Origin of the sequence: Algibacter marinivivus (genome assembly GCF_003143755.1) — a bacterium.
Taxonomy (GTDB): domain Bacteria; phylum Bacteroidota; class Bacteroidia; order Flavobacteriales; family Flavobacteriaceae; genus Algibacter_B; species Algibacter_B marinivivus.
On the sequence record NZ_QFRI01000002.1, the window covers coordinates 415624 to 473294 of the forward strand.

The 57671-nt window shown below is 32.3% G+C and carries 55 protein-coding genes, 2 tRNA genes and 1 other RNA gene (2 of these 58 only partly in view); 28 read left to right on the top strand and 30 right to left on the bottom strand.

The window, feature by feature from the left end:
- From DIS18_RS10160 to DIS18_RS10225, 14 genes are all read left to right on the top strand, one after another.
- On the top strand, positions 1 to 148 hold the 3' end of the coding sequence (locus tag DIS18_RS10160) for a TonB-dependent receptor (protein WP_109352961.1). Its footprint begins 2039 nt before the window's first position; 148 of the gene's 2187 nt are visible here — the last part of the coding sequence; its start codon lies beyond the left edge, outside the window; it ends in the stop codon at positions 146 to 148.
- Between the two features lie 2 nt (positions 149 to 150).
- On the top strand, positions 151 to 564 hold the full coding sequence (locus DIS18_RS10165; RefSeq protein ID WP_069674099.1) for a Fur family transcriptional regulator: 414 nt from the start codon (positions 151 to 153) through the stop codon (positions 562 to 564).
- Positions 565 to 620: 56 nt separating this feature from the next.
- Positions 621 to 983: a DUF3703 domain-containing protein gene (locus DIS18_RS10170; RefSeq protein WP_069674100.1), complete on the top strand. Its 363-nt coding sequence runs from the start codon at positions 621 to 623 to the stop codon at positions 981 to 983.
- Complete coding sequence (gene merTP / locus DIS18_RS10175; protein ID WP_069674101.1) at positions 980 to 1573, top strand: mercuric transport protein MerTP; 594 nt, start codon at positions 980 to 982, stop codon at positions 1571 to 1573. Before DIS18_RS10170 ends, merTP begins: the two co-directional genes overlap by 4 nt.
- Positions 1573 to 1779, top strand: a complete 207-nt coding sequence (locus tag DIS18_RS10180; RefSeq protein WP_083236541.1) for a GDCCVxC domain-containing (seleno)protein — start codon at positions 1573 to 1575, stop codon at positions 1777 to 1779. Before merTP ends, DIS18_RS10180 begins: the two co-directional genes overlap by 1 nt.
- Before the next feature lie 10 nt (positions 1780 to 1789).
- Positions 1790 to 3742, top strand: coding sequence for a heavy metal translocating P-type ATPase (locus DIS18_RS10185; protein ID WP_069675413.1), 1953 nt, complete (start codon positions 1790 to 1792; stop codon positions 3740 to 3742).
- 71 nt (positions 3743 to 3813) lie between these two features.
- The gene (locus DIS18_RS10190) at positions 3814 to 4227 is read left to right on the top strand and encodes an HYC_CC_PP family protein (RefSeq protein ID WP_245925661.1); all 414 of its coding nucleotides are present in this window, start codon (positions 3814 to 3816) and stop codon (positions 4225 to 4227) included.
- A 109-nt stretch (positions 4228 to 4336) separates the two neighbouring features.
- Positions 4337 to 8044 (top strand): efflux RND transporter permease subunit, encoded by a 3708-nt coding sequence (locus tag DIS18_RS10195; protein WP_109352962.1) that lies wholly within the window; start codon positions 4337 to 4339, stop codon positions 8042 to 8044.
- Complete coding sequence (locus DIS18_RS10200; RefSeq protein ID WP_069674103.1) at positions 8041 to 9276, top strand: TolC family protein; 1236 nt, start codon at positions 8041 to 8043, stop codon at positions 9274 to 9276. The genes DIS18_RS10195 and DIS18_RS10200 overlap by 4 nt, the downstream gene beginning before the upstream one ends.
- 3 nt (positions 9277 to 9279) lie before the next feature.
- Positions 9280 to 10005: an acetolactate decarboxylase gene (locus DIS18_RS10205; RefSeq protein WP_069674104.1), complete on the top strand. Its 726-nt coding sequence runs from the start codon at positions 9280 to 9282 to the stop codon at positions 10003 to 10005.
- Positions 10002 to 10733 (top strand): heavy-metal-associated domain-containing protein, encoded by a 732-nt coding sequence (locus DIS18_RS10210; protein WP_069674105.1) that lies wholly within the window; start codon positions 10002 to 10004, stop codon positions 10731 to 10733. Before DIS18_RS10205 ends, DIS18_RS10210 begins: the two co-directional genes overlap by 4 nt.
- 6 nt (positions 10734 to 10739) lie before the next feature.
- Complete coding sequence (locus DIS18_RS10215) at positions 10740 to 11447, top strand: PepSY domain-containing protein (RefSeq protein ID WP_069674106.1); 708 nt, start codon at positions 10740 to 10742, stop codon at positions 11445 to 11447.
- 4 nt (positions 11448 to 11451) lie between these two features.
- Positions 11452 to 13224 carry an efflux RND transporter periplasmic adaptor subunit gene (locus DIS18_RS10220; RefSeq protein ID WP_109352963.1) on the top strand — a complete coding sequence of 591 codons (1773 nt, stop codon included), beginning with the start codon at positions 11452 to 11454 and terminating at the stop codon, positions 13222 to 13224.
- Between the two features lie 32 nt (positions 13225 to 13256).
- Positions 13257 to 13697: a heavy-metal-associated domain-containing protein gene (locus DIS18_RS10225; RefSeq protein WP_109352964.1), complete on the top strand. Its 441-nt coding sequence runs from the start codon at positions 13257 to 13259 to the stop codon at positions 13695 to 13697.
- A 777-nt stretch (positions 13698 to 14474) separates the two neighbouring features.
- Here the strand turns inward: DIS18_RS10225 and DIS18_RS10230 are convergent.
- Positions 14475 to 15224 (bottom strand): hypothetical protein, encoded by a 750-nt coding sequence (locus tag DIS18_RS10230; protein WP_109352965.1) that lies wholly within the window; start codon positions 15222 to 15224, stop codon positions 14475 to 14477.
- A gap of 209 nt (positions 15225 to 15433) precedes the next feature.
- Here DIS18_RS10230 and DIS18_RS10235 point away from each other — a divergent pair, with 209 nt between their 5' ends.
- Positions 15434 to 15622 (top strand): hypothetical protein, encoded by a 189-nt coding sequence (locus DIS18_RS10235; RefSeq protein ID WP_035325018.1) that lies wholly within the window; start codon positions 15434 to 15436, stop codon positions 15620 to 15622.
- Between the two features lie 179 nt (positions 15623 to 15801).
- Here DIS18_RS10235 and DIS18_RS10240 read toward each other — a convergent pair whose 3' ends face one another.
- The 13 genes from DIS18_RS10240 to DIS18_RS10300 all read right to left on the bottom strand — a co-directional run bounded on the left by DIS18_RS10240 (position 15802) and on the right by DIS18_RS10300 (position 25225).
- Complete coding sequence (locus DIS18_RS10240) at positions 15802 to 17022, bottom strand: bifunctional alpha/beta hydrolase/OsmC family protein (RefSeq protein ID WP_109352966.1); 1221 nt, start codon at positions 17020 to 17022, stop codon at positions 15802 to 15804.
- Positions 17019 to 17540: a peptide-methionine (S)-S-oxide reductase gene (locus DIS18_RS10245; protein WP_109352967.1), complete on the bottom strand. Its 522-nt coding sequence runs from the start codon at positions 17538 to 17540 to the stop codon at positions 17019 to 17021. The genes DIS18_RS10240 and DIS18_RS10245 overlap by 4 nt, the downstream gene beginning before the upstream one ends.
- 33 nt (positions 17541 to 17573) lie before the next feature.
- On the bottom strand, positions 17574 to 18533 hold the full coding sequence (locus DIS18_RS10250) for an aldo/keto reductase (protein ID WP_245925664.1): 960 nt from the start codon (positions 18531 to 18533) through the stop codon (positions 17574 to 17576).
- Between the two features lie 13 nt (positions 18534 to 18546).
- Positions 18547 to 19053, bottom strand: coding sequence for a peptide-methionine (S)-S-oxide reductase MsrA (gene msrA, locus DIS18_RS10255; protein ID WP_109352968.1), 507 nt, complete (start codon positions 19051 to 19053; stop codon positions 18547 to 18549).
- A 3-nt stretch (positions 19054 to 19056) separates the two neighbouring features.
- Positions 19057 to 19314, bottom strand: a complete 258-nt coding sequence (locus tag DIS18_RS10260; protein ID WP_109352969.1) for a peptide methionine sulfoxide reductase — start codon at positions 19312 to 19314, stop codon at positions 19057 to 19059.
- Positions 19311 to 20873, bottom strand: a complete 1563-nt coding sequence (locus DIS18_RS10265) for a protein adenylyltransferase SelO (protein WP_109352970.1) — start codon at positions 20871 to 20873, stop codon at positions 19311 to 19313. The genes DIS18_RS10260 and DIS18_RS10265 overlap by 4 nt, the downstream gene beginning before the upstream one ends.
- Positions 20870 to 21118: a glutaredoxin family protein gene (locus DIS18_RS10270; RefSeq protein ID WP_109352971.1), complete on the bottom strand. Its 249-nt coding sequence runs from the start codon at positions 21116 to 21118 to the stop codon at positions 20870 to 20872. The genes DIS18_RS10265 and DIS18_RS10270 overlap by 4 nt, the downstream gene beginning before the upstream one ends.
- A gap of 3 nt (positions 21119 to 21121) precedes the next feature.
- Entirely contained in the window at positions 21122 to 21610 is a 489-nt protein-coding gene (locus tag DIS18_RS10275; protein ID WP_109352972.1) for a peroxiredoxin family protein, read from the bottom strand.
- Positions 21611 to 21674: 64 nt separating this feature from the next.
- Positions 21675 to 22214, bottom strand: coding sequence for a peptide-methionine (S)-S-oxide reductase MsrA (msrA, locus tag DIS18_RS10280; RefSeq protein WP_109352973.1), 540 nt, complete (start codon positions 22212 to 22214; stop codon positions 21675 to 21677).
- The gene (gene msrB, locus DIS18_RS10285; RefSeq protein WP_109352974.1) at positions 22204 to 22665 is read right to left on the bottom strand and encodes a peptide-methionine (R)-S-oxide reductase MsrB; all 462 of its coding nucleotides are present in this window, start codon (positions 22663 to 22665) and stop codon (positions 22204 to 22206) included. Before msrB (DIS18_RS10285) ends, msrA (DIS18_RS10280) begins: the two co-directional genes overlap by 11 nt.
- A 209-nt stretch (positions 22666 to 22874) precedes the next feature.
- Positions 22875 to 22952, bottom strand: a tRNA-Pro gene (locus DIS18_RS10290).
- Between the two features lie 29 nt (positions 22953 to 22981).
- Positions 22982 to 23070: transfer RNA gene (locus DIS18_RS10295), tRNA-Ser, on the bottom strand.
- Between the two features lie 100 nt (positions 23071 to 23170).
- Positions 23171 to 25225 (bottom strand): HD family phosphohydrolase, encoded by a 2055-nt coding sequence (locus tag DIS18_RS10300; protein ID WP_109352975.1) that lies wholly within the window; start codon positions 25223 to 25225, stop codon positions 23171 to 23173.
- A gap of 119 nt (positions 25226 to 25344) precedes the next feature.
- Between DIS18_RS10300 and DIS18_RS10305 the strand changes: the two genes are divergently transcribed.
- A complete protein-coding gene (locus tag DIS18_RS10305) occupies positions 25345 to 26523 on the top strand; it encodes an acetyl-CoA C-acyltransferase (RefSeq protein ID WP_109352976.1) in 1179 nt (392 codons plus the stop codon).
- 9 nt (positions 26524 to 26532) lie between these two features.
- Positions 26533 to 27282, top strand: coding sequence for a C40 family peptidase (locus DIS18_RS10310; RefSeq protein WP_109352977.1), 750 nt, complete (start codon positions 26533 to 26535; stop codon positions 27280 to 27282).
- A 48-nt stretch (positions 27283 to 27330) separates the two neighbouring features.
- Here the strand turns inward: DIS18_RS10310 and DIS18_RS10315 are convergent, their stop codons facing one another.
- The gene (locus tag DIS18_RS10315; RefSeq protein ID WP_109352978.1) at positions 27331 to 28584 is read right to left on the bottom strand and encodes a tetratricopeptide repeat protein; all 1254 of its coding nucleotides are present in this window, start codon (positions 28582 to 28584) and stop codon (positions 27331 to 27333) included.
- 31 nt (positions 28585 to 28615) lie between these two features.
- A complete protein-coding gene (gene gyrA, locus DIS18_RS10320) occupies positions 28616 to 31168 on the bottom strand; it encodes a DNA gyrase subunit A (RefSeq protein ID WP_109352979.1) in 2553 nt (850 codons plus the stop codon).
- A 261-nt stretch (positions 31169 to 31429) separates the two neighbouring features.
- On the opposite strand from gyrA, the gene DIS18_RS10325 reads away from it, so the two are divergent.
- The 4 genes from DIS18_RS10325 to DIS18_RS10340 all read left to right on the top strand — a co-directional run bounded on the left by DIS18_RS10325 (position 31430) and on the right by DIS18_RS10340 (position 35945).
- Positions 31430 to 33976, top strand: a complete 2547-nt coding sequence (locus DIS18_RS10325) for an ATP-dependent Clp protease ATP-binding subunit (RefSeq protein WP_109352980.1) — start codon at positions 31430 to 31432, stop codon at positions 33974 to 33976.
- Positions 33977 to 34093: 117 nt separating this feature from the next.
- A complete protein-coding gene (locus DIS18_RS10330; protein ID WP_109352981.1) occupies positions 34094 to 34654 on the top strand; it encodes an RNA polymerase sigma factor in 561 nt (186 codons plus the stop codon).
- Positions 34655 to 34664: 10 nt separating this feature from the next.
- Positions 34665 to 35207, top strand: coding sequence for a hypothetical protein (locus tag DIS18_RS10335; RefSeq protein ID WP_109352982.1), 543 nt, complete (start codon positions 34665 to 34667; stop codon positions 35205 to 35207).
- A 12-nt stretch (positions 35208 to 35219) separates the two neighbouring features.
- Positions 35220 to 35945, top strand: a complete 726-nt coding sequence (locus tag DIS18_RS10340; protein WP_109352983.1) for a head GIN domain-containing protein — start codon at positions 35220 to 35222, stop codon at positions 35943 to 35945.
- 62 nt (positions 35946 to 36007) lie between these two features.
- Here the strand turns inward: DIS18_RS10340 and DIS18_RS10345 are convergent, their stop codons facing one another.
- The 3 genes from DIS18_RS10345 to DIS18_RS10355 form a co-directional block, all read right to left on the bottom strand.
- A complete protein-coding gene (locus DIS18_RS10345; RefSeq protein ID WP_109352984.1) occupies positions 36008 to 37009 on the bottom strand; it encodes a hypothetical protein in 1002 nt (333 codons plus the stop codon).
- A gap of 102 nt (positions 37010 to 37111) precedes the next feature.
- Positions 37112 to 38503, bottom strand: a complete 1392-nt coding sequence (locus DIS18_RS10350; RefSeq protein ID WP_109352985.1) for an MFS transporter — start codon at positions 38501 to 38503, stop codon at positions 37112 to 37114.
- Positions 38504 to 38574: 71 nt separating this feature from the next.
- Positions 38575 to 39399, bottom strand: coding sequence for a M48 family metallopeptidase (locus DIS18_RS10355; RefSeq protein WP_109352986.1), 825 nt, complete (start codon positions 39397 to 39399; stop codon positions 38575 to 38577).
- A 146-nt stretch (positions 39400 to 39545) separates the two neighbouring features.
- On the opposite strand from DIS18_RS10355, the gene msrB (DIS18_RS10360) reads away from it, so the two are divergent.
- Both msrB (DIS18_RS10360) and DIS18_RS10365 read left to right on the top strand, forming a co-directional pair.
- A complete protein-coding gene (gene msrB, locus DIS18_RS10360) occupies positions 39546 to 40028 on the top strand; it encodes a peptide-methionine (R)-S-oxide reductase MsrB (protein ID WP_109352987.1) in 483 nt (160 codons plus the stop codon).
- 14 nt (positions 40029 to 40042) lie between these two features.
- On the top strand, positions 40043 to 40594 hold the full coding sequence (locus DIS18_RS10365; RefSeq protein WP_109352988.1) for a DUF1572 family protein: 552 nt from the start codon (positions 40043 to 40045) through the stop codon (positions 40592 to 40594).
- A 235-nt stretch (positions 40595 to 40829) separates the two neighbouring features.
- Here DIS18_RS10365 and DIS18_RS10370 read toward each other — a convergent pair whose 3' ends face one another.
- Positions 40830 to 42113: an NAD(P)/FAD-dependent oxidoreductase gene (locus DIS18_RS10370; RefSeq protein WP_109352989.1), complete on the bottom strand. Its 1284-nt coding sequence runs from the start codon at positions 42111 to 42113 to the stop codon at positions 40830 to 40832.
- 105 nt (positions 42114 to 42218) lie between these two features.
- On the opposite strand from DIS18_RS10370, the gene lpdA reads away from it, so the two are divergent.
- Positions 42219 to 43595, top strand: coding sequence for a dihydrolipoyl dehydrogenase (gene lpdA / locus DIS18_RS10375; RefSeq protein ID WP_109352990.1), 1377 nt, complete (start codon positions 42219 to 42221; stop codon positions 43593 to 43595).
- 63 nt (positions 43596 to 43658) lie between these two features.
- Here lpdA and DIS18_RS10380 read toward each other — a convergent pair whose 3' ends face one another.
- From DIS18_RS10380 to DIS18_RS10395, 4 genes are all read right to left on the bottom strand, one after another.
- The gene (locus tag DIS18_RS10380; protein ID WP_109352991.1) at positions 43659 to 44207 is read right to left on the bottom strand and encodes a porin family protein; all 549 of its coding nucleotides are present in this window, start codon (positions 44205 to 44207) and stop codon (positions 43659 to 43661) included.
- Between the two features lie 130 nt (positions 44208 to 44337).
- On the bottom strand, positions 44338 to 44754 hold the full coding sequence (aroQ, locus tag DIS18_RS10385) for a type II 3-dehydroquinate dehydratase (protein ID WP_109352992.1): 417 nt from the start codon (positions 44752 to 44754) through the stop codon (positions 44338 to 44340).
- Between the two features lie 79 nt (positions 44755 to 44833).
- The gene (locus DIS18_RS10390) at positions 44834 to 45316 is read right to left on the bottom strand and encodes a DUF3575 domain-containing protein (RefSeq protein ID WP_109352993.1); all 483 of its coding nucleotides are present in this window, start codon (positions 45314 to 45316) and stop codon (positions 44834 to 44836) included.
- 157 nt (positions 45317 to 45473) lie between these two features.
- Positions 45474 to 45950, bottom strand: coding sequence for an outer membrane beta-barrel protein (locus DIS18_RS10395; RefSeq protein WP_109352994.1), 477 nt, complete (start codon positions 45948 to 45950; stop codon positions 45474 to 45476).
- Between the two features lie 220 nt (positions 45951 to 46170).
- Between DIS18_RS10395 and xerD the strand changes: the two genes are divergently transcribed.
- Positions 46171 to 47067, top strand: a complete 897-nt coding sequence (gene xerD, locus DIS18_RS10400) for a site-specific tyrosine recombinase XerD (RefSeq protein WP_109352995.1) — start codon at positions 46171 to 46173, stop codon at positions 47065 to 47067.
- A gap of 242 nt (positions 47068 to 47309) precedes the next feature.
- Here xerD and rny read toward each other — a convergent pair whose 3' ends face one another.
- The 4 genes from rny to DIS18_RS10420 form a co-directional block, all read right to left on the bottom strand.
- Positions 47310 to 48884 carry a ribonuclease Y gene (gene rny / locus DIS18_RS10405; RefSeq protein WP_109352996.1) on the bottom strand — a complete coding sequence of 525 codons (1575 nt, stop codon included), beginning with the start codon at positions 48882 to 48884 and terminating at the stop codon, positions 47310 to 47312.
- Positions 48885 to 48943: 59 nt separating this feature from the next.
- A non-coding RNA gene (gene ssrS, locus DIS18_RS10410) (6S RNA) lies at positions 48944 to 49074 on the bottom strand.
- Between the two features lie 70 nt (positions 49075 to 49144).
- On the bottom strand, positions 49145 to 49432 hold the full coding sequence (locus tag DIS18_RS10415; RefSeq protein WP_109352997.1) for a cell division protein ZapA: 288 nt from the start codon (positions 49430 to 49432) through the stop codon (positions 49145 to 49147).
- 15 nt (positions 49433 to 49447) lie between these two features.
- Positions 49448 to 49738, bottom strand: a complete 291-nt coding sequence (locus DIS18_RS10420; RefSeq protein ID WP_109352998.1) for a hypothetical protein — start codon at positions 49736 to 49738, stop codon at positions 49448 to 49450.
- 447 nt (positions 49739 to 50185) lie between these two features.
- Here DIS18_RS10420 and DIS18_RS10425 point away from each other — a divergent pair, with 447 nt between their 5' ends.
- Complete coding sequence (locus DIS18_RS10425) at positions 50186 to 51871, top strand: M23 family metallopeptidase (RefSeq protein WP_109352999.1); 1686 nt, start codon at positions 50186 to 50188, stop codon at positions 51869 to 51871.
- Between the two features lie 12 nt (positions 51872 to 51883).
- Entirely contained in the window at positions 51884 to 54343 is a 2460-nt protein-coding gene (locus tag DIS18_RS10430; protein WP_109353000.1) for a TonB-dependent receptor, read from the top strand.
- 69 nt (positions 54344 to 54412) lie between these two features.
- Here DIS18_RS10430 and DIS18_RS10435 read toward each other — a convergent pair whose 3' ends face one another.
- A complete protein-coding gene (locus DIS18_RS10435; protein WP_109353001.1) occupies positions 54413 to 55867 on the bottom strand; it encodes a hypothetical protein in 1455 nt (484 codons plus the stop codon).
- Positions 55868 to 55976: 109 nt separating this feature from the next.
- Positions 55977 to 57116 carry a cysteine desulfurase family protein gene (locus tag DIS18_RS10440; RefSeq protein ID WP_109353002.1) on the bottom strand — a complete coding sequence of 380 codons (1140 nt, stop codon included), beginning with the start codon at positions 57114 to 57116 and terminating at the stop codon, positions 55977 to 55979.
- 136 nt (positions 57117 to 57252) lie between these two features.
- On the opposite strand from DIS18_RS10440, the gene DIS18_RS10445 reads away from it, so the two are divergent.
- Positions 57253 to 57671, top strand: partial view of a hypothetical protein gene (locus DIS18_RS10445; RefSeq protein ID WP_109353003.1) — the 5' portion only. The gene runs 523 nt beyond the window's last position; the window shows 419 of its 942 coding nt (coding positions 1-419); the start codon lies at positions 57253 to 57255; the stop codon falls past the right edge of the window.

Here is a 57671-nt window from a genome sequence, read left to right on the forward strand (position 1 = left end):
TACAGATAGAAGACAAAGCAGGTTTTCACCTTTGGTTTTACCACCTCACGAAAATCCTGTTTTCCCAGAAATATATGCGCCAACAGATGGTTTTATATTTAGTGTAGGACTTATTATTAAACCATTTGGAAACGAACACCACGATTAATTATGGAAACAATAGAACAATTATTAGAGTCAAAAGATATTCGCATAACGGCAATGCGTTTGCTTATATATAAGTTTCTTGCAGAAAAAGAGATAGCAGTAACATTGAGTGACATTGAAAATGCTTTTGAAAAAGCAGATAGAACTACCTTATACAGAACTATTAAAACTTTTGAAGAAAAGGATATTGTACATCAAATTGATGATGGCACAGGAATTACTAAATATGCATTGTGTGAACAAGGTTGTAGTTGTGATATAAAAACAGATTTACACTTACACTTCCATTGTAACAATTGCAATGAAACCATTTGCCTAACAAACCATAAAATCCCTCAAATTAAAGTGCCTGATGGCTTTGTTTCGGAAAATGTAAACTTGGTTGTAAAAGGTATATGTGATAAGTGTAGTGGATAACAAATGCACTTCCATTGCACTTACTATTAAATTACTTTTATCCAAAATTAGTGGATATGAAGTTTAATACTAAAATACCTAAACATCTTAAACAGGCTTATAACGAAGAAATAAAACAATACAGTTTATGTTTAGAAAATAAACAGTTTGGTTATGCTTGGTTTCATTTAGAGCGTAGTCATATAATAGGACAGTCTTATCCTATAGAACATACCTATTCACATTGGCTAATGCTAAAATTTGGATTTAGACAAAAAGATACTAAAGAAGTAATAGGTCAAATAGTTAGGTTGTTTGTGGGTGGCTGGAAATCATTTATAAATCACGTTCCACTTGGTAATACTGGTGGCGCAAACGTACCACCATTAAAACGTATGCCTATTCCAAAAGACATTGAAAAATTATTAGATATAGAATGAAAAATAAATTAGCGGTTACAAGTATCCTAACAGCAATCACAGCTTCATTGTGTTGCATCACACCTGTTTTGGCATTAATTGCAGGAACAAGTGGTGTAGCTTCAACTTTTTCTTGGATAGAACCATTTAGACCTTACTTAATAGGGCTAACTATATTAGTTCTTCTCTTTGCTTGGTATCAAAAATTAAAACCAGAAAAAGAAATCGACTGTGAATGTGAAACGGATAAAGAACCAAAATTTATGCAGTCAAAAACCTTTTTAGGCATTGTAACAGCTTTTGCAATTGTGATGTTGGCTTTCCCATACTACTCAAGTATGTTATATCCAAAAACCGAAAAACAAATCATAATAGTTGATAAATCAAATATAAAAACAATAGAGTATAAAATAAGTGGAATGACTTGTGCCAGTTGTGAAGCACACGTTAACCACGAAGTAAATAAACTTAACGGAATTGTAAACTCAAAAACATCATACGAAAATGGTAACGCAATCATTGAGTTTGACGAAACTAAAACCAATGAATTGGAGATTGAGAAAGCAATTAACGCAACAGGTTATAAAGTAACTAACAAAAAAGAAAATTAATGAAAACCATATTAAAATCGGAAATCACTTGCCCTAACTGCGGACATAAAAAAGTAGAAGATATGCCAACAAATGCTTGTCAATTCTTCTACGAGTGTGAGCATTGTAAAACGGTTCTAAAACCAAACGAAGGTGATTGTTGTGTGTATTGTTCTTATGGAACAGTTCCCTGTCCACCAATTCAAGAAAATAAAAGTTGTTGTTAAAACTAACTTGATGAAAAAAAAGAAAGTCAATTTAAGAGATTTAAAACCAAATTCAGAAGAACAACATTCTCACGATGATGGTCACGACCACGGAAATGGAAGTGCATTCAAAACATACATTCCAGCACTTATAAGTTTTGTGATGCTAATCGTAGGAATTGCTGTAGATTATTTTGATGCCATTCCTCAATTTGAAGGATGGATTCGAGTAGTTTGGTACACTTTAGCATATATTCCAGTTGGGTTTCCTGTAATTAAAGAAGGATGGAAAAGTCTTATAAAAGGCGATGTTTTTACCGAGTTCTTTTTAATGTCTATTGCCACCATTGGTGCGTTTATCATTGGTGAATATCCTGAAGGTGTGGCAGTAATGCTATTTTATGCAGTAGGAGAATTATTTCAAAACGCAGCAGTTAATAGAGCAAAAGGAAATATTAAAGCCTTATTAGATGTTAGGCCAAAAGAAGCCAATGTATTTCGTGATGGTGATTATATAAGTGTATCGCCCGAAGCTGTAAATATTGGCGAGAAAATACAAATTCGAGTAGGTGAAAAAATTCCATTGGATGGTATTTTATTATCCGAAAAAGCATCTCTAAACACCGCAGCATTAACAGGAGAAAGCAAACCAGATTCTATTCAGAAAGATGCAAAGGTTTATGCAGGTAGTATTAATTTAGAAAGCGTTATTGAAGTTGAGGTAACCAACATCTTTGAAGATAGTTCTATTGCGAGAATATTAGACTTGGTTCAAAATGCAACAGCTCGTAAGTCTAAAACAGAATTGTTTATCAGACAGTTTGCTCGTATCTACACACCAATTGTAGTGTTTTTAGCTATTGGTGTTACTTTTATACCTTACTTTTTTGTAGATGATTATGTATTTAGAGATTGGTTATACAGAGCATTAATTTTCTTGGTAATATCTTGTCCTTGTGCGTTAGTGATTTCAATACCATTAGGTTATTTCGGTGGTTTGGGAGCAGCTTCAAAAAATGGAATTTTATTTAAAGGTGCTTCATTTTTAGATGCAATGACCAAGATAAATACTTTGGTAATGGACAAAACAGGAACCGTTACCAAAGGTGTTTTTAAAATCAAAGAAGTAAAAGCAATCGGTTGGAAAGAAACCGAATTTATGCAATATTTAATGGCGATGGAAGAACAATCCACGCATCCAATAGCTAAAGCCATAATGGTATATAAAGGAACTGAAAATAGCTATGAAGCAAAAGAAGTTTCTGAAATTGCTGGTAAAGGATTAAAAGGTATAGTAAACGATAAAACTGTTTTAGTAGGTAACAAAGCCTTGATGACTACCAATAGTATTGATATTCCAAGTGAAACGGAAACTATTGTAGAATCTATAGTATTAGTTGCAATCGATAATCAATTTGCAGGTTATGTAGTAATAGCGGATGAATTAAAAGAGGATGCAAAAGAAACTATTACAGAATTACACAAAGTAGGCATTAAAAATATTATGATGCTTTCCGGTGATAAAGATTCCATTACGCAACAAGTCGCTAAAGAGTTGAATATCGAAAATGCTAAAGGTGGTTTACTACCAGAAGATAAATTAAACGAAGTTGAAATTTTAAAGAAAAATCCTGAAAACAAAATAGCCTTTATAGGTGATGGTATTAACGATGCACCAGTTTTAGCAGCGAGTAACGTTGGTATTGCAATGGGTGGTTTAGGTAGTGATGTAGCTATTGAAACAGCAGACGTTATAATTCAAACAGACCAGCCTTCAAAAGTAGTTAGAGCCATTAAAATAAGTCGTTCTACAAGAAAAATTGTTTGGCAGAATATCATTTTAGCGTTTGGAGTTAAAGTTATTGTATTGATATTAGGAGCAGGTGGTTTAGCCACAATGTGGGAAGCAGTTTTTGCAGATGTAGGAGTAGCATTATTAGCAATTTTAAATGCAGTTAGATTACAACGAATGAGTTGGGATTAAGCAGATTATTCAATTAAACTTCTGTTAAACAAAATCAATAGTTGTTAAAATTTCGTAACTTCGCAATCAATATGAAGCAGTTTTTCCATAAAATAATGTCTTTAGCAATGGCTTTTGTAGTGTTATGCTCTACAATGTCATTTACTGTGAATATACATTATTGTGGAGATACTTTAGTAGAAACTGCTATCTTTCAAAAAGCCAAAGGGTGCGGAATGGAAATGGAAAAGCCTTCAACCGAAGGATGTTCTATTACCAAGAAAAATTGTTGTGATGATGAACAATTAGCAATTGAAGGTCAAGACGAATTACAATTGCAAGTTGACAAAATCTCATTTGAGCAACAGGTATTCATCGCTTCATTTGTTTATACTTTTATTAACCTTTTTGAAGGTTTAGACAATAATGTATCTACTTACGAAGAATATAAACCGCCACTCGTCGTCAGGCAACTCTACAAGATTGACGAGACATACTTAATTTGATTTTTAAACAATAGACTCTTTTATCCTATGACTGCAATGTCGTAAGGATAATTTGCTGTATTCGGTGTTTTTCAAACACCAATGTCTAATTGTTTAATTATCAAAGCCAATGCTAAATAAAAGCATCAAATTTTTAATAGAAAATAAACTCGTAGCAGTTTTATTATTAGTTCTCTTTATAGGTTGGGGAACAGTCAACGCACCTTTCAATTGGGATACAGGATTCTTACCAAGCAATCCTGTTGCTGTAGATGCCATACCAGATATAGGTGAAAATCAACAAATCGTTTTTACCAAATGGGATGGTCGCTCACCACAAGATATAGAAGACCAAATAACGTATCCATTAACCACATCCTTGTTAGGGATTCCTGGAGTAAAAACCATTCGTAGTTCCTCTATGTTCGGCTTTTCAAGTATCTATATCATTTTTGAAGAAGACATAGAATTTTACTGGAGTAGAAGTCGTATTCTCGAAAAACTTAATTCCTTACCAAGTGGTTTATTACCCGAAGGTGTTAATCCTGCATTGGGTCCAGATGCCACAGGATTAGGACAAATATTTTGGTACACGCTTGAAGGTCGTGATGAAAACGGTAATGTAACTGGTGGTTGGGATTTACAGGAATTACGAAGTATTCAGGATTACTATGTAAAGTATGCGTTGTCCTCTGCAAGTGGTGTTTCAGAGGTTGCTTCTATTGGTGGCTATGTTCAAGAATATCAAGTGGATGTAAATCCAGAACTAATGCGTCAGTATAATATTGGATTGCATCACGTTGTAAAAGCGGTTAAGGAAAGCAATAAAGATATTGGTGCACAAACTTTGGAAATTAACCAAGCCGAATATTTAGTGCGTGGTTTGGGTTATGTGAAATCCATTTCAGACATCGAAAATGCAGTAGTCACTTCAGAAGACTATACAGCGATTAAAATTAAGGATATTGGAAAAGTCTCTTTAGGTCCTGCAACACGTAGAGGGCTTTTAGATAAGGAAGGTGCAGAAGTTGTTGGTGCTGTTGTGGTTGCTCGTTATGGTGCAAATCCAATGGAAGTCATCAATAACGTAAAAGAAAAAATTAATGAATTAAGTGCAGGATTACCTTCAAAGGTATTGGCGGATGGTAGAACTTCCCAAGTAACCATAGTACCCTTTTATGACAGAACAGAATTGATACAAGAAACTTTAGGTACACTCAATGAGGCATTGACTTTAGAAATACTTATAACCATTCTGGTCATAATCATTATGGTGTTTAATCTTCGAGCGTCCGTATTAATTTCTGGACTACTGCCAGTAGCAGTTTTAATGGTATTTATAGCGATGAAACTCTTTGGTGTCGATGCTAATATTGTCGCATTATCTGGTATTGCTATTGCTATTGGTACAATGGTCGATGTTGGTGTTATACTATCAGAAAATATAATTCGACATTTAGATGAAGATGATGGCACACAATCCATTAACACGGTAGTTTACAACGCAACAGCCGAAGTATCTGGTGCAATCGTAACCGCAGTAATGACCACCATTATTAGTTTCATTCCTGTATTTACGATGATTGGTGCAGAAGGAAAACTATTCAGACCATTGGCTTTCACAAAAACCTTTGCATTAACAGCTTCTATAATTGTAGCGCTATTTTTAATTCCGCCTTTCGCTGCATTTTTATTCCGAAAGAAAAGCATTAATAACACTTTTAAATATGTTTTAAATGGCGTTTTAATAGCATTGGGAATTGTAGCAATAGTCTATGGATATTGGTTAGGATTGATTTTGATAGCGTTTGGAATTACAGCACTTCTCAATCTTCAAAGTAAGATAACAGACAAGCAAGCTAATCTTATCAATATCATTATTTCGGTATCAGCTATTGTATTCTTGTTAGCAGAATACTGGAGACCATTAGGCATTGATAAAAGCATTTTTTGGAATCTCATTTTTGTGAGTGTTATTTGCTTTGGTTTATTAGGTGTTTTCTCATTATTTATAAAATACTACACACGTATTTTAAAGTGGTGTTTAGATAATAAGTTGCTCTTTTTGTCTGTCCCAACAGCTATTGTCATTGCAGGATTTTTCATTATGAAAAATACAGGCAAAGAGTTTATGCCCTCATTAAATGAAGGCTCATTTCTACTAATGCCAACCTCGATGCCTCATTCTGGTGTAGAAGAAAACAAACGTGTTTTACAGCAATTAGATATGGCAGTAGCCAGTATTCCAGAGATTGAAACCGTAGTTGGTAAGGCAGGAAGAACAGAATCAGCTTTAGACCCAGCGCCATTATCAATGTATGAAAATATCATTCAGTACAAACCAGAATATATGCTTAATGAAAACGAAGAACGTCAACGCTATAAAATAAATGAAGATGGTTTGTTTGAATTGAAAGATGGACGATTCATCGCAAATCCAAATAATACTAAAGATGTTACTTTGAGCGTAATTAAAAACTCTCAATTAATAGAAGATAATGATGGTGAGTTTTATAGAAATTGGCGACCAGAAATACAATCACCAGACGATATTTGGAATGAAATTGTAAGAGTCACCAAATTGCCTGGTGTTACCTCTGCACCAAAGCTACAACCTATTGAAACCAGATTGGTAATGCTTCAAACAGGAATGAGAGCGCCAATGGGTATCAAGGTAAAAGGTCAAGATTTAAAACAAATTGAAGCGTTTGGTGTGCAGTTAGAGGATATTTTGAAACAAGCTGAAGGTGTAAAAGATGAAGCTGTTTTTGCAGACCGTATCGTAGGGAAACCCTATTTGTTAATTGATATTGATAGAGAAAAAATTGCACGTTATGGTATTTCAATACAAGATGTACAAGATGTACTTAAAGTTGCAGTTGGCGGAATGGTATTAACCCAAACCGTTGAAGGTAGAGAGCGTTATGGTGTACGTGTTCGATACCCAAGAGAGTTAAGAGCTAATCCAACCGACTTAAAACAGATTTATGTACCAGTAGAAAAAGGCAGTCCAGTTCCTTTAAGCGAATTGGCAACAATAAAATATGAACAAGGTCCACAAGTAATTAAAAGTGAAGACACCTTTTTAGTAGGCTATGTATTATTTGATAAAATGGATGGTTTCGCAGAAGTAAGTGTTGTAGAAAATGCACAAGCCTTAATTCAAGAAAAAATAGATAATGGCGAATTAGTAGTACCAAAAGGTATTAATTATCAATTCACAGGAACATACGAAAATCAGTTGCGAGCCGAAAAAACCTTGTCGGTTGTTGTGCCTTTAGCATTAGCAATTATTTTCTTAATTCTGTATTTCCAATTCCGTTCTGTAGGTACATCATTAATGGTATTTACAGGTATTGCAGTAGCATTTGCAGGCGGATTTCTAATGATATGGCTCTATGGTCAAGATTGGTTTTTAAACTTCAATTTCTTTGGCGAAAATCTACGTGATTTATTTCAGATGCATCCTATTAATTTAAGTGTTGCAGTTTGGGTGGGCTTTATTGCTCTTTTCGGAATTGCAACGGATGATGGTGTAGTTATGGCAACGTATTTAACGCAAACTTTCAATAGAAACACACCAGATAATAAAAAGGAAGTAAGAACATCTGTTGTAGAAGCAGGAGAAAAACGTATCAGACCTTGCTTAATGACAACAGCTACAACCATATTAGCATTATTACCAGTATTAACATCAACAGGACGTGGTAGCGATATTATGATTCCTATGGCAATACCAAGTTTTGGTGGAATGCTTATAGCCTTAATAACCTTATTTGTAGTACCAGTATTATATAGCTGGAAAGCCGAAGTTCAACTTAAAAGAACTGTAAAATGAAACACATAAAATCACACATAAAAACAGTCTTTTTTCTTTGTTCGTTATTCTTTGTTCTCAAAGGAAATGCACAACAATTAGAAGTACTCATAGATGAAGCCTTAACAAACAATCCAGAAATTCAAAAGTTTGAGTTACAATACAAAAGAGCTTCTGAAAAAGTGAATGAAGTCAATACCATTCCGAACACCGAATTTGGAGTTGGTTACTTTGTAAGTGAACCGGAAACCAGAACAGGTGCACAACGCTTTAAAGTATCTGCTAAACAAATGTTACCGTGGTTCGGAACCATTACATCGAGAGAAAATTATGTGAGTTCATTGGCAGATGCTAAATACGAGGACATTGTTATCGCAAAGCGAAAACTAATGGCTTCGGTATCACAATCCTATTATAATCTATACGCGAACAAAGCAAAGCAAGAGGTCTTAACTGAAAACATTAAACTATTAGAAACTTATGAGACGTTGGCATTAACTTCTGTTGAGGTTGGTAAAGCATCCGCAGTAGATGTGTTGCGATTGCAAATGCGTCAAAACGAAATGCAACAATTAAAAGATGTATTGCAACAACAATTTTTAGCAGAACAAACCAAATTCAATAATCTATTGAATAGAGATAATGATGTTACCGTGAATGTGGTAGATAGTGTAATGATACCTTCTGAAGACTTTGATATTACTTCTGAAAATTTAGCATTACATCCTGAATTACTAAAATATGATAAGCTCTATCAATCCATAGAGCAATCAGAATTATTAAATCAAAAAGAAAGCAGTCCAATGATTGGTTTTGGATTAGATTATATCAATGTTTCAGAAAGGCCAAATATGGATTTCAGCGATAACGGAAAGGATATTGTAATGCCAATGGTTTCGGTGTCAATCCCAATTTTCAATAAGAAATATAAATCCCAAACCAAACAAAACGAGTTAGAACAGCAAGAAATAACAGTTCAAAAGCAGGAACGATTAAACACTTTGGAAACACTTTTAAGCAAGGCGATTAATGAGCGTATTTCTGCAAGAATAAGTTATACTACTCAAACTAAAAACCTAAAACAAGCAAAAGATGCAGAAGATATTTTAATCAAAAGCTATGAAACAGGAACGATTGATTTTAATGATGTTTTAGACATTCAAGAGTTACAGCTAAAGTTTCAAATGAACCAAATAGAATCTGTGAAGACCTACTTTGTACAAACTACTATAATTAATTATTTAACTAATTAAACTATGAATAAATCAACATATATAATCGTATTGGTAATAATGGTAATTGCTTTTACCTCTTGCCAAAACACACACAAAAAAGAAGTCTCAATATTAGTAAAACATTCGGGAGCTTTAAGAACAATAATGTCTGGTAACATTCAACCCGTAATTAGTTTAGATACACTTTCAAAAAAGAAACATCTATATGCTCTTGGTGCTGTAGATAATCTCAAAGGTGAAATACAAATATTTGATAGTAAACCGAGCAACAGCTTTGTGATTGATAGTAGCTTGCAAATTAAAGATTCTTATAGTCTAAAAGCGTCTTTATTAGTATATGCTGAAGTGGAAGAATGGGATACTTTTCAAATCGAGAATAGTAAGACAAAAAGTGATTTAGAAGAACAAATTTTTGAACTCGCCACAAATAGTGGAATCAATACTGAAGAACCATTTCCTTTCTTATTAGAAGGTATAATCGCCTCTGTGGATTGGCACGTCATAAATTGGAAAGATGGTGATACTATCCACAACCATAAAAAGCATAAGGAATCTGGTTTAAATGGAACTTTAGCAAATAGAAGAGTTCAAATTATAGGCTTCTATTCCACAAAGCATAAAGCAGTTTTCACTCATCATACTACCAATATGCATATGCATTTTAAAACTGATGATAATGCTATTGCTGGTCATATTGATGATTTATCATTTAATCAAACAGTAACATTAAAGCTACCAAAAAAATGAAACATATATATAAAATAAAAGGAATGACCTGTGGCAGTTGTAAAGCATCTGTAGAAAACAGTTTAAGAGATATAGATGATGTTTCCGATGTCGAAGTTAATCTTGAAAATCAAGAAGCAACAATAACTATGGATAAACATATTGATATTGTAGAACTTCAAAAGTCTTTAGCATCGAAATATACCATAACTCAAAAAGAAATAAAGAATGTTTTTACGTCTACGCAATCTTCAAGTTTTGAGATTGAAGAAGAAAAAAGCAAATTACAACAACTTAAACCACTATTACTCATCATCTTCTATATAGCGTCAGCAAGCGTATTGTTAAATTATAAAAATTGGAGTTGGAGCGAGTTTATGCTGGACTTTATGGGCTTATTCTACATCGTTTTTAGTTTTTTCAAGATGTTAGATTTAAAAGGTTTTCCAGAATCCTTTCGTATGTACGACCCTTTAGCTAAACGTGTTCCTTTTTATGGGAAAGTTTATCCATTTATTGAAACAGCTTTAGGACTGATGTTTTTAATGCGGTTTGAAATTAATATAGCTTTAATAATTACACTAATAGTATTAGGGATAACAACAATTGGAGTAACAAAAACATTATTGGACAAAAAATCAATACGATGTGCGTGTTTAGGTACTGCTTTAAAATTACCTATGACAGAAGCCACTTTTATTGAAAATGCTATTATGATTGTAATGGCGACATTAATGCTTATAAATTAAATTGTTATGGTAAATAGACATACGGCGTTAAAAATTAGAAAAACCCACAGGTATTTGGGTCTCTTTTTAGGGATTCAATTCCTGTTTTGGACTATTAGTGGTTTATACTTTAGTTGGACGAACATCGATGAAATACACGGAGACCAATTTAAAAACTTGGAGTATCAACCCAAAGCATTTAATAGTTTAATAAGTCCTTCAGAAATGGATGTTTCAAATGGAATAAAGACTATTGAATTAAGAGATATTGATAATGCACCGTACTATTGGATAAATAAAGAGCAATTGTATAATGCTTTAGATGGAATGCCAAAAAATAGTATTACGCAGGATGAGGCACTCTATATTGCCAAAAACCATATGAAAAGTGGTTTAGAGGTAGAATCTGTTGAGCAAATTACTGAAACTGGAAAACACCACGAGTATCGAGAAAAACTACTACCTGCTTATGTTATCTCATATAAAACAGATGAAGCACTAAAAGCATACGTTTCTGTAAGCGACGGAAAATTTCAAACCGTAAGACATCGTTCTTGGCGTTGGTTTGATTTTCTTTGGATGACACATACTATGGACTATGAAGGCAGAGACAATTTTAATACCATTGTTTTGAGAGCATTTTCACTTTTAGGATTGATAACCGTTTTAAGTGGGTTTTTGTTGTGGTACACCTCGTCACCTTCAATTAAGAAATTATTAAAACGAAAAAAATAAAGAAATGAAAAAATATATAGTTTATCTCGGAATATTAGCTGTAGGTCTACTTTTAGGGTGGATACTGTTTGGTGGCTCATCAAAAGAAGATACAGACCATAATCACGATGCAGTTACAGAAACCAATCAAATGTGGACCTGTTCAATGCATCCACAGATTATGCAACCAGCAGCAGGAGATTGCCCCATTTGTGGTATGGATTTAATTCCTGCAGAAAGCGGAAGTGATGGTTTATTAGCAGGCCAATTTAAGCTTACAGAAAACGCTATGGCTTTGGCTAATATTCAAACAACTGTTGTCGGTAAAGGCAATGCAGAAGGCAATACCATTAAACTATCTGGTAAGATTGCCGAAAATGAAGAAGCCAATGCGGTACAGGTAAGTTACTTTTCAGGTAGAATTGAACATTTGAATGTGAGTTTTACAGGCGAAGAAGTTCATAAAGGTCAGTTATTAGCAACCATTTATTCGCCAGAACTCTATGCAGCGCAACAAGAATTGATTACAGCAGCATCTTTAAAAGAATCACAACCAGCTTTATACAAAGCGGTTCGTAATAAATTGAAGTTATGGAAGCTCTCTGAAAATCAAATCAATCAGATTGAAGAAACCCAAAAAGTGAAAGAAAACTTTCCTGTGTATGCAACCGTTTCAGGAACAGTTACCGAAAAATTAGTAGAGCAAGGCGATTTCATAAAACAAGGTCAACCGTTATTGAAGATTGCCAATCTCAACACGGTTTGGGCAAATTTTGATGTCTATGAAAACCAGATAGAGTTATTTAAAAAAGGTCAAGAAGTTTCTGTATCTACCAATGCAAATGCAAATAAGGTATTTAAAGGAAAAGTCGATTTCATAGACCCAATTTTGAACAGTAAAACAAGAACAATAACCTTACGTGTAGTTCTAAATAATAAAGATGATGTATTTAAACCAGGAATGTTTGTGTCTGCAAATATTGATAGTGTTAAGAATGAAAATAAAGAAATCTTATCGATTCCTGCATCTGCTGTGTTATGGACTGGAGAACGCTCTGTGGTTTACTTAAAAACAAATCCAGACCAAACCGTTTTTGAAATGCAAGAAGTAGTTTTAGGTAATCAAATAGGTAATGAATATGAAGTTTTAGAAGGTTTATTAGTTGGAAATGAAATAGTGACTAACGGAACATTTACGGTTGATGCAGCAGCACAATTACAAGGCAAAAAGTCTATGATGAATAAAGATGGTGGCAAAGTAATGACTGGACACGAAGGTCATTTAGGTATGGATAACAATTCACCCAACAAAGAAAGTGACCACACTAATATGAATGAGCGTTTGAAAGTATCAATGAAATTTCAAGAGCAGTTAAAAGCTGTTTTCAATGAGTATATCAATTTAAAAGATGCTTTAGTAAAAGAAGATTCAAAAAGTACTTCAGCAAACGCAACAACTTTATTAAATAAATTGAATAAAGTAGATATGAAATTGTTGTCAGATAATAAGGCGCATAACCATTGGATGTCATTAGAAGGCGAAATAAAATCTTCTGCAACTTCAATTTCTGAAACGTCCGATATAAAATCACAAAGAGACCATTTTAAACATTTATCATCACATCTAATCAATGCTGTACAACTATTTGGTGTCGATGAAAAGGTCTATGTAGAATTTTGCCCAATGGCAGATAACAACAATGGTGCATATTGGTTGAGTAAAGAAGAAAAAGTAATCAATCCATACTTTGGCGAAGCAATGCTAACCTGTGGTGAAGTAAAACAAGTAATAGAATAATAAATCAAGTAATAACAATTAAATTTTAAACAATGAAGAAAGTAATTTTAAGTGTAGCTGTAATAGCAGCATTAGGTTTAACAAGTTGTAAAAACGAAACCAAAAAAGAAACAGAAACCACAACTACTGAAATGTCTAAAGATATGGCAATGACAGACCTGTCTTTTGGTGTAAGAGGAAATTGCGGAATGTGTAAAAGCACTATCGAAAAAGCAGCTAACGGTGTTGAAGGTGTTGCAAGTGCTAATTGGGATGTCGATAAAAAGAAGATTGATGTGTCTTTTGATGATACAAAAACCGATGCAATGGCAATCCATAAAGCAATCGCAGCTTCAGGTTATGATACCGAAAAAGTAGCTGGTGATGAAGAAGCATATGATGGTTTACCAGGTTGTTGTAAATACGACCACGAAATGATGATGAATCAATCAGGTGAAACAAAAAGTGATGACCATTCAAATCACGACCATTAAGCAATAATGAAAGAGTCTTTTTCGGAAGGCTCTTTTTTATTCCCCACAACCCAAAATCCAGTTTTTTCGTACCTCAAAATCCTCTGTCTTTTGTGTTGTTCCGCTCACCTAACAAGTTTAGCGTTTTTTTGTCTTTAAGGTAATAGCATATTACAGCTTTGGTTTTCATAAAATCAAACCAAACTGCAATAAGCTATTCTGTTATTATTTTCTCATAAAACCCTAAACTCACCCAAGCTATGTTACATAATACAAGTTATAGTAGCAAAAATCCTTTCAAGGGTTTGCTAACGCAGTATTCTTATATTTTCGTAGCTATAACTGGTATTATGTAAAATATCCGCTTATCCCACGCTCACATTGGAACTTCAAACAAAATGACGTTATCTCATTCAACTGCACAAAATCATCGTTAAGTCCAAGTATTCCTTACCTCAAATCTTTGTTTGCTTCATTTCGTTAACTTTCATTTTAGGAAAAGTAAGATGAGGTAATAAAATAAAAAAGAAAGCAAATATAGGTAGCTTCCATCAGCCAACGCTCAATACTGTAAAGGTCAAGCCCTACGGGTTTTGAATAAAACTTTTTTAAGTGGTAATGTTAATATGTTTCAAGATTTTAGAGTAAAAAACTTTTACCCAAAAACCTTGACAGCATCATCCACGCTACCTTTAACATTGGCTGTCTTTTTTCTTTTCTTTAAAAAAATTATGGCAAAAGAAAAAGCCCTACAATAAAAATTATAGGACTCTTTCAGCTTCAAAGGTCAGAATGAAACTATGCTACTTCTACGATATTTAAAACGTTATATGCACCATTTTTAAGCGGATACTGAATACCGTTAATCTCTTGGAAGAACTCTACCAATAAAACGAATATATCGTTTCCTGTGCCTGTTGGAACACCTGCAGGCGTTAGTGTTTGCGTTGCAGACGTTGAATCAATCGGAATATTCACAGTTGGACTGTATTCGATTGCGTTATCTGTAGTATCAAAGTCAACTTTTAGAAATGCTGAACTTAAACTTACGTGTGTTGCGCCACTTGGATATGCAATATCATTTGTAGGTGTTAAATTTGGGATAGTAATTTCACCTGTCGCACCATCTACAGTAAACGGAGCGAATAAAACAGCACTTAAAATGGCTCTATTGTTGAAATCCAAGCCTTTTAATGTGGCTTTACCTTCTGGTGTTGCTAATCCTGTAGCTACATTTCTTTGTCCTCTTACAGAGGTTGTATCAAAGTTTTTAATTTGTGTCATTTTTTGAGTAACACGACTTGAAACTCGATTGTCTTTTGCTCTAATCATTAAGTTTCTAACTGATGTTCTCAATAACTTACCAGATGATGCAGAACTTCCAAATTCTGAACCGTTTTCACGAGTACGTTCAAACGCTGGGTCATTTTGAATACGCTCTTTAGAAACACCGCCTTTAGTTTTTACTAAATAACCCTCTTTTGCTTTGTAAAAAGTTAGATTGTCTAACGTTCCTTCTAACTTAATAATACCTTTCAATTTTGCCATAACTAATACATTTTTTGATGATGAATATCAAATATACGAGCTATTGATTGTCAATGTATTAGAGTGCTTCCATAGTGTTTATAAGTTGCCAAAACTTCCGATTTAGTTAGTTTTTTCAATGGGATATTAGTCGTATATTGTATATAAGTGCTTTATAGCAACGGTATAGATAAAGTATAGTTAGAGTATTAATTTTAAATTTAAAGTAAATGAGTAGAATCTGTATTTACCCTAAAGACGTACAGGTAGTAACAGGAAAGAGTGAGCGTTATGGCAGAACAATAATCAAAGCGATTAAAGAACGCCTTAACAAAGAAGCTCATCAGTTAGTTACTATCGATGAATTTTGCGACTTTATGGGCTTTGAAATCAGTAAAGTACAAGGATTAATCAAGTAAATTCCTTATCTTTACTACAAGGTATAAAGGTGACCTATTAGGTGACCCAACAATGGTACAGGACTGAAACAGTAATAAATAAAGGCACTACGAAAGAGGTTCACTTACCTCTTTCTCCGCAAAAGAAACCCACAACAATTAGTTGTGGGTTTTTATTTTATTATTATTCAAAAAGAATTCTATTCCAATATTTTAGTATCAAATACAACTTCACTTGCTACTGTTTTATGTACGGGACATTTTGAAGCTATTTCTTTTAAGCGTTTTTTCTGTTTATCATCAAGATTACCTATAAACTTTAATCGCTTTGAGATATGATCCAGATAACCTGGTTTTTCAACATCAAGCATTAATTCATCACTATGTTTACGGGCATGAGATATATATACATAAACTTCCTGTAAATCCCACTCTTTTCGTTCAGCATATAACTTTAAAGTCATGGCTGTACATGTTGCAATAGCCGCATTAAGATATTCATAAGGTGAAGGTCCAAAATCATCGCCTCCAACACTTGCAGGCTCATCTCCTATAAAGGAGTGGTTTTTAGTTTGGAGTTGTGTAGTGAAATTATTTTCTACTAAATCCAAATGAGCAACTAATTGCTCTCCTTCTGTATTTATCATATCGTTTTCTAACTGTGGAAAATATAATTTTGCCCATTCTCCTATCATTTTTCCAGCATATTCACTGTATTTAGAATTCATCAGTAAATGATCTGCATCATGCAAACTCACAAAACTCTTTGGATGTATAGCATTATGATATAATTCTTGCGCATTTTCAATTCCAACAATATTATCAAATGGTGCATGCATTATCAAAAGTGGTTTACGCAAATTTTTTGTGATAGATGGTAAATCGGTTTTACCAAAATCATTCACAAACTCTTGATTAACTTTAAAAGGTCTACCTCCAATATTTATCTCAACTTCACCTTTATGAGCTACTTCATCTATAGCATGAGAAAAATGATGGGTTACATGATCTACAGTTGCAGGTGCTCCAATGGTTGCAACAGCTTTTATATTATCTAATTTAGAAGCAGCAACAATTACTGCAGCACCTCCTAAAGAATGCCCTACTAGCAAACTAGGAGCTTTATAATGTTGTTCGATGTAATCATTAACTGCTAATAAATCTTCAACATTAGCAGAAAAATAACTCTCAGCAAATTCGCCTTCACTCCTACCTAAACCTGTAAAGTCAAATCTAATAACACCAAAACCATGAGACGTTAAAGATCTTGATATATTCTTAGTTGCATTTAAATTACTACTGCATGAAAAACAATGCGCAAAAATAGCATAGTAATTAGGTTTTTGATTTGCTGGCAATTCTAAATAGGCAGCTAATGAATACCCTTTTATATTTTTAATTTCTATTCTTTTAGTCTTCATGCCTTTTCAGTGTTTAGGTGTGCAATTTTATTATTAGTATAAGTAGAGAATTTTTTTAAAAGCAGCTTTAGCTTTGGGTTTATAAATGTTTTGCAAAATGGCTTTTGCGGATTCTTAAAGTAATAATTTGTGATGGCTTCTCTAGAAGGTTTAAATTCTGAATATGGAAGCACTTGTGTTATGAGTTTATTATTGAATTTTGACTGGTAACTTTCAAGTATATCTTTAGTTATTTCTTCATCCTCTTTTCTAAAAACATAAATAGCTGAACGGTATTTTTTTCTCATACTATGGGCAGATGTACTTTTATGAGTATGTAAATGAATTTCGATAAGGACATCTAACGGAATTAATCTTGCATCATAATCGATAATAACAGCTTCAGAAAACGTATTATTTTCTCCATCTGAGGCTATCCAACCTTGTTGCACATTTATAACACCATGCAAAGATTGAAAAACAGCTTCTGTACACCAATGACAACCACCACCAAAACCTATTCGTTGTAAACTATTCACTTATTAATTTATAATTTAAGTCATGATTTACTACTAATTCCAATTCAGCCTCTTTCTTTCTTTCCAATATAACATACTAGACACCCTATATGCTGTTAACTCTTTTATTTCTGCTTCTGTAAGAACAAATTGTTTAACCTTTAAATTAGATTGCAAGTGCAGACTATTATTAGCTCCACTTAAAACTATAGCTTTTGGAAAAACATCAATACAATAACGCAGTGCAATGGCATCTGGTGCAACATTGTACTTTTCAACTAAATGCTGCATGTAATTATATAGCTTTCCATATTCTGGAAAACTATTGTTTGGTAATAGCCTACCATTAGCTAAAGCTTCTTTGATTATAAAAGGGCCTGACAAACTTTGTAATTCATCTCTATATTTCGAGATACTTTGATCTAGAATATTATAAGTGCATTGGAATGATTGAAACAATTTTTCATTTTCAATTTCAACAGATAAACCTTTTTCAAGCACCTCTATTTGATTATCACCAGTTGTTGTTAAACCAATAGTAATATTGTTTTCTTTTTTTAATTCATGCAACCGATTTAAAACATCAATATTATCAAGTACACCTGTATCTAATGTCGCTGAATGAATTTGATACACTTTTAAAAAAGGTAATAAATTTTTCGAATATTCCCACTGTTCATTCAGCTTTTCTATTGAATGCTCTTTGACTTCATGTTGTTTTGCATGAGGGTCAAAATTTGCAACATAAGTATATCCCCATTTTGTTGAAACCTGAATACTAGAATCATTTTTTGTCTTTAGCCAGTTTACTAAAAGCTGTTCTGCAATTCCATATCCAGGCGATGTGTCAAAATACCTAACACCATTATTATAAGCTTCTTCTAATACTTTTAGACCTTTTTGTTTAAACTTAAACAAAGAGAATTGTTCAGTATCTATTTCCTTCTTAATATTAATATATAATGGCCTACCTATGGCTGCAGTACCTAACCCTATGTTATGTTTATTATTCAAATATTAAACTGATTTAAACTTCTTCTTTTATAAAACTTTCATCAAATCTTAAAAAATGGCATGTGTAACCATTAGGATTTTTTACTAAATAATCTTGATGATAATCTTCAGCTTGCCAAAATGTAGTATATGGTTCAAGGGTTGTAACAACTTTTCCTTGCCATTTACCAGAAGCATCAACTAAATCAATCATTTCCTTAGCTATTGCTTTTTCTTCATCATTTTGATAAAAAATAGCAGAACGATAACTAGATCCTCTATCATTTCCTTGTTGATCAACTGTTGTTGGATTATGCATTCTGAAAAAATAATCTAAAATTTCCTTGAAAGAGGTTTCGTTTGGATTATAAGTCAATTCAATACCTTCAGCATGTCCTGGATGGTTTTTATATGTTGGATTATCATTTTCTCCACCTTGATATCCAACTTCTGTATCTTTAATTCCTGGACGGGTTCTAAATAAATCTTCCATTCCCCAAAAGCAGCCTCCTGCTATATAAGCCTTTTTGTAATTAATCATATTTCAATCTATAATTTTATAATTCTTAAAAAAATCTAATACTTTTTCCTTCCGCATTTCGCAAGGTTTTAATAACTCGTTTTTAGACGTAATATAGTAGTTCAAGCTTACAAAGTCCTTTCCTTTCAACTCTTCAGCATAAACCTTAAAACTTTTACCATTATTAAAATCTGTTCTAGTTACTCCATATTTTTTGTTTTTATAACTTACTTCTGAGTAACCTACTGGCAATTGTTTTATTTTACCTAATATACTCATCATGAACTACAAGATAACATTGAGCACCCAATTTTATGTCTTGCCCAATCAGGTCGTTTAGCAAACCATTTTTGATATTCGGGTTGTTCATCATAAGGTGTTTTGAGCATTATAAACAACTCATCTATCAACTTATAATCTCCTTTATCTGCATCATCAATAGCTAGTTGAGCCATGTAATTACGCAATACATATTTAGGATTAAATTGATTCATTTTTACTTTTCTCTCCTTATCAGAACCTATTTCTTTTTTTAACCTTTGAGCATATTTTTCAAACCAATCATTCCAACGATTTTCAATATTACCAACGACTTCTTCGGGCTTGTAAAATGCATTTTGAATGATTTCAATACCGTTTGAAGTATTATCTTTTTTGAAATCTGCCAAACTTCTAAAAAAAATTGTCATATCAGTTTCAGTTAAATGCAAATTATCTTCAAGTTCTTGAATAAATTTTTGATCGTTTGCATCTTCAGTTTCTAATCCTAATTTGGAACGCATCATACTTAAAGAACCACCTTCAAAGTCTATTTTATACTGATTTAGAATAGTTTCTAAAGGCTCTGCTTCTTCAATTAACGGATATATGGCGTTTGCTAGTTGCAGCAAATTCCATAAACCAATATTTGGTTGATTTCCATAACGATAACGTTTATTTTGTCTATCGGTAGTATTTGGCGTCCAACCATACTCATAACCTTCTAACCAACCATAAGGCCCATAATCTATTGTCAAACCTAGAATTGACATATTATCGGTATTCATAACACCATGAACAAAACCTACCCGTTGCCAATCAATAATCATATTAACTGTGCGTTGTGAAACTTCTTTAAAAAAAGCTATATACGTTTCTTTTGAAGGATTTCCTAAATGAGCAAAATGATATTTAATTGTATAATCTACCAACTTTTTCAAGTTCTTATCATCTTGTCTTGCAGCAAAAATTTGATAGTTCCCAAAGCGTAAAAATGATTCAGCTGCTCTACATACAATTGCTCCTTTTTCATAAGCAGGATTGCCATCATACATAACATCACGCATTACTAAATCCCCAGACAAAGCTAATGACAATGCTCTTGTCGTAGGTACACCCAAATAAAACATGGCTTCGCTACACAAATACTCTCTAATAGATGAGCGTAATACAGCTAATCCATCAGCAGTTCTGGAATATGGTGTTTCGCCTGCGCCTTTTAATTGTAAGGTCCAATTTTTGTTATGATGTTCTACTTCACACAAATTAATAGCACGCCCATCTCCTAATTGACCTGCCCAATTTCCAAATTGATGCCCGCCGTAACACATAGCATACGGTTTTGTGTTCTCAAGAACTTCATTTCCTGTAAATACATTTAAAAACGTTTCACTTTTTGCATCTTCTTTTGATAAACCTAAATTTTCTAACATTTCAGGAGATATATGCAATAACTCTGGTTTTGCGGTTTGTTTAGGCGTTACATATGAAAAACATGCTTCTGACACTTGTCTTCTGGAATTTTCCAGAATTGAGTCTGCAGGTAATTCTTGATTAAATTTATCTTTTATATTAAGTTTCATATCAATTTTTCAATCCACTTTTTCAAATCTGCATCAGATGGATTTCGTAATTTCTTATCTCCAATCATAATCGTTGGAAAGTTAAGCTTTCTGTTTTCATATAAGTTCCTTAATGCCTCTGCATTTGCTTCATTTAATTCAACATCTAGAAACTCATAATTCAAATTTAATTTTTCTAAATGTTTTTTATAATACTGACTTTTATGACACCTTTCGGCGCCATAAAGTTTAATTTTTATTGACATAGCTTACATGGTTTTAAGAACTTCTATAGCTGTATCTGGATTCAAATGAAAATCTGAAAACACTACATTATCATGTTTATCAATAAACAAGAACCAAGGTGTTCCTCCAGTTTGGTAATTCTTCATGACATTTGAAATTGATACACCATCATCTCCTGCATCATGACCAAAAGGAATCTTTAAATCATATTGCTTTTGAGTTTCAAAAATCTTCTCAAAAGTATTTTCATGATGCCCTTCAAAAACTGTTTGAATTGCTAAAAACACAACATTTTTATTGTCTTGTAAAGCTTCTACCATTTTCTTTAAATCTGGTAAACCTTTACTATGGCAACCAGGGCACCAACTTTGAAAACAATACACAACTTTAAATTTACCTTTAAAATCTGTAAGTTTTAAAGGTTCAGCTTTATTTCCATTGGTATCAATCCAGCATTTTACTTTAAATTCTGGAGCTTGAAATACATGTTTATCTTCTAATTTATTAGACATACTATTGTCCCTTTCTTTTAATTTATATACTTACAAGGTTTTGAAAATCTTGTAAGTAAGGTGTTTATTTCAATTTATCAGCATGAAGCTTTCTTAATTTTGATAATTTTGGCGTAATTACAAAACTGCAATAGCCTTGTTCTTGATTATTTCTATAATAATCTTGATGCTCTTTTTCAGCTTCATAAAAAATATCTAAAGGGGATATTTCTGTAACTATTGCGGCTTCATAATACGGCGACACTTCTTTTACCACAATTTTAGCAATTTCGTTTTGAGCCTCATCATGATAATAAATTACCGAACGGTACTGTGTACCTATATCTCCTCCTTGTTTATTCAGTGTTGTAGGATCGTGAGTGGTCATAAAAATGACTAAAATATCTTCATAAGAAATAATATTAGTATCAAACTCAATTTGAATAACTTCGGCATGTCCAGTTAATCCAGAGCATATTTCACGATAGGTTGGATGCCCTGGAACATTACCTCCTGAGTATCCTGATACTACTTTTTCTACACCTTTTATTTCTTGAAATATTGCTTCAGTACACCAAAAACATCCACCACCAAATGTGGCTAATTGCAAGTTTTTATTGCTCATTAATTATCCCTTTCTCTAACTGCATAGATTCTGAATTAATACAATATCGCAATCCACTAGGTTCTGGTCCATCAGGAAACACGTGTCCTAAATGAGCATCACAAGTATTACACATAACCTCTACCCTAACCATACCAAATGCTGTGTCTCGCTCATATTTAATGGCGTTTTCTTTAATAGGTTGTGTAAAACTAGGCCAGCCTGTACCGGATTCAAACTTAATAGTAGAATCAAACAACGATGTATTACAACACACACAGTTATATTTACCAGCTTCGTGAATACTACAAAGTGCTCCACTATGAGGTCGTTCCGTACCTTTTAATCTTGTTATTCGAAATTGTTCTGGAGTTAACTGAGATTGCCATTCGGTTTCAGTTTTTTCAACTCGCTTGTCTGGAGTTGGATTTCCTTTTACGGAAAAGTTGATAACTTTTTTCCAAGTAAGCATAATATGGTCCTTTCTTTTTTAGTTAATTATAATATGCTTTTTCAACATAAAGATAGTCGAAAATTTATTCAAAAGCTTACAGTTTTAATATTTATAACCGTTATTGAATGCTACGGAAAGAAATAAAACAATTTATACATATTTTATTGTTCTTATATGCTAAAAATCCATTAAAAAGAAAAAGCCTGATGAAAATTCATCAGGCTTTTTGGTCGGGGTGGCAGGATTCGAACCTGCGGCCTCCACGTCCCAAACGTGGCGCGATAACCGGGCTACGCTACACCCCGAAATAGTTATCAGTTTTAAAATATAGTTGCGGAGAGACAGGGATTCGAACCCTGGGTACCTATTTCTAGGTACGACGATTTAGCAAACCGCTCCTTTCGGCCACTCAGGCACCTCTCCAGTAATTTTTATATGAACTAAACATTTAATTTTAAATGCGGATGCAAATTTAGTTTTTCATCTTAAAGAACACAAGCATTTTCTTTGTTTTTTTTCTATTTTATTCAGGGTATTCTATTCGCAAGTGATAAATATTTGCAAGCTTGTGTTTTAAAACTTTTTTTATAGATTGAATTTCTTTAAAAGTAATATTTGCGTTTAAAAATTGCCCCTCTTCTATTTGCTTATTTATTATATTCTCTACAAAAGCTTCAATCTTAGTTGATGTGGGTTCTTTTAAACTTTTTGACGCAGCCTCTATGCTATCGCACATCATTAATATAGCTGTTTCTTTACTAAATGGTTTAGGGCCTGGGTAACTAAAATCTATTTTATCTATATTTTCCTCTGGATAATCCTTTTGCTGTTGCTTATAAAAATAGTAAACCACACTTGTGCCATGGTGAGTTCTAATAAAATCGATTACTCTATCTGGTAAATTATTTTTCCTCGCTATCTCGATACCATTAATAACATGATCTGTTATAATTCTTGCACTTTCTTTAGAAGATAACTCATCATGAGGATTAATACCTGTCGACTGATTTTCAGTGTAATATGTTGGATTTTTCATTTTACCAATGTCATGGTACAATGCCCCTACTCGAACTAACATAGCATTAGCTCCTATTTCATTTGCTGAAGCTTCAGCTAGATTTGCAACGTTTAAAGAATGATGAAACGTTCCTGGTGCCTTGTTTGATAATTCCTTAAGTAATTTAGTATTCGTATCAGACAATTCTAAAAGTGAAACATCTGAAACTAATCCAAATAATTTTTCAAAAGCATAAATTAATGGTTGAACAAATAACGTTGCTAACCCACACAAAACAAACCATATAAACGTTTCCCATTTAAGTGTTTCAACACTTCCTTCATGAATGACTGAAAAAGCAAAATAAGCAATAATATATATAAGTGTTATTTGCCCTACTGATATAAATAAATTAGCACGTTTATACAATTCCGAGACCGTTAGAATAGTTACAATTCCTGCTATAATCTGAAGAAACATATATTCATAACTATTAGGCACTATAAACCCCAATAAGAGTACTGTAAGTACATGAGCAAACAAGCCTAACCTTGCATCAAAAAAAGCTTTAAAAACTAAAGGTAGTATACAAATAGGCACTATATAAATATACTTTGAATCATAATTAACTACTAGTGTAGTTATAAATATCATCAATGAGATATTGAAAAATATGAACGTAACTTTTGTGTTATTTTCAAAAACTTCAACTCTATATTTTCTTAAAAACAATAGCAACATCAATAATGCTAGAGCAACTAATAAAGTGTAAGCAAATAGCACCCAATTATAACTTGCTTCATTCCAAACTTGTGATTCATATTCGGACTGTAGCGATTTTAGAATTTGATATTTATCACCCTCAACAACCTCACCTTTAGAAACAATTAAGGTTTCTTTAGCTACACTACCTCTGGTAAAAGAAATTCTACTTAAATCGTCTTGAACAACTTTATCAGTAAATGTTTTATTATATGTTAAGCTTGGTTCAACTAAATCAAAAAATAAAGCAACAAATTTTGTTTCAAAATTTGATAAACCCTTTTTAGCTAACACATCATCTATAACAGATTTGACTTCATTTTGTTTAATTAAACTTGAATAAAACCCCTCTTGGATTTTTTCTCTACCATCAAGAATAACAATAGATCTATCTTTAGGAAAATCATAGTTTTCATTTAAAACACCGTAACTATATAGCTCTGAAATAATATTTTTACCCGTATTGAATAATTTATCTGAGAGATAATTTGGTAAAGTATCTGAAAAAGTAGTTTTAAAAACACCTTCATAGGCATCACTAACTTTTCCTTTTATTGAATTATCTAAATCAAAATATAATACAGCATTATCAGAAATGCTCTTTTTTTCTAAAACTAATTCTTTATCAGTTTTTTTAATTGCAAAATCAAAAGGAGCTTGTAAACTTTCAGATTGCCAGGGCTTGCCTTTTTCAAAATTGTATTTGAATTTTCCACTTTTAGGAAACAAATAGACAATTAAAAAGGTTGTACATATAAATAACAAACCTTTATAAATTAAGGAATGATTTCTATATAGTTTGTTTATGAAGTCTTTCATTTAGATACCAAATGTAATAAATTTATAAGCTTTTACCATTTTTTATAATACTCTAATCTTTCAAATTTCTACCAAAAAAAACGTTATTTTCGCATGTACTAAACTAAAACTTTAGAATAATGAATAAAGAAGTTGTTATTGTTTCAGCAGCAAGAACTCCAATAGGTAGTTTTCTAGGGGCTTTATCTACTGTTCCTGCTCCAAAATTAGGAGCTATTGCCATACAAGGTGCTTTAAATAAAATAAATTTAAAGCCAGAGCTGGTAGAAGAAGTTTTAATGGGTAATGTTGTTCAAGCTGGCACTGGACAAGCGCCTGCAAGACAAGCAGCAATATATGCTGGTATCCCTAATACGGTACCTTGTACTACTATAAATAAAGTTTGTGCTTCTGGAATGAAAACAGTTATGCAAGCTGCACAATCTATCGCTTTAGGTGATACACATATTGTTGTTGCTGGTGGTATGGAAAATATGAGTCTAATTCCTCATTACATACATGCAAGAAGTTCAACAAAATTTGGACCAGCTACATTAATTGATGGTATGCAAAAAGATGGTTTAGTTGATGCTTATGATGAAAATGCTATGGGTGTATGCGCTGATGCGTGTGCGGTTAAATATGAATTCTCAAGAGAAGAACAAGATGCTTATGCTATCCAATCCTACGAACGCTCATCTGCCGCTTGGGAATCAGGAAAATTTAATAATGAAGTTGTTCCTGTTGAAGTTCCGCAGCGCAGAGGAGAACCAATAATTGTTTCTAAAGATGAAGAATACACGAACGTAAGAATGGATAAAATACCGCAATTACGTCCAGCTTTCACCAAAGATGGTACCGTAACTGCTGCTAATGCTTCTACAATAAATGATGGTGCTGGTGCTATGGTGTTAATGAGTAAAGAGAAAGCCGAAGAATTAGGTTTAAAACCTCTTGCCACAATTAAAAGTTATGCAGATGCGGCACATGAACCAGAATGGTTTACTACCGCTCCAGCAAAAGCTTTACCAAAAGCATTAGATAAAGCTAATATTTCTATAGATGATGTTGATTTTTTCGAGTTTAATGAAGCTTTCTCTGTGGTTGGACTAGCTAATATGAAAATTTTAGGATTAACAGATAAAAATGTAAATATTAATGGTGGTGCTGTTTCTCTTGGACACCCTCTTGGATGCTCTGGTGTTAGAATACTTATCACCTTATTAAATGTTTTAGAACAAAATAATGCTAAAATTGGAGCTGCAGCTATTTGTAATGGTGGTGGTGGTGCTTCAGCAATGATTATTGAACGTAACTAATAGTATTTAATGCAATACGGTATTTGTAATTTAAGCATTGTTCCGCTTCGATATGAGCCTGCAGACACAAGTGAACTCGTTTCTCAAGTGATTTATGGTGATTTCTTTAAAATATTAGAGAAACGCAAGAAATGGAGCAAAATAAGATTGGCTTTTGATAAATATGAAGGGTGGATTGACAATAAACAATACTTTGAGATTTCTGAAAATCAATATAAATCCTTAGCTAAAGAGGATCCCATACTATCTACGGACCTAGTTGAATTTATTGAAGATGAAAACAATCAAATATTTCCAATAAGTATTGGATCCTGCTTGAATGGACTTTCACTTTTAAATCATAAATATGAAGGTAACTCAATTAATGAAAAAATTGAGAAATCTAACATTATACAAACTGCATTTACTTTTCTAAATGCTCCATATTTATGGGGAGGAAAAACACCTTTCGGAATTGATTGTTCTGGTTTTACGCAAATGGTTTATAAACTAAACGGCTATAAACTTTTACGCGATGCATCACAACAAGCTACACAAGGAGAAGCATTAAGCTTTATAGAAGAAAGTGAGCCTGGGGATTTAGCCTTTTTTGATAATAGCGAAGGTGCAATAATTCATGTTGGTATTATAATGAAAGATAACTATATTATACATGCTCATGGCAAGGTCAGAATAGATCGCTTAGACCACTCAGGCATATATAATGTTGACAAAAATGAACATACTCACAAGCTTAGAGTAATTAAAAAAATTATATAAAAAAGCCGCTAATTAGCGGCTTTTTTATTTTAAGTTTAGAGAGAAAAACTATTCTCCTCCAGCCATAGCTTCTATTTTAGCACCAACTTCTTTTGCTTTTTCAGTTTCTCCTAATGCGTTATATATATTCTTTAATTGAACAAAAATATCAGAATTAGCTTCTGGGTTTTTATCAATAAATGTTGTTAAAATTGCAGCACCCTTTTCAAATAAAGCATTTTTTTCTCCTTTTAACACTTCATATTTCGCATCATCAGCTTTACTCATCCCTAATTTTCCCATTTCTTCAATTACAACATTTCCCTTTTCAATAAATAAATTTGAAAGATTTAAAGCTGCATTAGAGTAAGTAGGATCTATACTTAAAACTTTCTCGAAAGAATTTTGAGCATTATCTAAATCTCCTTTATTCATATTTACCACACCAACATTATAGTGCAATGTTGCATTTCCAGGATCTTTAGTAAGAGCTTCTTCAATTAAAGACTTAAATTTATCTTCATCTTTTAATTGAAGATAAATATTAGCTTCATTAATAATCAAATCAACATTTTCTGGATTCTCTGCTCTGGCATCTTTTATAGCATCAAGGGCTTTCTCATTATCACCTTTTGAAATGTAAATTAATGCAATATTTTTTACAATCTCCGGTTTTTTTGATTCCGTAAAACGCTCACCTGGTTTTATATGACTTCCTGCCTTAATATATAAATCTCGTGTAGACTTATCCAAAGTTACTTCCTTACCGGAATCTTTTTCAGTAGCAAAATAAACTTTATCAGCTCCATTATAATTTAAATCTCTAAGTTCTTCATATAATTTTAATGCTCTGTCATATTTTTTAACATTAACGGCAGTTGCTGCTGCATAATACAAAAAAGTTGTATCCGATTCTCTTAGTCTATATGTACGTTCAAAAAGATTAGACGCTAAATCATAGTCTTTTTTATTATAGGCATCATTACCTTTTGTTAAAAAATTATTGTACATATTATTTTTTAACGCTTTAACCTCAGATTTATATTCACCTTTAACTTCTTTCAAGCTTTCAAGTGCTTGATTGATATCTTTGGAATTACCATTACCATCTGAATAAAGCGCTAAACTATTTAAATAATAATATTTTGCTTTAAGGCTTTCATCCATTGAAGGCATAAGACTTTCAGCAATTTTTAATGCTTCTTTTGCTGCCGCAAAATTTTTGCTTTTAATAGCTTTTTCAACTGTTTTCAATTCTTTCTTTTGAGAAAATGAAAACGCACTTACAAACAATGCTAAAGCTATAATAATTTGTTTTTTCATTTTAAATAATATTAAGTTTTAATTTTAAGTGTTATTTATCTTCAGTATCAGTATCAAGAGTTGTGCCATCTTCAGAAACGTCAGTGTTTTCAGCATCTTCAGCAACTATAATATTCCCATCTTCATCCAATTCAACCTCATCTTCATCATGCATTACTTTCGCAACAGCTGCTATAGAATCACTTCCCTTTAAGTTAATTAACTTAACACCTTGAGTAGCTCTACCCATAACTCTCAAATCTTTAACCGCCATTCTAATTGCAATTCCAGATTTATTGATAATCATTAAGTCATCATCATCAGTTACATTCTTGATTGACACTAAGTTACCCGTTTTTTCTGTAATAGAAATGGTTTTAACACCTTTTCCTCCACGATTAGTAATACGGTAATCTTCTAAACTAGAACGTTTTCCATAACCATTCTCAGATACTACAAGCACATTACTTTCCATATCATCAACAGCAATCATACCAATAACCTCATCATTTTTTTCATCTTGTAGACGAATTCCTCTAACTCCTGAAGCACCACGTCCCATTGGCCTTGTTTTTGCTTCTTCAAAACGAATGGCTTTACCAGACTTTAATGCTAGCATCACTTGACTCTCACCAGTTGTTAATTTAGCTTCTAATAATACATCATCATCTTTAATTGTAATAGCGTTAATACCGTTTGTTCTTGGACGAGAGTATTGCTCCAGAGATGTTTTCTTAACCTGACCTTTTTTAGTAGCCATAATTACATAATGACTATTAATATAATCTTCATCTTTTAAATCTTGAGTACAAATGAAAGCCATCACTTTATCATCTTGCTCAATATTAATTAGATTTTGAATGGCTCTACCTTTTGATGTTTTACTACCTTCAGGAATTTCGTAGACACGCATCCAGAAACACTTTCCTTTTTGTGTAAAGAACAACATGTATTGATGATTAGTACCAACAAATAAATGCTCTAAGAAGTCTTCATTACGTGTTGTTGATGCTTTTTGACCAACGCCACCTCTATTCTGCGTTTTGTATTCTGTTAAAGATGTACGTTTAATATATCCAGCATGAGAAATTGTGATAACCACTTTCTCGTTAGGTATCATATCTTCAATACTTAAATCGCCACCTGCATATTCAATTACTGAACGACGCTCATCTCCATACTTATCTCTAACAACTTCTAACTCATCTTTTATGATATCCATTCGACGTTCTTTCTTATCTAAGATATCTTTTAAATCGATGATGGTTTTCATGATTTCCTCATACTCAGAACGCAATTTATCTTGCTCTAAACCAGTTAGCTGACGCAATCTCATTTCAACAATTGCTTTAGCTTGAATTTCTGATAGTTTAAAACGTTCAATTAAATTTGCTCTAGCTTCATCAGCGTTTGAAGATGCCCTGATAATTTTTATAACTTCATCTATGTTATCAGATGCAATTATTAAACCTTCTAAAATGTGTGCTCTTTCCTCTGCTTTACGCAATTCATAAGTTGTTCTTCTTACAACAACTTCATGCCTGTGCTCAACAAAGTAATGAATTAATTCTTTTAAGTTTAATAACTGAGGACGACCATTCACTAATGCAATGTTATTTACACTAAATGAGGATTGTAGCGCAGTGTATTTAAATAATTTATTTAAAACAATGTTAGGAATTGCATCACGTTTTAAAACGTAAACTATACGCATTCCGTTTCTATCAGATTCATCACGAATAAGAGAAATACCTTCAAGTTTTTTATCGTTTACCAAATCAGCAGTTTTCTTAATCATGTCTGCTTTATTCACTTGGTAAGGAATCTCATCAACAATGATGCATTCACGACCGTTAACTTCTTCAATATTAGCTTTAGCACGCATAACAATACGACCTCTACCAGTATGAAAAGCCTCTTTTACACCGTCGTAGCCATAAATAGTTCCTCCTGTTGGAAAATCAGGCGCTTTAACATGCTGTATAAGCTCATCAATTTCTATATCATTATTATCGATATAAGCTATTGTTCCGTTTACAACCTCCGTAAGATTATGTGGTGGCATATTAGTTGCCATACCTACAGCAATACCTGATGCCCCATTTACTAATAACCCAGGAATACGCGTTGGCAAAACTGTTGGCTCTTGAAGTGTATCATCAAAATTTAATTTATGATCTACAGTCTCCTTTTCAATATCTGCCAACATGTCTTCAGATATTTTACGCATACGCGCTTCTGTATAACGCATTGCTGCCGGACTATCTCCATCAATAGATCCAAAATTTCCTTGTCCATCTACGAGCATGTAACGTAAACTCCACTCTTGAGCCATACGTACCATGGCATCATAAACCGAAGTATCCCCATGTGGGTGATATTTACCTAAAACTTCTCCAACTATTCTTGCGGATTTTTTATGTGCTGAATTTGCTCTAACACCTAATTCATGCATACCATAAAGCACACGTCTATGAACTGGTTTTAATCCATCTCTTACATCTGGTAAAGCACGTGACACAATGACCGACATTGAATAATCAATATATGCCGATTTCATCTCATCCTCAATATTAATAGGGATCAATTTCTCTCCTTCTGCCATAAATAATTTAATTTAATTTTATGTGATTTTCAAAACATGCTAATATAAGAATTTCGATAGTCATAGTAAGACTATCAAGCTTCCTTTTTCATGTTATTTATTAACAATTTTAACGACTTATTTAGTTAATAAGTATGCATGCTAAAATTTTGATTTTATAAAGTTTTTTTTGTCAATTAGCATTTTACAGACAATTTAAGGTACAGTTTTTGTCTTAAGTAAAATGTTTTACTATTTTTAATGCAGAAAGGATAAAAGAATATGGACGATAATTTTTCCCCAAGAGTCAAAGATGTTATTGCTTACAGCAAAGAAGAAGCTTTACGGCTAGGTCATGATTTCATTGGCACTGAACACCTTATGCTTGGGCTTTTACGCGATGGAAACGGAAAAGCAATAAACATATTAAACGCTTTAGATATAGATTTAAATCATTTAAGACGTAAAGTTGAGATACTAAGTCCTGCAAACCCTAATATAACTGTAGCTTCTAATCAAAAAAAGAACCTACATCTTACTAGGCAAGCAGAACGCGCCTTAAAAACTACGTTTCTTGAAGCTAAATTATTTCAGAGCACCTCAATTAACACTGCTCATTTATTACTATGTATCTTGAGAAATGAAAACGACCCCACTACCAAGCTTTTAAATAAACTAAAAGTTGATTACGATAATGTTAAAGAACAATTTAAACTTATGATTACAAACGATAACGATTATATAGAGCCAAAGTCTGAATTTCAAGACGATGAAAACACACCTGAAGAAGAATCTTCAAAGGATAATATTTTTAATGCACCTGCAGGTAAGTCCAATAAAAAGTCTAAAACACCTGTTTTAGATAATTTTGGACGTGATTTAACAGCTTTAGCCGAAGAAGGGAAGCTAGACCCTGTTGTAGGAAGAGAAAAGGAAATCCAGCGTGTTTCTCAAGTTTTAAGTAGAAGAAAGAAAAACAATCCGCTTTTAATTGGAGAACCTGGTGTTGGTAAATCTGCCATTGCAGAAGGTTTAGCACTTAGAATTGTTAAACGAAAAGTATCACGTATTTTATTTAATAAACGTGTGGTGACTTTAGATTTAGCAAGCTTAGTTGCTGGAACAAAATATAGAGGTCAGTTTGAAGAGCGCATGAAAGCCGTTATGAACGAACTTGAAAAAAATGATGATGTTATTTTATTTATTGACGAAATACATACTATTGTAGGTGCTGGTGGTGCTACAGGAAGCTTAGATGCTTCAAATATGTTTAAACCTGCTCTAGCTAGAGGTGAAATTCAATGTATTGGTGCAACAACTTTAGATGAATACAGACAATACATTGAAAAAGATGGCGCTCTAGAGCGTCGTTTTCAGAAAGTAATTGTAGAACCTACCACAGTTGATGAAACCATTGAAATTCTTAATAATATCAAAGGTAAATATGAAGAACACCACAATGTTGATTATACTCCTGAAGCTATTGAAGCCTGTGTTAAATTAACAAACAGGTATATGACTGAGCGCTTTTTACCAGACAAAGCTATTGATGCTTTAGATGAAGCTGGTTCTCGTGTACATATAACAAATATTGACGTACCAAAGCAAATCATAGAACTTGAAAAACAACTTGAAGACATTAAAGAAACTAAAAATGCTGTTGTTAGAAAACAAAAATATGAAGAAGCTGCTAAACTAAGAGATGACGAAAAACGCATCGAGAAAGAATTAGCTATTGCTCAAGAAAAGTGGGAAGAAGACACTAAGCAACATCGAGAAGTTGTTACTGAAGATAATGTAGCAGATGTGGTTTCTATGATGACAGGAGTACCTGTAAACAGAATTGCTCAAACTGAAATCAATAAACTGGCCGAATTACCAAACCTAATAAAGGGTAAAGTAATTGGACAAGATGATGCGGTTGCTAAAGTAGTTAAAGCTATTCAGAGAAATAGAGCTGGGTTAAAAGACCCTAATAAACCCATTGGCTCATTTATATTTTTAGGTCAAACTGGTGTTGGTAAAACACAATTAGCAAAAGTGTTATCTAGAGAGCTATTTGATAGTGAAGATTCTCTTGTTAGAATTGACATGAGTGAATACATGGAGAAATTTGCTATTTCAAGACTTATTGGAGCGCCTCCAGGATATGTTGGTTATGAAGAAGGTGGTCAATTAACTGAAAAAGTTAGAAGAAAACCTTACGCTGTAATTTTATTAGATGAAATTGAAAAAGCACACCCAGATGTGTTTAATATGTTACTGCAAGTATTAGATGATGGATACTTAACAGATAGTTTAGGTAGAAAAATTGATTTTAGAAATACAATAATCATCATGACTTCTAATATTGGAGCTCGTAAACTTAAAGATTTCGGAACAGGAATTGGTTTTGGCACTGCATCTCAAAAAGCACAAGAAGATGCTAATGCTAGAAGTGTTATTCAAAATGCACTAAAAAAATCATTTGCTCCAGAATTTTTAAATAGAATTGATGATGTTGTTGTATTTAATGCTTTAGAAAAAGAGGATATTAATAAAATCATTGATATTGAATTAGAAAAACTTTTAGCACGAATAAAAGGTTTAGGTTACAACCTTACACTTACAGATAGCGCCAAAGACTATATTGCTGAAAAAGGTTTTGATAAACAATACGGAGCGCGTCCTTTAAAAAGAGCTATTCAGAAATATGTTGAAGATGCTTTAGCTGAAGAAATTGTAGCTTCACATCTAAAAGAAGGCGATAACATTAATATCGACCTAGATAAAAAAACTGAAGAATTAAGTATTACAATAGACAAAGCAGAAAAACCTGCAAAATCCTAATTTTACTTAACAATACATTAATTAAAATCCTACTTTAAAATTAAAGTAGGATTTTTTTTTTGCAAAACTGTAACAAATAAAAACTACTAACATCTATACTATAACAATCAATTTTCTGTGACGCTAACCAAACTAAATACCGAGCAACTTGTTGCGCTTTGCAAAACCGGAAATCAATCTTCTCAGTTGGAGATTTATAATAGGTATTACAAAGCCATGTATAACACTTCTATAAGAATTGTGAAAAATAGATTTGAAGCTGAAGATATTATGCAAGATTCATTTTTAATGGCATTTACAAAATTAGAAAGCTTAAAAAACGAAGCTACATTCGGTCCTTGGTTAAAACGCATAGTTATAAATAACAGTATTCATCATTACAAGAAAAATATTAAAAATAATGAAGTTCCGATTGATGATGTTTTATACAAAGTAGAAAATGAAGTAAGTGGAATTAGTAACGATTATGACTTTACAACAATAAAAGCAAAACAAGTTTTAAATTCAATGAAGTCATTGAAAGATAATTACAGAGTAGCTTTAACACTAAACCTAATTGAAGGTTATGACTACGAAGAGATTAGCGAAATAATGAATATAACTAATGCTAATTGCAGAACAACAATTTCAAGAGCAAAAGAAAGTTTGAGACAAAAATTACAATTAGTTATTGCTTAATAGAATTATTATGAGTAAAAATAAAATAGAAGATATATTTAGAAATCTTGAAAATGATTTTGATATAGAGAATCCTGATTCAGGACACGAGACACGATTTTTACAAAAATTAGACAGCAGAAAATCAATCACTAAAAATCGAAATAATAATCTATGGAAACCATTTTTAGGAATTGCAGCATCAATTGCATTATTAGTTTCTCTTTTCGTTTTTTCTCCTAAAGAAAGCACTAGCATAGATTTAGCTGATATTTCTCCAGAAATGGCAAAAACAGAAACCTTATTTATGGCTTCACTTAAACAGGAATTAAAAAACCTAAATAGCGAAGATATGCCTGAATATCAAGAATTAATTGTAGACGCTTTATTTCAAATTAAGATACTTGAAGAAGATTACAAACAATTAGTTCTAGGTTTAAAAGAGCAACCAAGTGAAAACCTTATTCTTGATGCTATGATTCTTAATTTTCAAAGTCGAATCAATGTCATTCAAGACACAAAAGATAAAATTAAAGAACTAAAAAATACTAATAAACAAATATCAATCATTTAAATTTTAAACATCATGAAAAAAACAATTACACTAACAATTATGTCTCTAATGCTTGTAAGCGTTATTAATGCGCAATCTTGGGGAAACAAAAAAATCAAAGGAAACGGAAACGTTGTAACAGAAAATAGAACAACAAGTGATTATAGCGGTATTAAGTGTGCTGGATCTATGGATTATATTTTAGTTGCTGGAGAAGAAGGAAAGATAACTCTAGAAGGTGATTCAAACTTATTAGAGTATATAATTACAGAGGTTAAAGGTGATAATTTAATTATTAAAACTAAAAAAGGAGTTAATATGAGTTATAAAAACAATGCTGTTAAAGTTATCATACCTTTTAAAGATATAAATACAATCTCTTTAGCTGGATCTGGAGATTTATACAATAAAGATTTAGTTAAAGCAAACAAGTTAAGTGTATCACTAGCTGGCTCAGGTGATTTAAAACTTGAGATCGACACAGACTTTGTTAAAGGTGCCATTGCAGGTTCTGGAGACCTAACACTAGAAGGTAATACCAACACTTTAGAAGCAAGAGTTGCAGGTTCAGGAGATTTTCACGGATTTGATTTACAAGCAAATGATACAGACGTAGCGGTTGCTGGTTCTGGTGACGCTAAAGTATTTAGTAACAAAACTTTAAAAGCCAGAGTAGCAGGTTCGGGAGATATTGTTTACCGAGGAAACCCAGAAGTTGATAAAAAAGTAGCTGGTTCAGGAGACATCTCTAAAAACTAAAAATCATCAATTAAATTTACGACAGTAAAAAAGAAGCCATTTCAAATGAAATGGCTTCTTTTTTAATTTATGTTATAAGACTTTATCTCATTAATTGTTGTACTTGTTATATTATCATCAGGATCAAAAACAGTTCCTTCAGATTTAACAATTCCCACATCTTTTGCAAAATAGTATGTTATATCTGTTGTTGAAGTCAATCCAGTAACAACAACTTTTTGAGTGACTTTAACTTTTATAACTGAGTCAAACACCATTCCTCCAGATGCAATTGAAGCATTTTTTTCTAAGATTTCAAGTTTAATATCATAGTTAGCTGGAATATCTGGTAAAGTAGCACCACCAGATTGTAATGACTCATAAGAAGTAACTACATCAAAATTATATTCCCACTTAGTACCAACATCTACATTATCCTTTAAAATAACATAACTATATTCGCTTTGAGTTATTTTATATAAACCAGCTAATTCTGCTGTTAATTCACCAACTAAAAGCTCATAATCCCCATTAGATTTTCTAGTATAATAATCCACATTTAAGTTTTCAAAATTTGTTCCGTCTGTAGATTGAACAGACCCAAAAAAGTTTTCATATAAATAGCTTTCTTTACCTTTGTAATCAACTAAATCTGTAATTTCCATAGTAGATTCACTATCTGCCATTCCAGTTATTTGAGCCAGATAAGTCCATGAATTTCCAATGTTCATTGGCCAATAATCACCATCTTCATTATTTGTATTATCATCTTCCCCCTCACAATCACCTAAACTATCAATTAAAGTTTGAAAAGCACCACCTTGATCTCCACAAACTCTTACTTGATCTTCTAAAGCCTTTTTGTAAGCAGCACATACACTTGAGAAATCAGAATCTATTGGAGAAACATTTCCATAGGCTAATGCAGCATCAACAGTATTTTGAGCAGCTTCTTCACAAGTAGAAGGAAGTTGATTACTAGGTTCTTCTGGAGTTTCACCCTCAAAAGGTTCAATATTACATGAATTGAAAATTAATAATACAAAAGCAAATGCTAAAAAATTAAAATGTTTTGAGATATTCATAGTTTGTTGTTAATTAAAAACAAACATAATAATTGTATGCATTATAGTATAACTCCTACTTTAAAAAGATCTTTTTTTAGATAAACGGAAATACTTAATAATTTAATTAGCCTTAGGAACTCTAAACAACAAAATAATCCCTGCTAAAAAGAAAACAAATAAAAATAGAATTCCATTTCTCATACTACCCGTAATTTGGTCTATAAAAGCAAAAACTACCATTCCAATTACAATACCTATTTTTTCTGCAACATCGTAAAAACTAAAATACGAAGTAGTATCTTCAGTTTCTGGTAAAAATTTTGAATATGTAGAGCGCGCTAAAGCTTGCACCCCCCCCATTACTAAACCAACAAAACCAGCTGCTAAGTAAAAATGTTCTGGTGTTTTCATAAAATATGCATAAAAACAGAGACTCATCCACATGGCATTAATAACTATAAGTGTTTTAATATTTCCAAATTTAGCAGAAGCTTTCGAGGTTAAAAAAGCTCCAAGAATTGCTACTAGTTGAATAACTAGAATACTAACTATTAATCCCATAGTTTTCTCACTATCTCCGCCCCAAGCTATTTCTTCTTCACCAAAATATACAGCAACTAACATAATAGTTTGTACAGCCATACTAAATACAAAAAAGGCATGCAAATAACGTTTTAATCTTAAATTTAACTTTAATTGATTCCAAACTAAACGCAACTCTTTTAATCCATTAAAAACAACATCTTTAGTTACTTTATGACCTGAAGAAACCCCTTTAGGCAAATAATAAAATGAATATTGACTAAATAATGCCCACCAGAGTCCTACCGTAATAAAAGATATTTTCATAGCCTCAAATGAAGCTGCATCTTTTGCTTCCTTTAACGCATCTGTGATTTGAGCTTCAGAACCATTTTCTAATATAGAATTAGAGATACTAATATCGAATCCAAACCATTCAGGAAACAACACCATTAATAAATTAAACACAAGTAGAAGGACACTTCCAATATAACCCATTGAAAATCCTTTTGCACTTATACTATCTTGTTGCTCTGGATGCGCTATATCTGGAAGATAAGAGTTATAAAACACCAAACTCCCCCAATATCCTATTAAACCCATAAAATAAAATAGCAAACTTAAATGTATTCTTTCTGGAGATACATCAAACCAATACAACCCAATACAGCCAGCACTACCGACATAGCAGAAAAACTTTAAAAAATTCTTTTTGTTTCCAACATAATCAGCTATACCTGAAAGAATTGGAGATGTAAAAGCCACTACTAAAAACGTAAACGCTGTAACAAATGTTATAAGCGCAGTACTTTTAAACTCCATCCCAAAAGCCCAAACCGTTTTTATTTCTGAAGTACTATTAATAAATAATGCCGAATAAAATATTGGAAATATTGAAGATGCAATAGTTAGCGTATAAACTGAGTTTGCCCAATCATAAAACGCCCAAGCATTTAAAAGTTTTTTACTTCCTTTTTCTAAAACTGCCATAATAAAAAAGCTGCCCTTTTATGAGCAGCTTCTAAAGTAATCAAAAAATTTATTTGAATACTATTTAAATATTATCTAAATGTTGTAATCCCAAATTTTTTAGCTTCAGCTTTCGCTTTAGGTGCCCAATTTGTAAGATTTGCAATTCTTGTATCATTTGAAGGATGCGTACTCATAAATTCTGGTGGTGCTTGTCCTCCACTTTTAGCACTATTTGCTTTCATACGTTTCCATAGTTCAGCAGCTTCATCTGGGTTATAACCCGCAATAGCCATTAAATAAATACCAATTTGGTCAGACTCAGTTTCATGACTTCTGCTAAATGGTAGCATAACCCCTAACTGAGATCCTATACCATAATATTGATTAAAAGCATTTCTCGATTTTTCATCTTTAATAGCAATGTTACCTGCAACTGCAATACCTTGTTGTAAATAAGCAGCACTCATACGTTGCTGACCATGATTTGCTAATGCATGGGCAACTTCGTGCCCCATAATTGCCGCTACTCCTGTTTCGTTTTCAGCTATTGGCAAAATACCTGTATAAAACACTATTTTACCTCCAGGCATACACCAAGCATTAACCGTTTTATCATCAACTAAATTATACTCCCATTTATAATCTTTTAAATACCCCTGATTGCCATTAGCATTTAACCAACGTTCTGCAGCAACAGCTATTCGCTGACCTACTCGCGTAATCATTTCAGAATCTTTAGTTCCTGTAATTACTTTGTTCTCGTTTAAAAACTGGCTATATTGTGCAAAAGCCGTTGGGAATAATTGAGAATTAGGAACCAATGCCATAGTCTTCTTACCTGTAAAAGGATTTGTTGCGCAAGCAAAAACAAGAGCCGCTATGGCTAGCAAAAGAAATGTGTGTTTTATCTTCATTGTTCTAAATTTTATATAATTTTTAAAAATACAAAAATTGTACCTTTAAATTTTAGACACTTAAATTATTTTTTTGTCACATACTATTTTAAATAAATGTCATGTTTTAAAAAAAATAGCGACTCTATATAAAAAACGTTTTAACTATGAATAAGTTATTAATTACAATTACAGTTTTAATATTCTTCAATTGTAATTCATCAGCGCAACAAAAACAGAATGAGGGCAAAAAACCTTATAAGGTTACCAAAACTGAAGCTGAATGGAAAACACAATTATCTGCTAAAGAATTTTACGTATTAAGACAAGCTGGTACAGAACGTGCTTTTACAAGCCCATTAAACAAAAACTACAAAAAAGGTGTTTATGTCTGTAAAGGCTGTGACACACCACTTTTTAAGAGTGAACATAAATTTGATTCTGGTACAGGTTGGCCTAGTTTTGATAGAGAAATTAAAGGAAATGTAGCGTTTTCCACTGATTATAATCTAGGTTATGCTCGAACTGAAGAACACTGCGCCACATGTGGCGGACATTTAGGACATGTTTTTAATGATGGCCCAAGAAATACTACTGGTAAGCGCCATTGTATTAATGGCGTTTCTCTTAAGTTTTATGAAAACAAATAAATTATATTTGTTGAATGGAGAGTTATTTAACTAGTGTTATTAAACAATTTGAATATTATAAGAGTTTAGGCGACAAAACTTTTGAACAACTTAGTTTTGACGATATTCAATGGCAGAGTAATGAAGACTCTAATAGTGTTTCGATAATAGTTAAACATATTGTTGGCAATATGCTTAGTAGGTGGACAAACTTTTTAACTGAAGATGGAGAAAAAGAATGGCGTAATAGAGATGATGAGTTTGTAAGTAGTTTTAGCTCTAAAGAAGACCTCGTAGCCGCTTGGGAAAGTGGTTGGTTTTGTTTATTTAATGCTATAAAACCTTTAAAGGTTGAAGATTTAGAACGTATTATTTATATTAGAAATGGTGGTCATACAGTTACCGAAGCTATTAATAGACAATTAGCGCACTACTCCTACCATATTGGACAAATTGTATTTTTAGGAAAACTCTTGAAGGGTAAAAATTGGACATCTTTATCTATTTCTAAAGGTGATTCTATAAATTATAACAAAGATAAGTTTAATAAAGAAAAAGGTAAACGTCATTTTACTGATGACTTGTGAAAAAAGTCTCAGTATTCAGTGTCAGTTGGCAGTTGTTGCTTATACAATTACCAATGTTAAATTACTCAATTAAAATGACATGTTTGCTGATTAAAAGGGAACAAATGGTTAAGCTTAAAGTCTAGCAAATATACCCCGCGAGAAGGATTGAACGGTATGTTTGAAATCCCCGACGTAGGAGGGATTGAGTAGTGAAAGCCTGCCCCGATTTTTCATCGGGATCGCTCAAATAATTTTAATGTTTTAATTTGTTTTTGAATGGACGGATAATTAGGCGTGCTTCTCTATCGAAGCGCACATAATTATAAACCCAATTTACAAAAACCACCATACGGTTTCTAAAACCTATTAGAAAAAACAGGTGAACAAACATCCAGACAAACCAAGCAAAAACCCCTTGAAACCTGACGTTTTTTAAATCTACAACAGCTTTATTTCTGCCAATTGTTGCCATAGAACCTTTGTCTTTATAACTAAAAGATTTCATGGGTTTATTTTCTATAAGTTCTAGAATATTATCGCCTAATTGATCACCTTGTTGTATAGCTGGTTGTGCCATCATAGGGTGCCCATAAGGAAACTCGTCTGAAGCCATACAAGCAATATCTCCTATTGCAAAAATATTTTTAAAGCCTTTAACTTGATTGAATTCGTTAACCGTTAATCGGTTACCTCTTGTTACAAAATCTTCTGCATCTAAACCTTTTATTGTTGCACCTTTTACACCTGCTGCCCAAACTACGGTAGCTGTTTCAAAAGTTAAATCTGTGTTGGTAGTTACTGTCTTACCATCGTAATTTGTTACTCTAACATTCTTCCAAATATTAACACCTAGTTTTTCTAAAAAATCTTCTGCCTTAGATGATGCTTTCTCACTCATGCCTTTTAAAATACAATCACTAGATTGGATAATATGTATTTGAGCTAAACGTGTGTCTAAATCCGGATAATCCTTTGGAAGGATTCCTTTCTTAATTTCAGCTAAAGCACCTGCAAGTTCCACACCTGTTGGTCCTCCTCCAACAATAACAAAATTCATTAATGCATTACGCTCATTCAAATCTGATGTTAATAAAGCTTCCTCAAAATTTTCAAGTATTAAGCTCCTCAGATTTAAAGATTGTGGTATGGTTTTCATTGCCATACTATGCTTTTCAACTTCTGTATTACCAAAAAAGTTTGTGGTTGAGCCAGAAGCCACAACCAAATAATCAAATTTTAATTTACCAATATTAGTTTTTACCTTGTTTTTATCTATATCAATCTCCTCTACATCAGCTAATCTAAAATAGAAATTAGGAAAATCTTTTAGAATTTTTCTAATAGGGTAAGCAATAGAGTCTGGTTCTAAGCCACCTGTAGAAACTTGATATAATAATGGTTGAAACGTGTGGTAATTATTTTTATCTAAAAGCACAACCTGTACTTCTTGTTTTGATAATTTTTTTGCTAAAGCTACCCCTGCAAAACCACCACCAATAATTACAATTCGAGGAAAACTCGTTCTTGGTATATTCATAAATAAAAACTTGCAATGCAAAGGTACTATAAAGATGTAAAATTATAAGCTCTAAATTCTTTATTCAAGTTCGATTTTGTAAATTCGCAACTTAAACTTTGACAAATGAGTAAATACGATATTATTGTTCTTGGAAGTGGTCCTGGTGGTTATGTAACAGCTATTAGAGCATCACAATTAGGTTTTAAAACCGCTATTGTTGAAAAAGAAAATCTTGGTGGCGTATGCTTAAATTGGGGTTGTATTCCAACTAAAGCATTATTAAAATCGGCTCAAGTTTTTGAATATCTTAAACATGCTGAAGATTATGGTTTAAAAGTGAAAGATGCTGACCATGATTTTGACGCTGTTGTAAATCGTAGCCGAGGTGTTGCAGATGGTATGAGTAAAGGTGTTCAGTTTTTAATGAAAAAGAACAAAATTGACGTTATTAACGGTTATGGAAAAATTAAACCTGGAAAAAAGGTTGATGTTGACGGCACTGAATATAGCGCAGACAATATTATTATTGCCACAGGTGCACGCTCGCGTGAGTTACCAAGTCTACCTCAAGATGGTGAAAAAGTAATTGGATACAGACAAGCCATGACTTTAAAGAAACAACCTAAGAAAATGATTGTTGTTGGTTCTGGAGCTATTGGCGTTGAGTTTGCATACTTTTATAATTCTATGGGAACTGATGTTACTATAGTTGAATATTTACCAGGAATTGTTCCTGTTGAAGATGAAGATGTTTCTAAACAATTAGAAAAAAGCTTTAAAAAATCTGGAATTAATATTATGACATCTGCTGAGGTTACTAAAGTTGATACTTCAGGGAAAGGTGTTAAAGCTACGGTAAAAACTAAAAAAGGTGAAGAAATTCTAGAAGCTGATGTTATTTTAAGTGCTGTTGGTATAAAAACAAATATTGAGAATATTGGTTTAGAAGATGTAGGTATTGTAGTTGATAGAGATAAAATAATTGTAAACGATTTTTACCAAACAAACATTCCTGGTTATTATGCTATTGGAGATGTTACTCCCGGACAAGCTTTAGCACACGTTGCTTCTGCAGAAGGGATTTTATGTGTTGAAAAATTAGCAGGACACCATGTTGAAGCCATTGATTATGGAAACATCCCTGGGTGTACTTATTGCTCTCCTGAAATTGCATCAGTTGGTTTAACTGAAAAACAAGCCAGAGAAAAAGGCTTAGATATTAAAGTTGGTAAATTTCCATTCTCAGCTTCTGGTAAAGCTAGTGCTGGTGGAAATAAAGAAGGTTTTGTTAAAGTTATTTTTGATGCTAAATATGGCGAATGGTTAGGCTGCCACATGATTGGTGCTGGTGTAACTGATATGATTGCTGAAGCTGTTTTAGGTAGAAAACTTGAAACTACTGGTCATGAAGTATTAAAAGCTATTCACCCACACCCTACTATGAGTGAAGCGGTTATGGAAGCAGTTGCTGCTGCTTATGACGAAGTGATTCACTTGTAGGATTTTAAAGTTTACATAGATAAATTAAAAAGCGATTCAAATTTGAATCGCTTTTTTTGTAGTTTATAATTTATATCCTATCCCTAAGCTTATTCTATTATCTCTAAAATTGTTATTAAGTTTAATATCCTCAAAACCATGCCTAAAACGTGCATCAAGAAATAGATGCTCTGTTATGTGATATTCTATCCCTAAAAAACCATTCCATTTTTTAAGTCCAGATATATCATTCACTAACGATGCAGATAAAACTTGCGTTCCAGCATATACTTTAAAATTTTCACTAAAATGATATTTTAATAATACAGGAACTGTTAAATAAAGTTCATCAATAGATTCCTTAGAGCCATTATTAAAATGTCTTTCTCTTTTCTCAGACCTTAAATTTAATTCTAATTGCAAACTCCAATTATCGCTCAGCCTAAAATTAGAAAAGACACTAACATAGGGTAAATTAAGTGAGTAATTTAAATTACTGCTATTAGCTTGAAATTCATAACCAGTGCGCAGTCCAAAAGTTATTTTTTTATCTTTTTGTTGTTCACCTTCTGTTTGTGCTTGTAAAGAAAGTATGCCTATAATACATTTAAATATTAAAATAGTTTTTCTCATAATTTATAGATTTGATTATGATTCAAAACTATCTTAGAAGCTCGTTAATAAATCACAATTAAATCGTAAACAGATTATAATATCTGGTTAATTATTCCTTAAAAAACTAAAAGAAATTATGATAAGAAAATCATAAAAAGCTCTGAATAGCCAATTCATAACTCTGTAAGCCAAAACCAAGAATAACGCCTTTTGCGTTTGGTGATATAAACGACTGATGTCTAAACTCTTCCCTACCAAATGTATTTGAAATGTGCACCTCAATAACTGGAGTTTCAATAGCTTTAATAGCATCTCCAATACCTACAGAAGTATGTGTGTAGGCTGCAGCATTTAAAACAATACCATCATAACTAAAACCAACTTCTTGTATTTTATCAATTAATTCGCCTTCAATGTTAGACTGAAAGTAATCTATAGAAACTTTAGGATATTTTCCTTTTACCTCTTCTAAAAACTCAGTAAAGGTTAAACTACCATAAATGTTAGGTTCTCTTTTTCCTAATAGATTCAAGTTTGGTCCGTTTATGATGATTAGTTTTTTCATATGGCAAAGATATTTAAAAATTAAGCATAAAAAAAGGAAGCTATAATAGCTTCCTTTAATATTATTATCTTAAAAGTGACTACCAAGCATAACCAACAGAAACACCTAAACTTACTGCTGTTGAACTTAGAGTAACAGCAAGATCGTCAGAACTACCAGCAATATACCCTAAACCAGCAAATACATCTACAAGAAAATGTTCTCCAATAAGCCATTGATGACCAACTTCACCACCAACAGTAAAAAAACCTGCAGAATTATTAAAATCATCTTCAAGAGAAACGTAACCTAAAGAAGGTCCAGCATGCCATCCATTTAAAGCTTCATCGCTTGAAAAATAAAATCTATACTCTACTCCAGCTCCGAACCCTGAAACATCAGAGATATTATAGTATAGACCAGCAATTGTAAGTGTTTGGCTTTCGTTAGTTGCAAATTCATAACCCGCATTAGCAACACCGAATGCTAAACCTATAGGATTTACTTTAATAGCTTGCTCTTGGGCATTAATAGATGAAATTCCAATAAAAAATACTGCTGTAAATAATAAAATTTTTTTCATAATAAATTAGTTTGATTTAAAAATTAAGAAGTAAAAATAGTAAGAATATTAATGCAAATAACTGATAATTATCATATTTTTCTTTAAACGCTTAACATCAGTCTATTGCATAAAAAAAGGGAAGCAAGAGCTTCCCTAAAAATAATTTCTTTATTTTTTAAAAACTACGTCTATATCCTAAGAATATACCATCTATTGAAAAGCCATTACCTCCAGATACTGAGCGATAAGAAAGACCTAAATCGCTATCTTCATCTAAATCATAAGCAAAACCGAATTTCCAATAAAAATCACTCCCTCCATTAGTTTCAAGAGAGAAAGCAATACCTGCACCAGCTTCAGCAGAAAAGTCATCTGATAAATCAAAATTAGCAACACCATTAACTGGTATAAAATTAAAATCATCAAAATTGTCCTTGCCAAAATAGTTTGTATACCCAGTTTCTACACCTGCATCAAAACCATCTGAAATCTCAAGGATATATCCTAAATCTATCGCGATAGCAAAAGTAGCTAAGTCGCCAGCATCTCCAATGGGAATTCCCCCATTTAAACCCGCCCTAAAATTTCCTTGGGCATTCATACTGCCAATTGCAAATACAGCAACAACAGCTAATAAAATTAATTTTTTCATAATTTAAATATTTTAGTTTGATACAAACAAATTAAAGCCATTTTTTTGAAAAATACTACAAACGAGTCATACTTATTAACAATTTTATTAACAAATATTTTTATATTATTGATTTTCAAGTGTTTAAATATTTAGTTATTAACAATTTTATTAAAATATACGTAGAATTACGTATGTAAATAAAGTACTGTTTTATAGTTATTTAACTATTTTTACAGCTATGAAATGGCAAAATGTTTTAAAAGATTATCAGTTATACTTAAAAATAGAACGCGGATTATCCAAAAACTCCATTGATAATTACGCTTTAGATGTTAAAAAGCTTATTAATTTTCTTGAAATAAATAGTATAAATCATTCTCCAATAAAAATAAGCGCTGAGACAATTCAGCAATTTATATATCATATTGCCAAAACTGTAAATGCTAGATCGCAATCTAGACTGATTTCTGGATTACGTAGTTTCTTTAATTATTTAGTATTTGAAGATTACAGAAAAGACAACCCATTAGAACTTATTGAATCTCCTAAAATAGGCAGAAAACTACCTGATACACTTTCTGAGGAGGAAATTGACCAAATTATAAAAGCGATTGATTTGAGCAAGCCAGAAGGTGAAAGGAATAGAGCTATACTTGAGACACTTTATGGTTGTGGACTTCGAGTTAGTGAACTAATAAACCTAAAAATATCAGATTTGTTTTTTGATGAAGGGTTTGTAAAGGTAACAGGAAAAGGAGACAAGCAGCGTTTTGTACCTATTATCGATGTTACTCAGAAATACATTAATCTTTACAGAAATGAAATTCGTATTCATTTAAACATAAAGCCAGGACATGAAGATACTTTGTTTTTAAATAGAAGAGGTAAACAATTAACACGTGCTATGATATTCACTATAATTAAACAATTAGCTGAAAAAATTGGGCTTAAAAAAAACATATCACCTCATACATTCAGACATTCTTTTGCTACTCACCTACTACAAAACGATGCTGATTTGCGTTCGATACAATTAATGCTTGGACATGAAAGCATTACTACTACTGAGATTTATGTACATTTGGACAAAAGCCATCTTACTAAGGTTGTTGAGAAATACCATCCTAGGAAGTAACATTCAGTGGACAGTCTCAGTCTCAGTCTCAGTAAATAAAATAATTAAATTTAATTTTTAAAGTTATTCTAAAATAAACGCTTTACGTCTTAGCCTTTTACTTGGAAGTTGGCAGCGTATTCTTCAATCAAAAATCGTTAATCGTATTTCATTAATCTTTTCCTGTGAAAACTAAAAAATCCAGCTAAAAAATTAACTGGATTTTTATTTATTATTGAGATTCCTGCTTACACAAGAATTTATTACTTTGCAATATTAACTGCTCTTGTTTCTCTAATTACAGTTACTTTCACTTGTCCTGGATATGTCATATCCGTTTGGATTTTTTGAGAAATATTAAATGATAAATCTGCTGCAACATCATCATTTACTTTTTCACTTTCTACAATAACACGTAACTCTCTACCAGCTTGAATTGCATAAGCTTTTTTAACACCGTTAAACCCAAAAGCAATATCTTCTAAATCTTTTAAACGTTGTATATAACTATCTAAAACTTGACGTCTTGCTCCTGGTCTTGCTCCAGAAATAGCATCACATACTTGTATTATTGGCGCTAATAATGATTTCATTTCAATTTCATCATGGTGCGCTCCAATAGCATTACAAACATCTGGTTTTTCACCATGTTTCTCTGCCCATTGCATACCTAATATAGCGTGAGGCGTTTCCATATCTGCTTCAGCATCTGGCACTTTTCCAATATCATGTAATAAACCTGCTCGTTTAGCTAATTTAGGATTCAACCCTAATTCTGCTGCCATTACACCACAAAGTTTAGCTACTTCACGGGAGTGTTGTAATAAGTTTTGTCCGTAAGACGAACGGTATTTCATTCTACCTACCATCTTAATTAATTCAGGATTTAAATTATGAATCCCTAAATCAATAACCGTACGCTTACCAACTTCTATAATTTCTTGTTCTATTTGTTTTTGAGTCTTCTTAACAATTTCCTCAATACGTGCTGGATGTATTCTTCCGTCAGTTACCAATTTATGTAATGATAAACGTGCTACTTCTCTTCGTACAGAATCAAAACAAGATAAAATAATGGCTTCTGGAGTGTCATCAACAATTATTTCAACACCAGTAGCTGCTTCAATAGCTCTTATGTTTCTTCCTTCACGACCAATAATGCGCCCTTTAACATCATCAGATTCAATATTAAATACAGATACACAATTATCAACTGCTTCCTCTGTTCCAATACGTTGAATCGTATTTATAATAATTTTTTTAGCATCTTGTTCTGCAGTTAGTTTTGCTTCTTCTAAAGAGCTCTGGATGTAAGCCATAGCATCATTCTTAGCTTCACCTTTTAAAGATTCAACCAATTGCTCTTTAGCTTCTTCTGCAGAAAGACTAGAAATAACCTCTAATTGTTGTACTTGACTTTTGTGTAGTTTATCAACTTGATCTTGTTTCTTTTCTAGAACATCAAGTCTATGATCGTAATTTTTAATTTTACTTTCTAGATTCTCATTAAGTTTTTTATTTTTTGCTAATTCGTTAGAAATTTGAGACTCTTTATCACGCGTTCGCTTTTCGGCTTCAGCCATTTTTTTGTCACGAGATAAAATCACCTTTTCATGCTCAGACTTAAGTTCTATAAACTTTTCTTTAGCCTGAAGAATTTTGTCTTTTTTAAGCGTTTCCCCTTCGCTTTTTGCTTCTTTAAGTATTGAAGCTGCACTTCTTTTTGCTTCTTTTACTAATTTTGAAGCATTATTTTTCTCTAGTGTTTTTGCTATTATAAAGCCTATTATGACTCCTAATATAACACCTCCTACTGCAAATATAATTGAGTTGTCCATCGTTTGTTTAGTTGATTTGTATATATAAAAAAAGCCTACACCAGTATAAAGTTTTGTATAAACTCCTTAAAAACAAGTTTAGGGCTAACAAGCTGATCAAGGATCTGCTCGAGATACTGAAAATAAATTCAGCACTAGCAGCATGCTTTTACAACTTAAACTCACCCTTTTTAAAGAATTAACGTTGAGTTTATCAAAAAAAATAACCAATGTAGGCAGTAACTTTTATGTATTTTAAAGAACGTTTTTTATTTAAGAAACTATATATGTGATTGTAACAAATCATTTAAAGCACTAAGTTTTTCTTCTACATGCTCGTTAACATTTGTTTTATCAATAGACTTCTGCTCAACTTGAGATGCAAACTGTAAGGCACACATAGCCAAAACATCTTGTTTATCTCGAACAGAATAACTTTGCTCAAATTGCTTTATCATAGCCTCAATCTTTTTAGCCGCTTTACGCAATCCCTCTTCTTGACTTGACTCAATTGTTAAAGGATACACTCTGTTGGCTATAGATAGCTTTATTTTAAGCTTTTCTGACATTGAGTTTAATTAGCTTTAATCAGCGAGTTGAGCAATACAATGATCAATATCTCTAATTAAGGCGTTTATTTTAAGCTTAGTTTCTCTTTTATTATCGTCACTACCAAGTATTGTATTTGCCATTTTAAGAGCATCATATTTTTCTTCCCAATTAGCAATATGCTTTTTCTGAGTCAAATTTTCTTGCTTTGAAACCTCTAATTCTTCATTTAATTTCAAATTAGCAAGCTTTAAAAGCTCTAGTTTGTGTAATACTTTACTAATCTTGTTTTCTAACGAATCTACAATATCTTCAATATTACTCATTTACAAAATTCAATACTTATCTCACAAAGTTAACATACCTAGCCATAAATTACAATTGTTTTTTCATAAAATTTCATTTAGTCTAGGGTTCCATCTATAAATATTTGGGCGTTACCCACAAGGGGTCGGGCTTTCCGTTACAAGTCCTCGCTCTGTGCCTCCGCTGTGGGCTTTTCTCTGCAATCCCTAACGCGGACAAATCTGCCAACTTATAAACCTTATCAAAGCACTCAGCCCTTTTGCAAACACCTAATTTTACTAATTCACATATAGCTCACAAGTTATTTTTACCAAAATTCCCGAAATAAATTCGGGATGAGTTCAACTAAACAATTTTAAGTTCGCCTTTTAGGCTTCCTAAAATTGAGTTTTACTAACATGGCTTGATTTTTGTTTTATTCTTTGCGCTTTCATATCAAATTAATATTTTAGCCTTAATACATTTATATGCGATTTATACTGTCCCTCTTTCTAGTTTTTTCTTGTTTTTTAGATGCTCAAAATAATTATCCACAAGATTATTTTAGCAATCCGCTTGATGTACCTTTAATATTATCTGGTACGTTTGCAGAATTACGTTCCAACCATTTTCATTCTGGTTTAGATATAAAAACGCAACAACGTACGGGACTAAAAGTAAAAGCTGCTGCCAGTGGTTTTGTTAGTAGAATTAAAATTGCACATTATGGTTACGGTAAAGCCCTATACATAACTCATCCAAATGGTTACACAACAGTTTATGCGCATTTAAGTAAGTTTTCGCCAGATATAGAAGCTTATATAAAAGCAAAGCAATATGAAAATGAGTCTTATGAAATTGAACTCTTCCCTAAAGCGGAAGATTTACCAGTTTTAAAAGACAATCTTGTAGCTTATAGCGGAAATTCTGGTGGTTCTGGTGGTCCGCATTTACATTTTGAAATTAGAGACAAGCAAGAGCGTCCTATGAATCCAATGCTTTTTGGTATTGATATTAAAGACACTAGTAACCCCATAATCAAATCTGTTTATGCATATCCTTTGGATGAAAATTCATTTATTAATTCAAAGAATACAAAACAAAAAATACGATTAACACCTTTAAAAAACGGCGATTATAATGCTGAAAACATTGAAGCTATAGGAAACATAGGATTTGCTATAGGCACATACGATAGGCAAGATTTAGCTGCAAACTCTAATGGTGTTTACAATATTCAGACATTTGTTAATGGAAGCAGAAATTTTGAAATCGATTTTAAACGTTTTTCATTTGACGAAACTAAACACATCAACCAACTTATTGACTACGAACATTTTTCAACAAAAAAACAGCGTATTCAAAAATTATTCAGAAAAAACAATCCTTTAAGTCTTTTTAAATCTACACTTAATGATGGCATCATTAAAATTGAAGACAGTACTTACTCGGTCTATAAAATCAGAGTTGCCGACTTTAAAAACAACGAATCTTGGGTTACTGTTCACATTAAGGGCACAAAAAACAATAAAGTAAAACCAGATAGAAAAGCCATTACACCTTACTTTATTAAAGCAGACCAAACAATCAATTTAAAAAAAGGTATCGTTTCTGTTGATTTTTATAAAGACACGTTTTACGAAGATTTCTATTTAGATTTTGAAGTAAAAAATGATACGTTAAAACTTCATAAAGATGTTAAAGCTGCAAAAAAAAGTTTCTCTATAACTTACGATGTTAGTAAATATTCAAATGAAGATAAAAACAAACTTTACATAGCTAGATTAATAGGTTACAAAAAATACCCTTCTTATACATACACCAAGAGAAAAGACCAATCATTAATAGCTAATACAAAAAAACTAGGGACTTATGCCCTAGCCATGGATACTGTAAAACCAACTATTTCTGCTGCAAACTTTAAAAGCAAACAATGGTTAAGCAAGTACAGATACTTAAAAATAAAAATTAATGATGAAGAATCTGGAATATCAAATTACAGAGCCACCATTAATGGAAAGTGGATTTTAATGGAGTACGATTACAAAACAAAAACACTAACTCACGATTTTAATGATAGCGTTATAACAGACACCAAAAACAATTTAAAAGTAATTGTTACTGATAATGTTGGAAATAATTCTACTTTTGAAACGTTATTTTACAGAAAATAAACTTTTACACTTTTGAAGGCAAAACTACTACTAACCACTTTTTTACTTCTTTCAGTCTTAACCTTAAGTTTTGCACAAAATGCAACCATAAAAGGAATTATTCTAGACGAGAATAACAAACCCATTGATAAAGTAAACATAAAAGCTCAGAACAATGGCGCAGTTACAAATGCTAATGGCTTTTATAGTATTAACATTCCTGTAAATACTGATATTACCATTGAATTTACACATATAGCTCATAAAAAAATAGTAAGCACGTTTAATTTAAAAAACGGTGAGGAGTTTGAGTTTAATCCTGTGATGAGCAAGTCTATTGAGCAAATAGCTACCGTTGTTGTAAACAGCAATAGAAAAAAAGAAGTTGAAGGTATTATTACTATAAAACCAGCTGTAATTAGAAAGATTCCTGGTGCTAATGCTGGAGTTGAAAATTTACTACTAACACTTCCAGGAGTTAGCAACAATAACGAATTGAGCACCCAATATTCTGTACGTGGTGGAAATTATGACGAGAATTTAGTTTATGTAAATGGTATTGAAGTGTATCGTCCGTTTTTAGTACGCTCTGGTCAGCAAGAGGGTTTAAGTTTTGTGAATACAAATCTAGTTCAGAATGTAGATTTTTCAGCTGGAGGTTTTCAAGCAAAGTATGGTGATAAGTTATCATCTGTTCTAGATATTACTTATAAAAACCCTTATCAATTTGAAGTAAATGCTGATGCTAGCTTACTTGGAGGAAGTCTTTCTGTTGAAAACATAAGTAAAGATTCTAAATTCACAGGAATTGTAGGACTAAGATATCGAGATAACAGTTTATTGGTTAATGCAAAAGAAACTGAAACTAATTTTAGACCAACATTTGCTGATGCCCAAGGGTATTTCACTTATAAGTTTACTAATAAATTCCATTTAAGTTTTTTAGGAAGTGCTTCAATAAACAAATACAATTTTGAACCACAAACTCGTCAAACTAATTTTGGAACACTAAGTGATCCTGTGGCTTTATTAGTGTTTTATCAAGGGCAAGAAAAAGACCGTTACCAAACCTTATTTGGCGCTTTTAAAGGATCTTACTTTGCAAATGATGATTTAACGCTTCACTTAATAGCTTCAACATATCATACTACAGAAGAAGAGTACTTTGATATTCTGGCGCAATATAGATTAGGTGAAGTTAACAGTAATATAGGTGATGAAAATTTAGGTGAAGTTGAATTTAGTCAAGGTATAGGAAGTCAACTTAATCATGGTCGAAACGATTTAGATGCGCTTATTACTAACATTGAACATAAAGGGGATTTTAAAGTTGATGATAACAGATTTGAATGGTCTGTAAAATATACAAACGAAGATATTAGAGATAGGTTGGTTGAATGGGAAGTTATAGATTCCGCAGGGTTTTCAGTAAGACCACCAAGAACATCTCCTAACGAACAACCTTACGAGCCATTTGTAGGCCCGTTAGAACCTTTTCAAAACGTTAGAGCTACAAATAACACGCAGATTAATAGAATACAGGCATACGGCCAATGGAGTAAGCGTAGTACTTTAGGCGAAAGTGATGTTTGGTACAATGCTGGTGTTCGTTTACATAACTGGTCAGTTAGTGGTGATGGTATTTCATCATCAAATCAAACGGTTTTTAGTCCACGTGCTCAATTTGCAATAAAACCAAATTGGGAAAAAGACATGCTTTTTAGAGTTGCTGGAGGCTTGTATTACCAACCACCTTTCTATAGAGAACTTCGAGATAGAAATGGTGTTGTTCAACCTGATGTAAAAGCTCAAAAATCATTTCATTTGGTATTAGGAAACGACTATAGTTTCAAAATGTGGGACAGACCTTTTAAATTAACTTCTGAGATTTACTATAAAAACCTAAGTGATGTAAATGCTTATACACTTGAAAATGTTCGTATTCGATACAGAGCAAACAATAACGCCGAAGCTTATGCTTATGGTTTAGATATGCGATTAAATGGGGAGTTTGTTCCTGGAACAGAATCGTGGTTTAGCTTTGGTTATTTAAAAACCGAAGAAAATATAAATAATAGAGGCTTTATATCTCGCCCTACAGATCAGCGTTTAAAATTTGCAGCATTATTTCAAGATTATGTGCCTAATATGCCTAATCTAAAAATGTATTTAAATTTAGTTTTCAATACGGGTTTACCAGGAGGTTCACCTAGTTATGCTGACCCTTATGAGTTTCAAAACAGATTACCATCATACAAACGTGCAGATTTTGGTTTGCAATATGTTTTAGTAGATTCTAAAAAACAGTTTAATAACGGGTGGAAAAAACCATTTAAAGAATTATCATTTGGTTTTGAGATTTTCAACATATTTGATGTTCAAAATTCCATTACAAATACTTGGGTAAGAGATGTGAGTAGTAAAAGACAAATAGCTATTCCTAACTTTTTAACTCCCAGAGTTTTTAATGTGAGGACTACGATGAAGTTTTAACATTAAAAAAACTAATAAGAGGTTTTTAAGTAATATAAACTCAAAGAAAATTAATACATTCAATTAAGTTTATTTTAATATCACACTTAACCTTGTAACTACAGTATTAAGAGTACCTCCTACATTGTTAACTGATCCATGCACCTCTATAGCATCTCCTGGTGCTAAACTTACAATACCAATTAACGTAAAATTACCTATATCGTTATTTGAAAATCGTCGCTCTGAAGATATCGCTGATACAACAGCACCTGCCATTCCATTAGGGATTTTAAATAAAGAAAACTCATATACCCTTGCATTAGGAGAATTTGCATCATTATCTACAGTTCCTGTACAAATTACTTCAAATTCACGAGTATTTTTTCCATTATATACTAATCTATTATCAGTTGCAGATGATGTTCTAAACAAACTGGTTGCGGTTGTTGTTCCTGCAATTTTAACAGGAGTATCGGCACCAGCAGTAACAAAATCTGTAACTGTGGTATTTCCAGTCATATAATAATACCCTGAGGTATTCGAATCAGCTTCAAAAGGAAGTCCTGGACAACTTACATACCAATCGTTATCAAAAAAATAACCCGGATAAGAGCCACCTAACATAGTATAGCCATTAACATAAGTTCCAAGACCTGAAAAAGGAACACTTAATATGGTTCCTTGAGATACATCAGGATCTGCACTTACATCAACACCAGTTGCTCCTGCTGGCACTTTACAAAATCCACTAATTTTTTCAATTAACCCAAATGTACCCACATAAGTTTCAAAAGTACCTGCATTAGTATCAAACCAAGCTACATTACTTAATAAAACATTGCCAATATTTGTATATGTAATTCCAGTTGTATTATTTACTAGCTGAATAATATTCATAAAAACTACTCCAAAAGAAGAAATAGATCCAACACTTCCTGAATTTGCAATAATACAATTTTGAAACACCAATGTTTCTGCTCCACTTCCTGTTAATCCAAAAATACTTCCTCCAGGTGCTGTTAAAGTGAGGCTTCTAATACTTCCTCCAGTACTACCAGTAAAGATTGCACCTCCAGCACGAACTAAAATATCTTCGTTTGCATCTAATCCAGAAACATAAGAGTCATTTATATCTATAGGTGCTGCTAAAACTATAGTGCCATTAATCTCATAGAAAGTATTCGTATCAAGTAAATAAGTGCTTCCTCCTCCTGCTGTAAGTTCTTCAGCTAAATCAGAAACATTTTTAACTAATTTATAATTATCCCTAATTTCACTTTGTAATTTATTCCAAATACTATTTTCATAATAAAAGAAGGCTCCCTCATCAGTGTCATATACCAATAATCCATCAGCTGGAGAAGCAATTAGCAATCGTTGAGCTGAAGACATTCTAGGAGTTAAAACACCTTGAGTAGTAGATGTCATATCCAAAATGGCTGAGGGATCTGGGTTTGTATTACCCATACCAACTTGTGAGTATACATTTTCTTGGGAGGCTAGTAAAACTAAAAGAAATAAAAAAAAACAATTAAATCTCATAACATTTTTAATTTGGGATTAAAATGTGAGAGACTATTTATTCAAAAATACAAAAAAATACTACATAAAAAACATTTTGTCGGTTAAATATGATTTTTTATATGAATAATTAAATAAATTCCTTCAAAACAGAGATAACATAATCAACTTCTTCTTTAGTATTAAATTTACTAAATGAAAACCTAATGGATGGTTTTTCTAAATCTTCATCATTTAAAATCTCTGACAATACATGTGATTTTTGACTACTTCCACTTTGGCAAGCACTTCCTTTAGAACATGCTATACCTTTTAAATCTAATTGAAATAATAACATAGCAGCTTTTTTTGGTGGAATTGGTAAACACAAATTAACAAGAGTATAAGTACTTCTTTCATTACTTTCAGAACAACCATTAAATTTAGCGTCGGGAATAGTACTCTTTATTTCATCAATAAAATATTGCTTTAGGCTTTTAACATAATGCATCTCTTCCTCTAAATTATCATAAGCCATTTTTAATGCGACATCCATCCCAACTATATTATGAATGCTTTCTGTACCAGCACGAAGTCCACGCTCTTGTTCTCCCCCTAATATTAAAGGTTTTAGGCCTGAATTTTTTCTAATAAAAGTAAAACCAACACCTTTAGGCCCATGAAATTTATGTGCAGATGCTGCTAAAAAATCAACTTGAATATCTTGCAAATCTATTTTATAATGTCCCACTGATTGAACAGCGTCACTATGAAAAAGCGCATTATTAAATTTGCATAAATCTGAAACACGCTTAATATCTAAAATGGTACCAATTTCATTATTAACATGCATCAAACTCACTAATATTTTTCCATCAGTTTTCAATAAAGTTTCTAAATGAGAATAATCTATGTTACCATTAGCATCAATATCTACATAACTAATTGTTAATTCATTGTCATTTTGAAGCGCTTCTAAAGTATGTAATATGGCATGGTGTTCAATTTTAGAAGTTATAACATGAGATATTTTCAAATCTTTTACAACACTCTTTAGCACCAAGTTATCAGCTTCAGTTCCTCCAGAAGTAAATATAATTTCACCTGCAGAGACATTTAAACAACTTGCAATAGCATTTCTAGATTTTTCAACAATTACTTTTGAAGCTCTTCCATAGCTATGAGAAGATGAAGGGTTACCAAAATTAGTTTTCATAACTTCAGTAATTGCAATAATCACCTCTTCTCGCATAGGTGTAGTAGCTGCATTATCAAAATAAACTGATTTCATTGAGTTATGTTTTTGGTCAAAAGCTTTCTTTAAATCTAAACGATTTTAAAGTTCAAAAATACTTGAAATAAAATTATTATCAATAAGCTACGTTATAATTATCAATTCCATTATTTTTGCCTAAAACCCAAATACAATGCGTAAGTTATTTTTTGTTTTCTTAGTTTTAGTCTTTGTACCTCTCAACTCTTGTGATGATGGAGATATTATTGATTTTGAATTAGATTTTGAAAATACTTTTCAAGTTTGTTCTGGTGAAACTTCTACAGGACAAAGTACTTTGGTTTTTTACAAAACAAAAAATGACCCTTCAGAATCTATATCAGTTCAAGTTAACGGTTTAAACTTAGAGGATATTTTTGAAGTGGATGAGAATGGTGAATATGAAAACACTACTTCAATCTCTTCTTCAGCACCATTAAATTACAGAACATATAGTAATACAACTTTGCCAGATAATTTGTTTTGTAACGTTGTACCCAATTCTGAGGTAAACATAAAAAATGATGATGTAAGTACTAGTGGACAAGTAATAATTACTACTGTTTTGGTTGA

What these genes read in the sequence shown, in the direction of transcription:
- DIS18_RS10165 (WP_069674099.1), top strand. Translation starts at nt 151, where the DNA reads ATGGAAACAATAGAACAATTATTAGAGTCAAAAGATATTCGCATAACG.
- DIS18_RS10170 (WP_069674100.1), top strand. Translation starts at nt 621, where the DNA reads ATGAAGTTTAATACTAAAATACCTAAACATCTTAAACAGGCTTATAAC.
- merTP (WP_069674101.1), top strand. Translation starts at nt 980, where the DNA reads ATGAAAAATAAATTAGCGGTTACAAGTATCCTAACAGCAATCACAGCT.
- DIS18_RS10180 (WP_083236541.1), top strand. Translation starts at nt 1,573, where the DNA reads ATGAAAACCATATTAAAATCGGAAATCACTTGCCCTAACTGCGGACAT.
- DIS18_RS10185 (WP_069675413.1), top strand. Translation starts at nt 1,790, where the DNA reads ATGAAAAAAAAGAAAGTCAATTTAAGAGATTTAAAACCAAATTCAGAA.
- DIS18_RS10190 (WP_245925661.1), top strand. Translation starts at nt 3,814, where the DNA reads ATGAAGCAGTTTTTCCATAAAATAATGTCTTTAGCAATGGCTTTTGTA.
- DIS18_RS10195 (WP_109352962.1), top strand. Translation starts at nt 4,337, where the DNA reads ATGCTAAATAAAAGCATCAAATTTTTAATAGAAAATAAACTCGTAGCA.
- DIS18_RS10200 (WP_069674103.1), top strand. Translation starts at nt 8,041, where the DNA reads ATGAAACACATAAAATCACACATAAAAACAGTCTTTTTTCTTTGTTCG.
- DIS18_RS10205 (WP_069674104.1), top strand. Translation starts at nt 9,280, where the DNA reads ATGAATAAATCAACATATATAATCGTATTGGTAATAATGGTAATTGCT.
- DIS18_RS10210 (WP_069674105.1), top strand. Translation starts at nt 10,002, where the DNA reads ATGAAACATATATATAAAATAAAAGGAATGACCTGTGGCAGTTGTAAA.
- DIS18_RS10215 (WP_069674106.1), top strand. Translation starts at nt 10,740, where the DNA reads ATGGTAAATAGACATACGGCGTTAAAAATTAGAAAAACCCACAGGTAT.
- DIS18_RS10220 (WP_109352963.1), top strand. Translation starts at nt 11,452, where the DNA reads ATGAAAAAATATATAGTTTATCTCGGAATATTAGCTGTAGGTCTACTT.
- DIS18_RS10225 (WP_109352964.1), top strand. Translation starts at nt 13,257, where the DNA reads ATGAAGAAAGTAATTTTAAGTGTAGCTGTAATAGCAGCATTAGGTTTA.
- DIS18_RS10230 (WP_109352965.1), bottom strand. Translation starts at nt 15,224, where the DNA reads ATGGCAAAATTGAAAGGTATTATTAAGTTAGAAGGAACGTTAGACAAT.
- DIS18_RS10235 (WP_035325018.1), top strand. Translation starts at nt 15,434, where the DNA reads ATGAGTAGAATCTGTATTTACCCTAAAGACGTACAGGTAGTAACAGGA.
- DIS18_RS10240 (WP_109352966.1), bottom strand. Translation starts at nt 17,022, where the DNA reads ATGAAGACTAAAAGAATAGAAATTAAAAATATAAAAGGGTATTCATTA.
- msrA (WP_109352968.1), bottom strand. Translation starts at nt 19,053, where the DNA reads ATGATTAATTACAAAAAGGCTTATATAGCAGGAGGCTGCTTTTGGGGA.
- DIS18_RS10260 (WP_109352969.1), bottom strand. Translation starts at nt 19,314, where the DNA reads ATGATGAGTATATTAGGTAAAATAAAACAATTGCCAGTAGGTTACTCA.
- DIS18_RS10265 (WP_109352970.1), bottom strand. Translation starts at nt 20,873, where the DNA reads ATGAAACTTAATATAAAAGATAAATTTAATCAAGAATTACCTGCAGAC.
- DIS18_RS10270 (WP_109352971.1), bottom strand. Translation starts at nt 21,118, where the DNA reads ATGTCAATAAAAATTAAACTTTATGGCGCCGAAAGGTGTCATAAAAGT.
- DIS18_RS10275 (WP_109352972.1), bottom strand. Translation starts at nt 21,610, where the DNA reads ATGTCTAATAAATTAGAAGATAAACATGTATTTCAAGCTCCAGAATTT.
- msrA (WP_109352973.1), bottom strand. Translation starts at nt 22,214, where the DNA reads ATGAGCAATAAAAACTTGCAATTAGCCACATTTGGTGGTGGATGTTTT.
- msrB (WP_109352974.1), bottom strand. Translation starts at nt 22,665, where the DNA reads ATGCTTACTTGGAAAAAAGTTATCAACTTTTCCGTAAAAGGAAATCCA.
- DIS18_RS10300 (WP_109352975.1), bottom strand. Translation starts at nt 25,225, where the DNA reads ATGAAAGACTTCATAAACAAACTATATAGAAATCATTCCTTAATTTAT.
- DIS18_RS10305 (WP_109352976.1), top strand. Translation starts at nt 25,345, where the DNA reads ATGAATAAAGAAGTTGTTATTGTTTCAGCAGCAAGAACTCCAATAGGT.
- DIS18_RS10310 (WP_109352977.1), top strand. Translation starts at nt 26,533, where the DNA reads ATGCAATACGGTATTTGTAATTTAAGCATTGTTCCGCTTCGATATGAG.
- DIS18_RS10315 (WP_109352978.1), bottom strand. Translation starts at nt 28,584, where the DNA reads ATGAAAAAACAAATTATTATAGCTTTAGCATTGTTTGTAAGTGCGTTT.
- gyrA (WP_109352979.1), bottom strand. Translation starts at nt 31,168, where the DNA reads ATGGCAGAAGGAGAGAAATTGATCCCTATTAATATTGAGGATGAGATG.
- DIS18_RS10325 (WP_109352980.1), top strand. Translation starts at nt 31,430, where the DNA reads ATGGACGATAATTTTTCCCCAAGAGTCAAAGATGTTATTGCTTACAGC.
- DIS18_RS10335 (WP_109352982.1), top strand. Translation starts at nt 34,665, where the DNA reads ATGAGTAAAAATAAAATAGAAGATATATTTAGAAATCTTGAAAATGAT.
- DIS18_RS10340 (WP_109352983.1), top strand. Translation starts at nt 35,220, where the DNA reads ATGAAAAAAACAATTACACTAACAATTATGTCTCTAATGCTTGTAAGC.
- DIS18_RS10345 (WP_109352984.1), bottom strand. Translation starts at nt 37,009, where the DNA reads ATGAATATCTCAAAACATTTTAATTTTTTAGCATTTGCTTTTGTATTA.
- DIS18_RS10350 (WP_109352985.1), bottom strand. Translation starts at nt 38,503, where the DNA reads ATGGCAGTTTTAGAAAAAGGAAGTAAAAAACTTTTAAATGCTTGGGCG.
- DIS18_RS10355 (WP_109352986.1), bottom strand. Translation starts at nt 39,399, where the DNA reads ATGAAGATAAAACACACATTTCTTTTGCTAGCCATAGCGGCTCTTGTT.
- msrB (WP_109352987.1), top strand. Translation starts at nt 39,546, where the DNA reads ATGAATAAGTTATTAATTACAATTACAGTTTTAATATTCTTCAATTGT.
- DIS18_RS10365 (WP_109352988.1), top strand. Translation starts at nt 40,043, where the DNA reads ATGGAGAGTTATTTAACTAGTGTTATTAAACAATTTGAATATTATAAG.
- DIS18_RS10370 (WP_109352989.1), bottom strand. Translation starts at nt 42,113, where the DNA reads ATGAATATACCAAGAACGAGTTTTCCTCGAATTGTAATTATTGGTGGT.
- lpdA (WP_109352990.1), top strand. Translation starts at nt 42,219, where the DNA reads ATGAGTAAATACGATATTATTGTTCTTGGAAGTGGTCCTGGTGGTTAT.
- DIS18_RS10380 (WP_109352991.1), bottom strand. Translation starts at nt 44,207, where the DNA reads ATGAGAAAAACTATTTTAATATTTAAATGTATTATAGGCATACTTTCT.
- aroQ (WP_109352992.1), bottom strand. Translation starts at nt 44,754, where the DNA reads ATGAAAAAACTAATCATCATAAACGGACCAAACTTGAATCTATTAGGA.
- DIS18_RS10390 (WP_109352993.1), bottom strand. Translation starts at nt 45,316, where the DNA reads ATGAAAAAAATTTTATTATTTACAGCAGTATTTTTTATTGGAATTTCA.
- DIS18_RS10395 (WP_109352994.1), bottom strand. Translation starts at nt 45,950, where the DNA reads ATGAAAAAATTAATTTTATTAGCTGTTGTTGCTGTATTTGCAATTGGC.
- xerD (WP_109352995.1), top strand. Translation starts at nt 46,171, where the DNA reads ATGAAATGGCAAAATGTTTTAAAAGATTATCAGTTATACTTAAAAATA.
- rny (WP_109352996.1), bottom strand. Translation starts at nt 48,884, where the DNA reads ATGGACAACTCAATTATATTTGCAGTAGGAGGTGTTATATTAGGAGTC.
- DIS18_RS10415 (WP_109352997.1), bottom strand. Translation starts at nt 49,432, where the DNA reads ATGTCAGAAAAGCTTAAAATAAAGCTATCTATAGCCAACAGAGTGTAT.
- DIS18_RS10420 (WP_109352998.1), bottom strand. Translation starts at nt 49,738, where the DNA reads ATGAGTAATATTGAAGATATTGTAGATTCGTTAGAAAACAAGATTAGT.
- DIS18_RS10425 (WP_109352999.1), top strand. Translation starts at nt 50,186, where the DNA reads ATGCGATTTATACTGTCCCTCTTTCTAGTTTTTTCTTGTTTTTTAGAT.
- DIS18_RS10435 (WP_109353001.1), bottom strand. Translation starts at nt 55,867, where the DNA reads ATGAGATTTAATTGTTTTTTTTTATTTCTTTTAGTTTTACTAGCCTCC.
- DIS18_RS10440 (WP_109353002.1), bottom strand. Translation starts at nt 57,116, where the DNA reads ATGAAATCAGTTTATTTTGATAATGCAGCTACTACACCTATGCGAGAA.